Below are 56577 nucleotides of genomic sequence, written 5' to 3'. Positions count from 1 at the left end.
GAACGGTCTCGACACCCAGGGGAGGCGGGAGCTCGGTTGAGCTCAACGTCTTCGGCAGACCACGAGCGATCCGCAGCTTCTGCGCCCGCCGTTCGACGAGGTAGTACCGCCACGCGACCGGGACGAACAGCATCTCGAGGATGCCGAAGCCCCACTGCACGGGTGACAGCCCGTGGTCGTCCGGGTTGGTGGGCACCAGCCCGTTCGCCTGGGCGATCCCGACGCCGATGAGGACGAGGATGAACACGTTGAGGACGGTCAGCAGGATCGCGATGAACAACAGTCCGCCGGCCGAGTTGACCGGCCGGACGAGGCTGCCGACGTCGCCCTTGTAGACGCCGTATTCCTCGAGGGTGAGCCCCTGCCGAGCAGCGTCCTGCGCGGCGAGGTCCGCGTAGAGCCCGGCTTGTCGCGGTGCCGTCGGCACCCCGGGAGCGCGCGGCGCTCGGGGACGCGGCGGAGCGCTGAGGAACCGCACGACACCGACGACGAGTGCGACGAGCGCGACGATGATCCCGGCGACCATCGTGAACGAGACCGTCCGGATGGCCTCTGTCGGGGCGTCGACCGCGCGCAGTCCGACGATGACGAGCACGGCGACGACCATGACGGCCGGGATGGCGAGGAGCGGCAGGACCCACGTGCGGTGGCGGCGCGTGCGGACGGTCCCCGGAACCGGCTGCGGCCAGCCCCCTGACACGCCCGGATCTCCTGCCACGCCCGGTGTCGACCGCGACTGGCGAGCCTCCTGCCCCGAGCGGTAGGTCCGTTCAGCGGCCTGAGCGGTGGCGAACCGCCACCACGCGGCGGGCGTCGCGAAGATCGCGAGGAGGAGCCACGCCTTCGAGCCGCCGGGGGCGGTCAGGATCGAGGCGATGTCCTGGAACGCGACGACCAGGATGATCGCCGACAGGATCGTGAGCGCGATGGCGACCGCGAGCAGGACCCCGCTGATCCGGCGCGGCGCCGGCTGCTCACCGGTGAGCCGGACGTACTCCTCGACCTCGGCCGCCTGCTGGGCTGCCTCCGCGGGCGTCAGCCGACCGGCGTTCGGACCGAGGGCCCGCACGACCTGGACGAGGAAGACGACGACCGCGACGAGGGAGCCGCCGATGGCGAGTGCCCACGGCACCCGCCAGAGCAGTTCGGGAGCGCCGAGCTGGTCGAGCACGCCCGCGATGAAGATGCCGACGAAGAACACGACCGGTGCGCCGACGAGGGGGAGGAACCAGCCGATCCGCCGCCGGGCTCGGGGTGGATTCGCGTGTTCCGTCATGGTGCCAGTCTGCCGCGTCAGAGCCCTGGCGCCAGACGCTCGGGCTGAACCCTCAGCGTTCGTCGATCTCGCCGTGGTGGAGCCGCGTGAACGGCGCCGCGGGGAAGACCTGCTCCGTGAACGTCACCCGTCCGTCGCCGACGAAGACCTCGACGAGGTGGGCGTCGACGATGATCGTCAGCTGGACGGAGTCGCCGGTGTCGGCAGGGAGTGCCGCCCAGTCGACCGAGGGGTACGCCGGGTGGAACGTCGTATTCCCGGCGTCGGTGCGGTCGCAGCTGATCCTGCGCTCCGAGCCGTCGACCGTGATGACGAAGCGTTCGTCGGTGCTCGTCTCAGGCGTGAGCGTCAGCGTCGTGTGCACGCCGTCGGCGCAGGGCACCGCGACGTCGAAGCGGGTGACATCGTCCCCCGGGAGGATGGGCGCCTGCGCGACGTGCACCAGGCCTTCCTCCGTGCGCACGAGCTCGATCTCGCGAGCGAGCGACATCGCCGACCGCCACGGTCCCGTCGGGGTGTCGTTCGCGTAGTCCCAGTTGCTCGCCCAGCCGATCATGAGGCGACGTCCGTCTGGAACATCGCTGAACGACACGGCCGCGTAGTAGTCGCGGCCGAAGTCGAGCCAGTCGTACTCGGCCGGATCGGACGAGGCGGTGAGCCGCTCAGCGGTGAAGACGTGTCCGTCGAAGTCGCCGACGAAGTACTGCGTGCCGGACCCGCCGGCGATCGCCCCCGGGTTGAGGCTCACGACGAGGACCCACCGGACCTCGTCCGTCCCGCGGATGCGGAGCGGGAAGAGGTCGGGGCACTCCCAGACGCCGCCCGTGGCGTGCGCCGGCCCGAAGTGGGACACGAGGGTCCAGTCGATGAGGTTCGGCGAGGTGTAGAACCCGATCCGGTGTTCCAGCGGATCGGCGACGACCATCACCCAGTGGCCGTCGTCATCGCCGAACCAGAACACCTTCGGATCCCGGAACTCGGTCGACCCGATGTCGAGGACGGGGTTGCCGGCATACCGGGTCCAGACCTCGCCCCCGTCCGTGCTGTACGCGAGCGCCTGCGCCTGCGACCCGGGAGTGTCGCCCTCCGGGTGGCGGGCCGCCGTGTAGACGGCGACGAGCGTCGGGCGGCCGTCGATCGCGAATCCCGCCGTGTCGCGGTGGTCGATGACGACGCTCCCGGAGAAGGCCATCTCGCCGTCCTCGGCGGGGATGGCGACGGGACGGTGCTCCCAGGTGATGAGATCGGGGGACACCGCGTGCCCCCAGGAGATGTTGCCCCAGGTGGAACCGGTCGGGTTGTTCTGGAAGAAGAGGTGGTACACGCCGTCGTGGAACACCAGCCCGTTCGGGTCGTTCAGCCAGGTGGATGCGGCGGTGAAGTGGGCTGTCGGGCGAAGGGACCGCTCGGTGGCGGTCGAGGGCGTGGTCATGGTGCTCCTGACGGATGTCGGTCGGTGTGCGGGCGGTGGATCGATGTGGTGGAGGAGGGGGAGTCGGGGGCGGCGCGGACGCCGCCCCCGACGGGGCTACTCGCCGCCGTCCTGGAAGCGGTCGTAGGCCTGCTGGTAGGTGGCGATGACGTCCTCGATGCCCATCGAATCGAGCTGCGACGTGTAGCCGTCCCACTCGTCGTCGATGGTGCCGTTGACGATCCAGCTCGCGAACTTCTCCTTGACGAGGGTGTTGATGTCGGTCACGGCGAAGGACGTCGCGTCGAGCTCGTCGTTCGAGAGCATGACCGGCGGGTAGGCCTCGTTGGCCTTGAACGGGGCGTAGAACTCGTTGACGAGGTCCTGACGCTCCTTCGCCCGCGGCTCCGGGGCGACCACGCTCTCGAAGTCCTCCGTCGTCGTGATCTTCGGTCCACCGGGTGCGACCTTCTGACGACGCTCGCCTTCGGCTTCGCCCGCCGGCGCGGGGATCTGCACGAGGACGCCGTCGGCGTTCTCCTCGAGGGTGACCCCGACCGGGCCCCAGTTCACCTGGGCACTCATCACCGGGTCGAAGAGTCGGTCGGCCCACCGCATGGTGGCCGCCGGGTACTGGTTCGCGCGGGTGATCGCCATCGCGCCACGGTTGATCTCCTGGTTGTTCGCGACGCTGGCGAGACGCTCACCGTCGACACCCTTGAGGACGCCCAGCATGGCGTAGTCGCCCATCCGGTCCTCGCCGACCATCTCCTTCAGTTCCCACCAGAAGAAGGAGCCGAGGACCGCGGTGTCGGCCTTGCCCTTGGAGAGGTAAGCCAGGTCGTCCTGCGAGAACGACTCGGGATCGATCAGGCCGTCGGCGTACCAGTCGGACAGGGCCTCGACGCCGGCCCGGTAGCCGTCGGTGTTGGCCGTGAACTCGACCTCACCGTCACGCACGATGCGGTGGTCGTTGTTCTCGGGCTGGCCGCCGAGGGCCGCGATGAGGTCGTTCGGGTTGGCGCAGAAGGAATCCGTCCGGAACGAGAGCGGGATCTCGTCGGCCTTGCCGTTGCCGTTCGGGTCCTGCGTCCTGAACGCCTCGAGGGCGGCGTGGTACTCGTCGATCGTGGTCGGCATGGGCAGCCCCAGCGCGTCGAGCCAGGCGGTGTTGATGTAGAGGAAGTTCGGGTACTGCAGGATGCCGAGCTCCTCGACGGAGGGCAGCGTGTAGATGTGGCCGTCGGACGCCGTGATCGCCGCGCGGATGTCGGGGCGGTCCTCGAGGATGCCGGACAGGGTCGGCGCGTACTCCTCGATGAGGTCCTCGAGGGGCAGCAGGGTGCCGTTCTCGCCGTTCTGCACGATCTCGGCGTCGGTCAGTCCCGAGTTGTAGAGGACGTCCGGCAGCTCGTCGCTGGCGAGCATGAGGTTCTTCTTCTCGGCGTACACCTGCTCGGGCAGGTTCTTCCAGTCGATGGCGATGTTGGTGTCGGTCTGCCACTGCTGGACGAGCTGCATGTCGCCGTAGTCCGGGGCGAGCGCGGACTTCGTCCCGCCGAACGACAGGGTGAGGGTGTCGTCGACGATCGGGAGGCCGGTCTGGTTGAAGCCGAAGTCGTCGGACTTGTCCGCGACCTCAGTGGAACCTCCGCCGCCGGTGCAGCCGGCGAGGAGGAGGGCGCCACCCGCCGCGAGGGCGGTGATGGCGGTGAAACGACGGTGTCTCATGATGGTCTTCCTTCGGTGTGGCGATGGTGCTGGGACGGTGGTGCTGCTGGCACGGGGAAGCCGGTGGGAGGGCGATGCCGCGGTGATCGGGTGGCGGATGTGGAGGCGCGCCGGATCAGCTCTTCACCGCGCCGAGGAGGGCGCCCTTGGTGAAGTGCTTCTGCATGAAGGGGAGGATGATCAGCAACGGGATGCTGGAGATCACGATCATCCCGTACTTGATCAGCTCGCCGATGCGCTGGGCGGCCGCGTACGAGTCGAGCCCGCCGGTGCCTCCGGCGGAGGTGACCTCGGACTGGATCAGCACGTTGCGGAGCACGAGCTGGAGCGGGTACTTGCTCTCGTCGTCGAGGTAGATGAGGGCGTCGAAGAAGGCGTTCCAGTTCGCGACGAGGTGGATCATGATCATCAGGAAGATGAGCGGCTTCGACAGCGGCAACACGATCTGCAGGAAGAACCGGAAGTCGTTCGCCCCGTCGAGCTGTGCGGCCTCACGGAGCTCGGCCGGCACGTTGTTCTCGAAGAACGCTCTGGCGATGATGAGGTTCCAGACGCCGACCGCCCCCGGGAGCACGACGGCCCAGACGGTGTCGAGCATGCCGAGGTCGCGGACCACGAGATACCGGGCGATGAGCCCACCGTCGATGAACATCGTGATGATGAAGAACAGCATGAAGACGGTGCGGCCGTAGAGGTCCTTGCGCGACAGGGCGTAGGCGCCGCAGAGGATGCAGATCACGCTGATGGCGGTGCCGAGGACCGTGTAGAGGACGGAGTTCGCGAAGCCGCGCCAGATGGTCGCGTCCGCGAAGATCCGAGCGTAGCCCTCGACGGTGAACCCTTGCGGCCAGAGCCACACGTTGCCGTTGAGGATCTCCGCCGGTTCGCTGAACGACGCGATGACGATGAAGTACAGCGGGTAGATGATGGCGCAGATCGCGAGGACGAGGGTGCCGATCGCGACGACGTTGAAGAGCGGATCGGCGAGGCGGCCTCGGCGGTCCGGCCGCGCGGGTGGCGGTCCGGGGCGGACGGGCGTCCGGACGGTGCGTTGTTCGGTCTGCTGGGGCGGGGTGGAGATCGTGTGCGTCATCGCGTCATCACCAAAGGCTCGATTGGCCTGCTCGTCTGGCGATCCAGTTGAACGTCAGGAGCAGGACCAGGTTGATCAGGGAGTTGAAGAGGCCGATCGCGGCCGAGTAGCTGAACTGCGCCTGTTGCAGCCCGGCCTTGTAGACGTAGGTCTGGATGACCTCGGACGTCGGCAGGTTGAGGTCGGTCTGCATGAGCAGGACCTTCTCGAACCCGAGGTTGAAGAGGTTGCCGATGGCGAGGATGAACAGGATCGTGATCACCGGGAGGATCCCGGGGATGTCGATGTGGCGGATCCGCTGCCACTTGTTGGCGCCGTCGACACGCGCCGCCTCGTGGAGTGCCGGGTCGATCGCGGTCAGTGCCGCCAGGTAGACGATCATCGAGAACCCGGCGTTCTGCCAGATGTCCGAGCCGATGTAGAGCGGGCGGAACCAGTCGGGTGAGCCCATGAAGAAGATCGGTTCCCCGCCGAACGCCACGAGCGCGTTGTTGACGATGCCGGCTCGAGGCGAGAACAGCAGGTGGATCATGCCGACGACGACCACCACGGAGATGAACGAGGGGGAGTAGAGCACGGTCTGCGTGAACTTCTTGAAGCGTTCGCTCTGCAGCTGGTTCACGATGAGCGCGAGGATGATCGGCACCGGGAACGCGATGAGCAGGCCGAGACCGTTGATCGTCAGCGTGTTGGCCAGCAGGCGTTCGAACTGGAACGACTCGATGAAGCGCGCGAAGTGCTCGAGGCCGACCCACCGGCTTCCGGCGAACCCGTCCGCCGGGTTGTAGTCGCGGAAGGCGATCTGCGCGCCGTACATCGGCCAGTACTTGAAGAGCAGCACGGAGATGGTCGCCGGCAGGAGTAATACGTATAACTGCCAACTTCGCAGCGCTCGTTTGAGATGCTCGCGAGGCCCTCGACGGGACCTGGCGACGCGCTGCTTCGTGCTGACACGGGGTGGTGATGCGGTGGTCATGATGGCACCTTCGCCTTCGACACGGATCCACGGGGGATCAATGAGCATTCGATCGGGGTTCTGCTGGGCTGATCGCCGCCACCGGCGAGCAGGATCTCGAGGCCGGCGCGCGCCATCTGCTCATACGGCAGCTCGACGGTCGTCAGTCCAGGGTCGAGGTAGGGCGCGATCATCTCGTGGTTGTCGAAGCCGACGATCGCGCAGTCGTCGGGAACCGAGAGGCCGAGTCGTTCGATGGCGCGGTAGGCGCCCCAGGCGGTGCGGTCGTTGCCGCAGAAGATGGCCGTCGGGCGGTCCTCGGCGGTGAGCAGCGCGGTCGTGATCTCGAGGCCGTCTTCGACGATGCCCGAACCGTGTCGGATCCACTCCGGCCGTTCAGCGATACCGGCCTCGGCAAGGGCTCGCCGGAACCCGGCCAGGCGGCCGATCCCGGCGGGCAGGTCGCTGTCGACATCCTGGATGTTGATCATGGCGATCCGGGTGTGGCCCGCTTCGATGAGGTGGCGCGTCGCCGCGTATCCGCCGAGCTCCTCGTCGGGGAAGACGCTCGGAACGGTGCCGGCCCGGTCCTGGGCGTTGACGATCACGGTCGGGATCCCGTCGAGGGAGGCGGGCAGCTCGACGAGGCGGTGGTACATCGACGCGTAGACGACGCCCCGCACCCGGTAGGACCGCATCATGTCGATCGCCGCTGCCTCGAGGTCGGGCTCGTTGTAGGTGTCGACGCTCAGGATCACGTTCCCGGTCTCCCAGGCTGCGAGCTGAGCGCCCTTGAGGAGCTGGCCGGCGAACGGTGCGCTGGCGACCTCGTCGGAGATGAAGCCGATCATGCCGGACTCGCCACTGCGCAGGGACTTCGCGAACGCGTTCGTGCGGTAGTCGAGGTCCTTCACGGCGTCGAGGACGCGGTTGCGGGTGGCCTCGGCGACCCGATTGCCCTCGACGTTGTTGAGGACGAGGGAGACCGTCGCCTGCGACACCCCGGCGCGCTCGGCGACCTGCCACATGGTGACCGTCTGCTTCCTGCGTGCCATGGTGTCCTCGTCATCGAGTCGGTTAATCGTATGACGTGATGCTATCCGCCCGACGGAGGCTTGGCAAGCCCGCACCGATCCGACGGGGTCAGCAGCTCGTCTCGACAGCTGTCGAGACATCGGGGCCGGGCCGGGCCTGGCCGCATCCACGTGGATATCGTGAAGCGCCTGCTCATCCACCGGGGAGCGGGGACACCACTCACCCACTGGCTCCGAGCGGTTCGGGGTCGACTCGAACGCGGAGGTTGATCATGCCGTTTGTGACCACGGACGATGGCGCAGAAATCTATTACAAGGACTGGGGCTCCACCGACGCCCAGCCGATCGTGTTCCACCACGGCTGGCCGCTGTCGTCCGACGACTGGGACGCGCAGATGCTGTTCTTCCTGGCCGAGGGCTACCGGGTGATCGCGAGCGACCGACGCGGGCACGGGCGTTCCTCGCAGATCGGCACCGGGCACGACATGGACCACTACGCCAGCGACGTCTCGGCGGTCGTCGAGCACCTCGACCTGCACGACGCGATCCACATCGGCCACTCGACCGGCGGCGGCCAGGTCGCCCGGTACGTCGCGAAGTACGGGCAGCCGCAGGGTCGGGTCGCGAAGGCGGTCCTCGTCTCCTCGGTGCCCCCGCTGATGGTCCAGACGGACGCGAACCCCGAGGGCACGCCGATCTCGGTCTTCGACGGGTTCCGCAGCGCTCTGGCTGCGAACCGCGCCGAGTTCTTCCAGGCCGTCGCCTCCGGTCCGTTCTACGGGTTCAACCGCCCGGGTGTGGAGCTGTCGGAGCCCGTCGTCGCCAACTGGTGGCGCCAGGGGATGACCGGCAGCGCCCTCGCGCACTACGAGGGCATCAAGGCGTTCTCGGAGACGGACCAGACCGAGGACCTCAAGGCCATCACGGTGCCGGTGCTCGTCACGCAGGGCGACGACGACCAGGTCGTCCCCTACAAGGACGCGGCGCTCAAGCAGCACGAACTCCTGAGCGACTCCACCCTGAAGATCTACGAGGGGTTCCCGCACGGCATGCTCACGACGCACGCCGACGTCATCAACCCGGACCTCCTCGCGTTCATCAAGGCGTAATCGAGGCGAGCGGTGCCAGGGGCGTCCCGCCTGCGCGGGGTGCCCCTGGTCGTCGTCGCGGGTCGGCTCTATACACCTCCTGCGCGCCGCGTGGAGGCCGGTGCGGGCGGCACCGAACCTCGCTATCGTCTGCCGCATGAGGAACGCCCGCCTGAAATCCATCGCCGTCGTGTCGGCGATCCTGCTCCTGACCGGATGCGGCCTGCAGGTGCCGAAGGACCCCGAGGGCACGCTCGACCGGGTGACCGACGGGGTCATGCGGGTCGGCGTGACCGAGAACCCACCGTGGGTGGAACTGGACGGCTCGGGTGATCCCGCAGGCACCGAGCCGGCCCTCATCGCGCGGTTCGCCGACGGACTCGGCGCGGAGATCGAATGGACCGACGGCAGCGAGACCGCGCTGCTCAAGGCGCTCGATCGGGGCGAGCTCGACGTCGTGCTCGGCGGGTTCCGCGACGACACCCCATGGGTGGACCTCGGAGCCATCACCCGCCCGTACCGCGAGGTCGAGGGCGTCGACGGGGTGGAGCGGCACGTGATGATCGTCCGCCTGGGGGAGAACGGGTTCCAGGTGGCCCTGGAACGATTCCTCGACGAGGCGGGACGCTCGTGACCGCCCGGTTCGGTCACGCCGAGCTGCCGGAGGCGGAGGAACGTGCACTGCGCGCCGCGATCAGGATCGAGTGGGCGAGCCTCGCATTCCTGGCCGTCGCGATCACCATGGTCTTCCTGGTCATGGGCAGTTCGCAGGCGATGAAGGCCGCGTGGATCGAGGACCTGCTCTCCCTGGCTCCGCCGATCGCGTTCCTCGTCGCCGTGCGGATCATCCGCCGCCCGCCGACGGCGAAGTACCCGTACGGCTTCCACCGGGCCGTCGGTGTCGCCCATCTGGTCGCCGGTGTCGCGCTCCTCGCCATGGGAGCCTTTCTGACCGTGGACTCCGTGTCGGGCCTCATCACGGCGGAGCACCCGCCCATCGGCGCCGTCGTCCTGTTCGGCGAACCGGTCTGGCTCGGCTGGCTCATGATGGGCGCGATGGCGCTCACGATCCCGTTACCGATCGTCTTCGGTCGGATCAAGATGCGCCTGGCGCGCCAGCTCCACGACAAGGTGCTGTACGCCGACGCGGACATGAACAAGGCCGACTGGATGACCGCCGTCGGATCGATCGTCGGCGTCGCCGGGATCGGCCTCGGGTTCTGGTGGGCGGACTCCGCCGCAGCCCTGTTCATCGCGGCCAGCATCCTCTGGGACGGGGTGAAGAACCTGCGCGCGGCGATCACGGACCTCATGGACACGAGGGCGACCACCTTCGACGACGCCAAGCCCCACCCGGTCACCGGCCAGGTCGACGAGTACCTCCGGAGCCTGCCGTGGGCAGAGCAGGTCGGTTCGAGAGTCCGCGACCAGGGACACGTGTTGCACATCGAGTCGTTCGTCGTCCCGCGGAAGGGGCGGACGCCGACGCTCCGTCAGCTCACCGAGGCGCGTGAGGGGTGCGTCGCCCTCGATTGGAAGGCCCAGGACCTCGTCATCGTCCTGACCGATGCCCTGCCGGAAGCCGTCGGCGGCTCCGACCGGAGCCGGGAGTCGGAGCGCCGGAGCTGAGTGGTCCTCGGCCGGTCATGGGGCCGCGGGGCCGGCGGCGGGGATCGTCAACGTCGCCTCGGTGCCGACGCCGGGCGTGCTGGCGAGGACGAGTGATCCGCCGTGCGCTTCGGCGATCGACCGAGCGGCGTGCAGGCCGAGACCGACCCCCTGGACGGCGCGCTCGTTCGCATACGGCGTGCGGTAGAACTTGTCGAAGGCCTGACGGAGTTCGTCCGCGGTCATCCCCACGCCGTCATCGGTGACGCGGAGCTGCACGGCCTGCTCCGCCTGGGTGAGCGTCACCTGGATCCGGCCGTCGGGTGAGAACTTCGCGGCGTTGACGACGAGCTCGGCGACCGCACGGCGGACCTGGACGGCATCCACGGCGGCGATGATCGGTCCTGCCGTGGACAGCGTGATGGTCGCGTCCGGAGCCGTGGTCTCCGCAGCGGCGACGGCTTCCGCGGCGACGACCGCGAGGTCGACGTCGCTCCGCTGCAGCACCACGGTGCTGTCCGAGGCCGTCAGCAACTCTTGGACCCGCCGCTCCAGCGCCTCGGCGTTCCTCCGGATGACGGCGAGCGCGGGCAGCAACTGCGGAGCGTCGACCTCGGCGTCGTCGGTGACGAGTTCGAGGTACCCGTGGATGGACGTCAACGGTGTGCGCAGCTCGTGCGAGACGGTGGTGAGGAACTCCTCGCGGACGCTGACGGCGTTCGCGAGCTCGGTGACGTCGTGCGCGACCACGACCGTCCCGAGGAGTTCACCGTCGGGACGGACGACCCGGCTCGAGGTCGCGAGGATCGCGTGCTGCTCACCGACCGGACCCAACCACTCCATATGTCCGGCGATCTCCTCGCCGCGAAGGGCTCGCGGGATGATCTGCTCCTCGAGAGGGATCGTCGTCTTCCGGTCGGCTGCGAGGACGTGCGTGCCGGCGTACGGAGGCGTGTCGAGCCGGAAGCCGACGGCGGCGACCATGTCGGCCGCTCGCTGGTTCGACAGTCTGAGCTGGCCGTCGGGGGTGTAGAAGGCGACGCCCGCCTCGACGGTGTTGAGGATGGCGTCCGCCAACGTCTCGGCATCGAGCGCGCGGGCGAGCGACTCCTCCACCTCGGCGGCATGTTGACGCACGGCGCGTTGCGTGCGCCGGAGTTGCCGGGCGCCGATGTTCACCGCGATGGCGATCCCGATGGTGAGGAACGGCAGGAGGAGCAGGCTCAGCCAGTCGAGCGGGGTGGTCGGGACGCGGGCTTCGACGATGAAGGGGAACGCGGCGATGAGCAGTGCACCGGCGACGGCGACCACCATCATCCGCTGGGTGAAGCCGTAGGCCAGCCAGAGGATCGGGAAGACGCAGAGGAAGCTGACCGCCGGCACGACGTGGACCAGCTCGGTGCGGAGGAACGCCACGGCGACGAGGTCGAGCAGGGCGATCCACGCCATCGTGTTGCTCGACCACCGCTCCCAGGGCACGAGCACCGACAGCAGCGTGCTGAGCGCCGCCACCGACAGGCCGCCGAGGAACAGTGGAGCGGTGACGTGCTGCGGCAGTGCGAGGGCGATCGCGACGCCGACGACAGCGGTCGCGACGGCGAACGGCAGCTGAGCGCGGAGAAAGACCCGGAGCCGACCCGGCCGGGACGCCTCGTGTTCCAGGAGTGGCACAGCGCCTGCTTTCCGGAGTCGATGGTGTGCATCGAAATCTACAGGGCGATCCGCAGCATCACGGCGCTGGGGCGCGAACGCGTCCGAGGGTTCTGGACCGCGGACACCTGGGGAGCGCGCTCAGCGGATGGGTGCCGTCACCTCGTCTGCGCGATGATCGCCTCGGCGACCGTCTGCGCGCCGTCGCCGGAGCTCACGGTATAGAACGTCTCACCGACGGTGAAGGAGAGCGGGGACCGCGGGCCGTCGCTGCGCCGCGCGACGAGGGCTGATTCACCGTCGACCGCACCCTCGAGGGTGATGGGCTCGAGCGCCGCCGCGATGTCGGGCTGCGCTGCCAGCCCGTCGATGATCGTGGCACCGCCTCGGACCACGAGGATGTCGGTGTACCCGAAGCCCTCCGCGAAGAGTTCGCAGCTGTACGCGCCGACGCGGGCGCTCGCCGCATCCTCCAGGTCGACGATCGGCTGGGTGCGTGGATCGATGACGGTGTACGTCGTGGGGGTGGCGCCGTATTGGAGCGCCGCCGCGATGCCGGCCTCGTCGAGTCCGCCGTCGCAGGCGGCGTCGCCCCCGCGCGGCGCGAGCGCGGGCCAGGCGAGCTGGGCCTTCGAGGCGGACTCCACCGTCGTGAAGGTCGCCTCGGCGGCTTCGGCGAGGTTGTCGAGGACCTCGCCCGCGGGCGCATCGTCGAAGCGGCTCCCGGTGCTGGTGAGTCCCGCGGCGGTGATCGACAGCTCGACCCAGGCGGAGCCGACGGGCGCGGACACGCGCCACCCGGTCTCGCCCGACGCGGTGCTCGCCTCGACGCCTGCGATCGTCCTCGTGTCCTCCGACGGGGTGTCGCCGGCGTAGGGCGGGGCCCAGTCGTCGGCGGCGTCCGGCAGGATCTCGATCGAGAGGTAAGCCCAGTCGCCGGCCCCATCGCCGATCGACTGCTGAGCGGTGCCCACCCGCCACGAGCAGGCGAGCCCGCCGGCCGCGGTGAGGACGGCCCGGTCCACGGCGTCGGTCGGTTGGACCGCTTCGACGACGTCGGCCAGTTCGGCGGCGAGGACCGCGGCGACGGTGTCGAGCGTCGCGAAGTCGTCGCACCCCAGGAGCGCGGTGGACGCCGAGGTGCTCGGAGCCTCGGACGTCGGTGACGCGCCCGGAGTCGCCGTCGAGGCGCACGACGAGGCCGTCAACACGACCACCACCGCGATCCCCGCTCCGATGCCGAACGATCGTCTTCCTGCGCCCCTGATCCCCATCCGCCGAGACTATCGGTGGCGCGCGTCGAACCGACGCCGATACCGCGATGGCGTGCTGTCGAACGCCGCGACGAAGTTCTGGCGGAACGTGACCGGGGTGAATCCGCAGGCCACGGCGACCTGGTCGACCGGGAGGTCGGTGGTCTCCAGGAGCCGTCTGGCCTCGTCGAGGCGACGCGCGCGGACCCACGCGGCCGGGGTCGTGCCGATCGCCGACCGGAAGGCGCGCACGAAGGACCGCCGGCTGAGGTGCGCCTCGGCGGCCAGGCGATCCACGGTGAGCGGTTCGTCGAGGTGGGCGGACGCCCAGGCCGTCGCCACCGCGATCGGATCCTGCGTCTCCGCCTGCGGCACCGGTCGCTCGATGAACTGCGCCTGGCCGCCTTCGCGGTGCGGGGCGACGACGAGGCTCCGGGCGACGCGGTTCGCCGCTTCGGCGCCGAGCCGGGTGCGGACGAGGTGCAGGCAGGCGTCGAGACCGGAGGCGGTGCCGGCCGAGGTGAGGACGTCGCCGTGATCGACATAGAGGGCGGTCGCGTCCACGGTCACCGCCGGGTGCCGCTCCGCCAGGTGCCCCGCGGCGTGCCAGTGGGTCGCCGCCCTCCGGCCGTCGAGGAGTCCGGTGTCGGCGACGGCGATCGCTCCGAAGCAGAGCCCGACGATCGTCGCGCCGCGTCCGTGGGCGTCGAGGACGGCTGCCCGGAGCTCCGGTGACACCGCACTCCCGTCGTCCGTCCATGACGGGAGCACGACGATGTCCGCGTCGGTCATCGCCGCCAGTCCCCGGACGTCGGCGATCGTGTACCCCTCGGCGGTGCGGATCGACCCTGCGTGGTCGGCGACGAGGAACGACTCCCAGTCGGCGAGGCCCTGATGGTGGACCTCGTCGAACACCAGTTGCGGCACGGACAGGTGGAACATGGTGACGTCGTCGAAGGCGTGGATGGCGATGCGCATGGTCGGCTCCGATCTGGCCTGATCTCATCAGTATTGTGCATTCGTGCCAGTGGTGTCGCCGTCGGCCCCGGGGGACGATGGACCGGTCGTCGTCCCGACGCCAGCACCGAACAGAGGAGACACCCGTGAACACCACCCGCCGCGCCCTGGTCCTGGTCGACGTCCAGCAGGAGTACTTCGCGGGGCCGCTCGCGATCCAGTACCCGCCGCGCGATCAGTCGGTCGAACGGATCGGCGCGGCCATCGACGCCGCGACGGACGCCGGCCTCCCCGTCGCCGTCGTCCAGCACACCTCCGGAGCGGGCGCTCCCGTGTTCGACCCGGACACCGCCGCCTTCGAGCTGCACCCCGAGGTCGCGCGTCGCGTGCAGCCTTCGTGGAAGCCCGTCGTGAAGCAGTACGGCTCGGTCTTCGCCGGGACGGACCTCGAGGCCTGGCTCCGCGAGCAGGGTGCGGACACGGTGACCCTGGTCGGCTACATGACGAACAACTGCATCATCGCCTCCGCGGCGGCGGCCGAGGAGCTCGGTATCGCCGTCGAGGTGCTGTCCGACGCGACCGGCGCGATCGCGATCGAGAACGCGGCCGGGTCGGCGACCGCCGAGACCGTCCACACGTCGCTCATGGCCATCCTCGACTCGAACTTCGCCGCGGTCGCGACGACGGAGGCCTGGGCGCAGGCGCTGGTCGACGGGACGGCGCTGCCGAAGGACGACCTGGTCTCCTCGGCGACCCGTGGTGCGCAGCGCGGGTAGTGGCGACGCTGGTGGGTTCGGTGCGTCGGATGACAGGATGGGTCGATGCGCTCGCACTCCGCCCGAACCCGGTTCCTCCCCGTCATCGTCGTGCTCTCCGCACTCACCCTCGGCGGATGCGCGTCCTCGCCGGGTGGTGCCGGTGCAGGTTCACCGACGGCGTCGGCCAGTCCGACCGTGTCCGAACCGCCGAGCACGCCCGTCGTGGAGACCACCCTGTCCGACGACATCGACGGGACGAAGGTGACCCCGCTCGCGATCGTGACCGACTTCCCGGCCCCCGAGGGGTCGACCGCCGGCATTCACCCGGTGCTCATCAGGGTGAAGCTCGAGGCGGGAGACGTCCACGGCGGGAGCGTCCACCCCTCGGTGGCGTCCATCACCCGTCGGAACGGCAACCTCGACTACATCACCCTCGGTCTCGGCAACCCGAAGGACCTCGTGACGGCGATGTCCGCGGCCGGCTACACCCCGCTGCAGGCGGTTCCCGCCGGCAAGACGCAGACGGGGTGGATCGGCGCCTGGCTCTCCGACGAGGTCACGGAGTACGACCTCGTCTACAACCGCAACGAGGGCAAGGTGATCGGCGGCAGTAAGAACGGCGAGACCGTCCCGGCCAGCCGGTCGATCACCCCGCTCACACCCCGGTAATCCGGTCCGGCGGCAGGACGAGCTGCGCGCGAGGCTCCTGGATCAGTCGGCGACCGCGACGTCCGACAGGTCGAGGTGCTCGCTCACGAAGTCCGTGGGGAAACCGGTCACCCCGTCGCGCACCACGGTGAGGGTGATCGCGGTGTAGAGCCAATCGGCGGCGTGGTCGTTCGACACCAGGGCGGCGGCCTCCCGCAGCTTCGCGTCCGCCGTCGCGGGGTCGGTCGCGGTCCTCGCCTCGGCGGCCAGGGCCTGCACCCGCGGATTGTCGTAGCCGTAGTAGTAATCCGGGTTCGCCCAGTTCTGGAAGTCGCGGGCCTCGACGTGGTTGACGAAGCTGAGGTCGTAGTCGTGGTTCGTGTACACGTCGTTCAACCAGGTGGGGAACTCGACGCTGTCGACGGTGAGGGTGACGCCGACGGCCGCGAACTGGGAGACCAGCACCTTGGACGCGGCGGTCCCGTAGTGGTTCGGGATGACGAGGGTGAGGGCGAGGTCCTCCTGACCGGCTTCGGCGAGGAGCGCTTTCGCCCGATCGGGGTCGTAGGTGACCACCCCGGTGAGGTCCTCGTAGCCCGGGTCGAGCTCGGGGATGGGACCGTACTGTTCGACGGCGGCGCCACCGACGGCCTCGACGATCGCGGCGTGGTCGATCGCCGTGCGAAGCGCCTCACGGACGCGCGGGTCGTCGAGCGGCGCGCGCCGGTTGTTGAAGGCGAGGGTGTACTTGTCGGTCGTCTTGCCCTCGGTGACGGTGAAGCCCTCGGCCCGCGCGACCTGGTCGCGCAGGTTGGCGTCGAGGCCGATCTGCGCGTCGAGCTCGCCCGCGAGGGTCGCGTTCACGGCGGAGGCGGCGTCGGGGATGTAGCTGAAGACGACCTCCTTGACCTGCGGCGCGTCTCCCCAGTACGCGTCGTTGCGCTCGAAGGTGATGCTGTCACCCTGCTTCCAGCTCTGCAGCGTGAACGGCCCGGTGCCGACGGCGGTCGTGGAGCGGTCGTTCGTGGCGCCCTGGTGCAAGACGAGGCCCGCGCGGCCGGTGAGCGCCCACAGCAGGTTGGTGTCGGGGGAGCCGAGCTGCAACCGGACCGTGCCGTCGTCGACCGCGGTGATGCTCTCGACCTGCTCCAGTGCGAGGTGGTCGACGAACGAGGCGTCCTGCTGCACCTGGGTGAGCGAGTCGACGACGTCCGCCGCGGTGAGTGGAGCCCCGTCGTGGAAGGTGACCCCGTCGCGCAGGACGAAGGTGTAGGTGAGGCCGTCGGCGCTGATCTCGTGGCTCGACGCGAGCGTGTCGACGATGCGGTCGTCCTCGGTGCGGGAGACGAGCCCCTGGTAGACGTTGTCGATGAGGATCTGCTCGAGCGCGGCACCGGAGGTCGTCCGGATGTCGAGGTCGGACGGTTCGAGCACGAGCCCGACCCGGAGGGTGGCGTCGGCGTCGGGGGCCGGCGCTGCCGAAGGGCCGGTGCAACCGGTGAGGACGAGGGCGGCGACGGCGATCGCGGCGGTGAGGAGCTGACGACGCAGTCGGTGTTGGGGCATGGGGAACATTCTCGCCGATCGGGACCCCGGCCCGGGATCACCCCGAGGCGTCGTCCGAGAGCGAGTCGCTGATGACGGCGAGCGTCGCCGACTGGGCGCGTTGTGCGCGCTCACCGCGGCGGGCGACGAGCAGGCCGACGACCGACTCGGTGACGAGCATGATGGCGGCCCGCGAGGTGTGCACGAGCTCGTCCCGGAAGGTGGCGTCGATGGGGGCGACGATGAGCGCCACCTCGGCGAGCTCGGCGACCGCGGATCGGGGGAACGAGGTGATCGCGAGCACCGTGGCACCGCTGGCGCGGGCGGCGGCGGCCACCTCGACGGACGCTCGACTCGCGCCCGAGCCGGAGAGGACGAGGCATGCCGAACCCGGCCCCAGGTGGGTCGCCGCGATCCGCTGACCGATGGTGTCCGGCAGGTACTCGGCGGGGCGCCCGGCCGACATGAGGCGCATGGCGAGGTCCGAGCCGAGCGGTGAGGAGAGGCCGTTCGCGGCGATCAGCAGGCGCGGCGCCTCGTCGAGCACCTGGACGAAGCGCTCGAGCGTCTCCTCCGTCATGGCCGACGTCGTCTGCCCGAGCCGACCGGCGAACCGGTCGATGGCACCACGCAGCGAGCCGAGCATGGTGTCGTCGCCGTCGTTCCGCGCGGCCGGCGTGCCGAGGGCGACCTCGCGGGTGAGGGCGACCCGGAGTTGCGGGTAGCCCTCGTAGCCGAGCGACTGCGCCGTCCGGATGACCGTCGCGCGCCCGACCCCGGCGAGGTCGGCGACCTCCTGCGCGGTGCGTTCGATGCTCGCCTCGATGTCGAGGGCGACCGTCTCGGCCACGCGTCGTTCGCTCGGTTGCAGCGACGGCGCGAGCATCGCGATCCGCGCCGTCGGTGGGGCGTCAGCCGACCCTGTCCACATTGCGGCTCCTCGTCGTGCGGGCGGGAAGGGTGGTGCGGGTGGTGCGCGTGGTCCGGACACCCGGCCCCTGGGTGATCCGGCGGCGGATCGCCCCCGAGATCGCGTCCATCGTCATGGTCGCGACGACCACAACGATCAACAGCATCCCGACTGTATCCCACTGCCGATAGTTGGTGTAGTTGGCCAACATGCTGCCGATCCCGCCGGCTCCGACGAGCCCGAGGACCGCCGAGGTACGGAGGTTGATCTCGAAGCGGTACAGCGCGAGCGAGAGCAGGGCAGGGGCTGCGGCGGGCCAGAGCGCCCAGCGGGTGACCTCGGCCGTGCCACCGCCCGCGGCGCGGACGGCCTCCGACGCCCCCTCCTGCACGGACTCGATCGTCTCGTACACCCACTTGCCCTGGGTGCCGATGCCGGCGATGCCGAGCGCGAGCGCCCCGGTGAACGGGGTGAGCCCGGTGATGGTGAGCAGGATGAGCGCGATGATCACCTCGGGTACGGCCCGGATGACGGCGAACACGCCGCGCAGCGGGAGCCGCAGCCAGACCGGACCGACGGACCGGGCGGCGAGCATGCCGAGCGGGATCGAGATGAGCACGCAGAGGATCGCGCCGATCCAGGCCATCGAGATCGACCGCCACATCTCGGTGAGGGCGCGAGGCAGCTTCTCCCAGTTCGGGCTCTCGAACATGAGCCCGCCGAAGTGCACCAGCTGCGCCGGGACCGCGCCGAGATCGCTCCAGTCGATGGGGAGGCCGGCGGTGGCTGCGACCACGACGATCGCGACCGCGACGGCGGCGAGGGTCGGCAGGAGGCGGGACGGGTGACGTGGCAGCTCGGGCCGCAGGTCCATGGTGCTCATACGAGTCGCCTCCGCAGCAGGTTCGACGCGATCTCGATGAGGACGACGACCACGAGGATCTCGAGCACGATGATCGAGACGTCGTCGTAGGCGTAGAACGCCCGGCGCTCGTCGAGGAGGCGCCCGATGCCGCCCGCACCGACGATGCCGAGGATGGCCGAGATGCGGACGTTGAGTTCGAGCGTGTACAGCCACTGGTTCGCGAACAGCGGCCACACCTGCGGAAGGACGGTGGCGCGGTTGATCTGCGTCTGCGTGCCGCCCGCCGCCCGCCCGGCCTCGAGGTAGGGGTGGTCGGCGGAGTCGATCGCCTCGGAGACGAGCTTGACGATGATCCCGATGTCGAACAGGAACAGGGTCAGGAGGCCCGGGAGCGCACCGACGCCGACCATCGCGACGAGGATCGTGGCGTACACGAGGTCGGGGACGGCGCGGACGACGTTGACGACGGCGCGCAGCACACGACGCGAGACCGCGTTCGGGTTCGTGGGTGCGGCCGCCCACAGCGTCAGCGGCACCGACAGGAGTGCGGCCGCCACCGCTCCGACGAGCGCCATCTGGAGGGTCTCCAGCATCGGCTGGACGGTCCGCGGCAGGAACGCGAAGTCGGGCTGGAAGAGCTGAAGGAGCAGGCCCGAGCCATTGTCCCAGTGGCTGATGAGCGCGCCGAAGTCGAGCTGCACCCCACCGATCGCCGGCAGGCACGTCGCGATCGTGAACGCGGCGACCGCTCCGAGGATCAGGGCGGTGCGGAGTCTCGCCGTCGGTTTCGGCGGCAGCTTCCAGTCGGTGCCGGTGCCGGTGTCGGTGGCGGTCACCGGTCGAGCCGATCGTCCGGCTGGATGGGACGGCCGTAGATGCGCTCGAAGTCCGCTTCGGTCGCGTCGGCAGCTGACCCGTCGTAGACGAGTTCGCCGTCACGCAGTCCGATCATGCGGGTCGTGTAGGTGCGGGCGAGGTCCATCAGGTGGATGTTGACGAGCACCGTGAGGCCCGTCTCCGTGTTCACGCGGCGCAGGTCGTTCATCACCGTATGCGCGGTCGGCGGGTCGAGGCTCGCGACCGGTTCGTCGGCGAGCATGACGCTCGGCTGCTGGGTGAGGGCGCGGGCGATCGCGACGCGCTGCTGCTGTCCGCCGGAGAGCTGTGCCGCGCGCGTCCAGACCTTGTCGAGCATGCCGACCGACTGCAGCGAGCGCAGGGCGAGCTCCCGATCCGTCGCCGTCGTGAGCCCGAGGAGCGTGCGGTAAGTGGGGGTGCTGGCGAACCGTCCGACGAGCACGTTGCGGTACACGCTGGCGCGGTCGGCCAGGTTGAAGCCCTGGAAGATCATGCCGATGTGCCCGCGGAGGCTGCGGAGCCGCCGGCCGCGCAGGCCGGTGACGAGGTGCGGGCCGACGGTCACGGTCCCGCTCGTCGCGGGCACGAGGCCGTTGATCGTGCGGATGAGCGTCGACTTGCCGGAGCCGGACAAGCCGACGACGGAGACCATCTCGCCGGCGGCGATGTCGAGGGAGACGTTGCGGAGCGCCCTCGTGCCGTTCGGGTAGGTGACCGAGACGTCGTCGAGACGGATGGACCACGACGCGGAGGCCGCGAGCTGGGCTCGGGCCTCCGCGCGATGCTGATCAGTGTTCATGCACCGGATTCCTGGGGGAGTGAAGGGTGGGGTGGGGGGAACTGGGCGAAGCCGGTCAGTTCGAGAACTGGTCGAGGATCTCGCCGTAGCGGGTGATCTCGTCCGGTGCGGTCTTGTCGGTCCAGCCGGAGAGGCCGACGAGGTCGAACATGACCTGCTTGGCCTCGTCGGATGAGTCCGCGTAGCCCGCCATGAGCTTGGTGAGCTGCTCGGTGAGGTCCTTGGGGAGCGACTTGGAGACCGCGACGCCGCCGTTCGGGATCATCTCGGTGTACGCGAAGGCGACGACCTTGTCGGCGACGTCGGGCGCCTCCTTGAGGACGGTCGTGCGGGCGTCCCAGTAGCCGAAGGAGACCTCGGCGTCACCGTTGTAGACGGAGAGCACCGCGTTGTTGTTGCCCTCGACCGGCACCTGGGTGATGTCGGCGTCGGTGTCGATGCCGGCGTCGCGCATGGCGACGACGGGGTACTGGTAGCCCGCGGGGGAGGTCGCGGCCTGCAGGGCGACCTTGGTGCCCTTCGAGATCTTGTCGAGGGACTTCAGCGCCGCCGGTCCGGAGCCGGTCGCGGCCTCGGCACCGGGTTCGATCCCGTTGCAGTAGGAGAGCGGGGTGTCGCTCGCCGCGTAGGTGACCATGACGGGGGCGTCGTCGCAGTACTTGTCGGGGTTGTTCGTGTACGCGACCGACGCGTACGAGGTCGCCCCGAACCGGACGTCGCGCAGGACGAGGTTCGCGTCGTACCGTTCGGTCGCGTTGTAGAGGGAGCCGGCGTCGGTGATGATGACCTGCGCCTGGTCGCTACCGAGGGCCTCGACGGTGGCGGCGTAGTCGGTCGCGACGACCCCGTTCACCTCGATGCCGAGGTTCTCCGACAGGTAGGAGGTGAGCGGGTCGAGTGCCTCCGCGAGGTCCTCGCCCTCGACGGAGGGGACGAGGGAGATGGTGATCGAGTCCGGCCAGGCGGCGGTCCCCGTGGCGGAGGGGGTGGAGGCGGCTGGGCTGCAGCCGGCGAGGGCGAGGGCGGTGATGGCCGCGACGCCGGAGACGAGCAGGATCTTGCGCATGTTCAGGGTGCCTTTCGGAGATGGAGGGTGATCAGGACTGCAGGGTGGAGGAGGGAGACGTGGAGCCGGAGGAGGACGCGGAGGCGGACGAGGCGGTTCGTGCCCAGTCGAGGATCCGGTCGTAGAGCTCGGCGAGCGACTGCCCGCGCATGGTCGCGTCGGCCGAGGAACGGTCGAACGTCGCTCCGACGAGCGCGGTGTCGGCGCCCAGTTCGGTGGCCGGCGCCAGGTCGTTCTCGACGATGTCGCCGACGGCGAGGAGCGGGCCCGTGGCGAGGGCCTCGCGGATGAGGGGGACGAGCCCGGCCGGTTTGCCGACGGCGAAGTGCACGGCGTCGAACCGCTCGGTGACGCCCCAGGTGTCGAGGAGTTCCGTGATGCCGTCGCCGGGCGCGTTGGTGGCCAGGACGAGGCGGGCGTGGCCGCTGAGCGTGTCGAGGAAGTCCGCCAGGCCGTCCGGGGAGACGACCGCCGCTTCGTCGGAGCCGAGGAGCGCGCGGGAGTCGTCGTAGGCGGCACCGATGACGGCGGCGTCGACGCCCTGGTCGCGGGCGATCCGGGTGACGGCGTCGTAGCCATCCCGGGCGTCGGCGGTGCCGGCTGCGAACGCGGCGAGGGCCGCTTCGGCGCGGGCGGCGAACGAGGCGTCCGCGGTGCGCTTCGCGATGGCACGGGCGAAGGCCGTGATCGGTCCGTCGCCGAGGGCGAGGGTCCCGTCGAAGTCGAAGAGGATGGTGGGGGGCACAGGCGGTCCTTCTGAGCGTGTCGTTCGTGCGACCGCACCTGCGGACGCTGCGTCCATGATGACTAATGAGTGTGGACGCAATCACCACACAATGTGAACGCCGGGTGAATTCGTCGACGACCGGGCCCCCTAGGCTGTGGTGCTGTGACGATCGAGGAGCTGGCGCGGCGCGCCGAGGCGGAACCTGCGGCCGTGCTCGACGAGTGCTCCTGGCTCGGTCCGGCGATCGACGAAGATGCCGCCGCCCGCCGCTTCGCCGTCTGGGGTGCGTCCACGGTGGTCGACGAGCACACGGGCACAGCGGTCGTCGCCCGTGGGCTGTTCGAGGCGCTGCACGTGCGGGCCGGACTCCGGGCCGTCTGGCCGATCGGCAACGCCGGACTGCTCCACACCTACGGCTACCTGCTGTCGACGGTGCCGACCCCGTACGGCCTGAAGCGCGAGCGCTGGCTCGATGGTGCGCTCGCCGATGCGTTCCAGCTGCCGACGGACGCGTTCGTCCCGTGGGCTCGCGAGGCGACGCTGCTGGCGCGGGTGACGGCGGTGGCGCTCCCGGCACTGGACCAGCCGGTGCGGACGGCGGCCGGCCTGGGCGGAGCACGCCGCCTCGCGGTCGTCGGAGCAGCAGGGTCGTCGACCGCCGTGGTCTACGGGATCGCGGGTCGCCTGATCACCACGTTCCCGGTCGCCTCCGTGGCCGGTGTGCTCGAGGAGTGGGACGCCGATCCCGAGCGCCTCCGCTGGAACGCCGTCGCCGACACCGTCGGCTGACCTCGCCCGCGACCCCACCATCGCGGTCACCGGCGGTGCCCGCACGAAGTCCGTCCCCGCCTGAAACACACAGACGGGCCGGGCCCGAAGGCCCGACCCGTCCGTGTCGATCAGCTCCTGATCAGTTCCGGATCAGCGCCCGGTGTGCAGGCGGCGTCGGACGACAAGCCCGGCACCGAGCAGCAGCAGGACCGCCGCGCCGATCGCCAGCGGTGCCACGTTCGCGCCCGTCGAGGCGAGGACGGGGCCCGGGGTGCTCACCGTGACCGTCGACGGGTCCGAGGTGAACAGGTCGCCGCCCGGGGTCGTCCCGGTGCCGAACGCGGTGTTGCGGATGGATCCCGCGTTCAGATCGGCCTGGGTGACCGTGTAGGTGGCGGTGCACACGAGCTGGAGACCGGGGGCGAGGAGCGCCGTGCCCGTGGGGCAGGCGATCGCCGACAGGGTGCCGGTCCCGGTGAAGTCGCCCTCGGAGACGGCGACATCACGGAGCGTGACGTTGCCGGTGTTCGTCACCTGGAACGAGTAGGTGATGACCTGACCGACCGCCGTCGCGCGCTCGACGTCCGCCGTCTTGACGACGGAGAGGCCTGGCACGGGCGGGGACGGGATCGTCACCTCGGACGGCGGCGAGACCGGCGGGACGCCCGTCACGCTGCTCGGCGGCGTCGCGGTCGCGGTCGCGGAGTTCGTGACCTGTCCGGCGTCGACGTCGGCCTGCACGACGGTGTACGTCGCCTCACAGGTCACGGTCGCTCCGGGCGCCAGCGGGCCGGCGTCCGTCGGGCAGACGACCTCGGACAGCTCGCCGGCTCCCGAGAAGTCGCCCTCGACCACGCGCGGGTTCGTCAGCGTGACGTTGCCGGTGTTGGTGACGAGGAACGAGTACGTGACGACCTGGCCCACCGTGAGGCGGTCCTGGGCGGCGGTGTCGGCCGACTTCACGACCGTGATGGCGGGTGCTGCCGGGAACTCGACGGTCGTCTCCGACGGCGGTGAGACCGGGGGAGTGCCGCCACCGGGCGGGGTGCCCGTCGCGGTGGCCGAGTTCGTCACCGAGCCGGCGTCGACGTCGGCCTGGGTGACCGTGTAGGTGGCCGCACAAGTGACCGTCGCAGCGGGTGCGAGCGATGATGCCCCTGCCGGGCAGACGACGTCGGACAGCTCGCCGGTGCCGGTGAACGCACCCTCGACGACGCCGACGTCCGAGAGCGTGACGTTGCCGGTGTTGGTGACGAGGAACGAGTACGTGACGTCCTCACCGGCGGTCGAGACCGTGGTCGGCGTCGCCGACTTCACGACCGTGATGGCGGGTGCTGCCGGGAACTCGACGGTCGTCTCCGACGGCGGCGAGACCGGAGGGGTGCCGCCGCCGGGCGGGGTGCCCGTCGCGGTGGCCGAGTTCGTCACGGAGCCGGCGTCGACGTCGGCCTGGGTCACCGAGTAGGTGGCCTCACAGGTGACGGTCGCAGCCGGGGCGAGCGAGGCGGCTGCAGGTGGGCAGACGACGTCGGACAGCTCGCCGGTGCCGGAGAAGTCGCCCTCGACGACGGACACGTCCGAGAGGGTGACGTTGCCGGTGTTGGTGACGAGGAACGAGTACGTGACGTCCTCGCCGGCGGTCGAGACCGTGGTCGGCGTCGCGGACTTCACGACCGTGAGCGCCGGGGCCTGCGCGACGCCCGGGATGGTGACTTCGGACGGCGGCGACACCGGCGGCTGACCCTGCGGCGGCGTCCCCGTCGCGGTGGCCGAGTTGATGACGGTGCCGGCGTCCACGTCGGCCTGCGTCATCGTGTACGTCGCCTCACAGGTGACGGCGGCAGCCGGCGCGAGGGTCGCGGCACCTGCCGGGCACACGACGTCGGACAGGTCACCGGTTCCGGTGAACGCGCCCTCGTCGACCTGCACGTCGGTGAGCGGGACGTTGCCGGTGTTCGTGACGAGGAACGAGTAGGTGATCTCGTCACCGACGGCGTACTCGGCCGCGACCGGCGACGCCGACTTCACGACGGTGATCGCGGGTGCCTGCGGCACGAACTCGACCGTGGCATCGGCCGGCGGGTTGAGGCCCACGCTCGTGATGTTGTCGGGCCCGTTCGTGAACGTCCCGGCGACCGGTGAGGTGACCTCGACGGTGATCGCACAGGACGTCATGCCCTGGCTGAGGTTGCCGGTGACGGCGATCGAGGTGCCGCCCTCGGGAGCGGTGACCACGCCGGAGGGGCAGGTGGTCGAGGCGTCGCCGTCGGCGATGGTCAGGCCGGCGGGCAGTGCGTCCGTGAAGGACCAACCGTTCTTCGCGGCGAGTTCGTCGGTGTTCGTGACCGTCAGCGTCAGCGTCGAGGTCTCACCGGCGACGACACTCGCGGGGCTGAAGGACTTGTCGAGCTGCGGCGAGACGTCGAGCACCTGGATGTTGTCGAACGCGTGGTCGTTACCGGCGGTGCCACCACCGGTGAGGTTCCGTGCGACGATGCCGACGGTCGCACCCGGGAGCAGGACGGCCCCGGGCGAAACGTAGGTGCCGACGCGGACGGTCTCGGCCCCGGCGGCGCCGGTCGCGGGAGCGGTGACGGAGCGGGAACCGGGAGCGGTACAGCCGTTGATCGCGCCGACCGAGTGCTCGGTGCCCTGGTCGTCGGCGAGGAAGAACTCCAGGATCGGCTGCTGCGACGCGGTGCAGGAGACGGCGGCGAGGTCGACCGAGGTCGTGAGGTAGCGGTTCGCGCTGACGAGGGCGATCGGGTCGACCGTCGCGAACTCGACCGCGTTCGGCGGGTTCATCGTCAGCGTCTGCGTGGACGTCCATGCGCTGACGGCATGGTTGGTGGTGTCGCCGCCGCCCAGGGCCCAGGCGAGCTGCCGCGTGCGGCCCTCACCCGACGCGGTCGCGGCGAGGCAGCGGGGCTCGGCGGACGAGGCGAAGCTCGTGATGGTGCCGTTGCACTGCGTCTGGTCGCGCCAGGAGGGGTCCGAGGTGTACCGGGCGCCGTCCGCTCCGACGTAGTCCTGGAGGGAGGTGGGGGAGACGGTGCCGCTCTCGAAGTCCTCCGAGTAGACGACCGAACCGCTCTGCGCGGTTCCCGGGGTGCCGGGGAGCGCCTGTGCGCTCGACCCCACCCCGACGAGCGAGAGCGCCGACAGGAGGGTCACCCCCATGATCCCCATGGCGGTGCGACCGGCGGACGGTGCCTGCCACCGGTTCCGCCATCGCGCGCGATGGCGCCTTCGAGCCGTGTGCTGCTGCATGTGTGTTGCCTCCCCGTGATGCGGCGGTTCGCCCGCCGAAAACCTGGCCCCAGCTGAGGGGCCGACGATCAGTAGACCGGTGGACGGGCTGCCGTTCGGGTGGATCGGGGAAAGACCACCCCCCATCCAGCCCCGGATGTTCCGCGACAGGTGAGGGTCACCTAGGGTGGACGCGTGCACATCGGTCGGAATAGGTACTTTCCCTCCTTGGGGGCCGGGTTCCTGCACCCCGCAGAGGTCGCCCCCGTCACCGGACTCCTCGCGACCGCCATCGAGGATGAGGAGTGGGAGACCGTCGTCTCGGTGATCGAGCACGAGTGGGGGATCCTCATGGCCCTCGACCTGCCCACGCTCGACCGGGCGCTGCGGGCCCTCCCAGCACGGATGCTCTCCGCCCACCCGATCGTGTTCGCCGTTCGCGAGATCCGGCTCAACATCCGCGGCGAGACCGACGCACTCGACCACTCGGCCGGCCGGGTCGACCTCCCGACCCACCCGGACGACCTCCGCGACCGCGCCCGCTCCGAGCTCGCCCGGATCAGCCTGAGCGCGGCGACCGCCTTCATGATCGCCTACCGGGTGCACGGCCGGCATCAGCAGGCGCTGTACTACGCGAGGATCACGGAGGAGCTCGCCCGGCGGGCCCGCGTGCACCAGCCGAACGAGTTCGTGCCCAGGGTGCCCACCGCCCTGCTGCAGGTGGGGATCACGAAGCTGCTCGTCGGCGACCACCACGAGGCGAGCCTGGTGCTGCGTGAGGCCTACGAGCTCCGCCACGAGTCCTGGGACGGTCGGAACGGGCCGGACGCCTCTGGCAAGCTCGCCCTGCTCAACGCGGTGCGCGGCGAGATCGTCGAGGCGGAGCGGTGGCTCGACCGGCACGACGAGGGCGACGGTGCCCATGGCTGGATGGTGCCGCTTGTCCGACTCTCCGGGGCGATCGCCCGGGCGCTCATCGCGATCGCCCGGATGGACCAACCCGCCGCGCAGGCCGCCCTCGCGACCCTCGAACTGCAGGTGAACCGGGAGCGGTCCTGGGCGCCGTTCATCACCTACGCCCAGGCCCAGTACGCGCTCCTCTGGGGCGACCGGCGTGCGGCGCTGCAGATCATCGAACGCACCCGCCGGTTCGCCGGTCGCAGCCTGCGTCAGGCCGGCGCGGAACGACTCCTCGACGCGGTGGAGGCCTCCCTGCTGCTCGCCCTCGAACGCCCCACCGAGGCGAACGCCCTCCTCGACGACCGCGACCGGAACGCCTACACCGCCGCCGTCGCATCGCGGCTCGCACTCCTCACGGACCGCAAACCACTCGCCCGCGAACTCGCCACCGCCGGCCTCGCGGAGGTGAACATCGACGCGGGCGCGCAGACGGACCTCCTCATCGCCTCGGCGCTCGCCGACGCGTCCGACGAGGACGGCCGGCGACACCTCACGCAGGCGATCGCGACCACGGCGCGGACGGGGATGCTCACCCCCTTCGTGGTCGCACCCCGGACGCCTCTCCGTCAGTTGCTCGGCACGATGACGCCCAGCGAGACGCACACGCGGATCGACCGCATGCTGGTGTCGAGTCCCGAGCCGACACCCGAGCGCGCGCACCTCGTGGAACTCACCGCGACCGAGCGCCGGATCCTCCTCCTGTCGGCCGAGGGACGCAGCCGCCAGGACATCGCACTGGAGCTGTACGTGTCCGCGAACACGGTGAAGTTCCACTTCCGGAACGTCTACCGGAAGCTCGACGTCGACTCCCGCGAGGACGCCCTGGCCACCGCTCGACGACTGGGACTGCTGCCGCCCGAGCGGTGAGCCGCAGCGCTGTGCGTGGCGCGCCGAACGGCACGGTTAGGACATCGCATGGCCGATCGCAAGCCCCCATCGGTTCCGGCCGGCAGCTCCGAAGCTGAGGACGAGGGGCTGCGACGCGCAGCCCGGGAGAGGAATGCCATGACGGAGATCACCGCCCACCACGGCCTGCTGAAGGACACGAAGCTGCACGTCGACGACACCGGCGGCTCCGGTCGCCCGGTCGTCCTCATCCACGGCTGGCCGCTGTCGGGCGAATCCTGGAAGGAGCAGGTCCCGGCGTTCGAGGCTGCCGGCTACCGGGTCATCACGTACGACCGACGTGGATTCGGTCGCAGCGACAAGCCGCTGACCGGCTACGGCTACGACCGGCTCACCGACGACCTGCAGGCCGTGCTCGAAGCGCTCGACCTCCGCGACGTGACCCTCGTGGGGTTCTCGATGGGTGGCGGCGAAGTCGCCCGCTACTTCACCCGCCACGGTTCGGAGCGCATCCACAGTGCGGTGTTCGCCTCCGCCGTGCCGCCCTACCTGCTGCAGACGCCCGGCAACCCGGACGGCCCGCTTCCCGTCAGCGAGGCGGCGAAGATGACGGCCGGTCTGACGGCCGACCAGGACGCCTTCTACGACCAGTTCACGACCGACTTCTTCTCGGTCGACGGTGAGCTCAAGGTGACCGAGGAGCAGCGTCAGGAGGCGCTCGCGCTCGCGCACCAGGCCTTCAAGCCGGCCGCCCTCGAGGCGATGGCGTCGTTCGCGAACACCGACTTCCGCGACGACCTGCCGAACGTCACCGTGCCGACGCTCGTCATCCACGGTGACAGCGACGCGACCGTGCCGCTCGAGGGCTCCGGCGCGCGGACGCATGCGGCGATCCCGTCGTCGACGCTCCACGTCGTGGCGGGAGCTCCACACGGCGTGAACGTCAGCCACGCGGAGGAGTGGAACCGGGTCGTCCTGGAGTTCCTCGCGCGGTAGTCGCGGAAGCGCGTGAGCGTCGGGCGGTGGGTGCCTCGTGCCCCATCGCCCGACTGCGGGGACGCTACGCCGCTGCGCGAACCCGGGTTGAGACCGTGACGCCGAGGGGCCGCGCATGGTTCGCGGTCGGCCCTCGGCGCCCGGTGGTCGATCGATCAGGCCGTCTGGCGATCAGCTCGTCAGCGGATCAGGCGGCCGGCGTCGGGACCCGCAACGACCACGCCTCCGCCGTCACACCCGCGTCATGCCGCAGGGCGTAGTGCTCGCCGTCCGAGGGGTAGGCACGGAAGGTCAGCGACGGGTGGCCGCTCCGGTGGATCTCGACGATGGACGTGTCGATGAGGACCCGCACCTCGTCGCCGGCGGACAGCTCGCCCTGCCAGACGGTCTGCTCGTCCGAGCCGCCGAGGACGAGTTCCACCGTCCCCGCCCCGGTCAGCACCACCTCGGCCTGGTCGGGGAGCGCGGTCACGTCGACCGGCTCGGCGCGGAGCGCGGTCAGCTCTCTCGCCGGGACGAGTTCGACCTGGTCGTCTCGGACGATGAGTTCGCGCGGGAAGGTCAGCATGCCGGACCACCCGTGCTCGTCGGCCTCCGCCTGGGTCCGACCGCGGACGCCGGCCGGCGCGAGCTCCTGCGCCCACCCCCAGAGGAGCACGCGCGCCGGCTGCCCGTCGGCGCCGTCGGACTGCACGGCCTGCGGCGCGTAGAAGCTCGAGCCCTCGTCGATGAGGCCGGTGCGGCGCGCGCTGAACACGGGGCGGCCGGTGCCCTCGTCGATGGTCAGCGAGCCGAGCGCCCACGCGACCCCGCGGTGCGGCTGCCCGTCCAACCACAGCGACATGATCAGCACCCAGTCCTCGCCCACCTGGACCAGCTGCGGGCACTCCCAGCCCTCGCACGGCGCGAGGTCCGAGACCACCGGCGCCTCGGCGTCGAGCAGGTACCCCTCCTCCGTCCAGGCGTCGAGGTCGTCCGCACCGTAGAGCAACAGTGCGCCGCCGACGTCGGAGCGGCCGGCACCCTGGATCGCCCAGCGGCGCCCGCCCAGCTCGAAGAGGAACGGGTCCCGCACCATCGTCACCCGCTCGTCCGAGGGGAGGGCGGCGGCGACGAGGCGCTCGCCGCTCCAGTCGCGGGCGTCGGCCGAGCCGTGCACGACGACCACCTCGGAGCGCCCGTGTCGGTCGCGGGCGGCGGAGTAGACGACCGCCGGCAGACCGCCGTCGACGACACCGACGCCGCTCCAGCACCCGAAGCCGTCCGTGGTGCCCGGGCGAGGGTGCAGCGCCACCGGGTGCTCCTCCCACGCCAGCAGGTCCGCGGAGCTCGTGTGGCCCCAGTGGATGTCCTCGTGCCGGGCGGACCCCGGGTTGTACTGGAAGAACACGTGCCAGCGTCCGTCGACGAACATGATGCCGTTGGGGTCGTTCACCCAGCCGGCCTCGGGCCTCGGGTGCAACCGCGGGAAGCTGCGGTCGGCGTGCTGCGGGGACTGGAGGCCGGTCATGGCTCCCTTTCGGTCGGAGATCGGTCTGGTCGAGGTGGTTCGGATCGCGGTGCGGGTGTCGACGTCGGTCACTTGCTGACGCCGGCGGTGAGTCCCTCGCGCAACGGCTTCTGCCCGAAGACGAACACGAGGGCGGCAGGGATCATCGACAGGACGACGCCGGCGAGCACGGTCGCGACGGACCCGGTGCCGAGGTTGCCCTGCAGGGTCACGAGCCCGAGCGGGAGGGTGAAGTTCTGCTCGCTGATCGTGAGGATGAGTGGTCGGAAGAACTCGTTCCAGTGGTAGTTGAACGCGAGGATGCCGACGATCGCGAGGCCGGGTGCGGCCAACGGCAGGTAGATGCGGAAGAAGATCTTCCACGGCCCGGCACCGTCGATCTGTGCCGCCTCGGCGAGTTCCGGCGGCAACCCCATGAAGTACTGCCGCATGAGGAAGGTGCCGAACGCCGTCGGGATCATCGGGATGATGAGTGCGAGCAGGGTGTCCGACAGCCCCATGCCGCGGATGAGCATGAACACCGGGACGATCGTCACCTGCATCGGCACCATCATCGTGGCGAGGATGAGCCCGAACAGGATGCGCTTGCCGCCGAAGTCGAAGCGCGCGAACACGTAGCCGGCCATGGCGGCACTGAGCATCTGCCCGGCGGCGATGAGGAGGGTCACGAGCGCGCTGTTCCAGGTGTACAGCAGGATCGGGATCTTCTGGAACACGTCGATGAACGCGCCGGGACCGAACTCGGTCTGCCCGGTGTCGACGTTCGCGGGCGTGAGCGCCGTGACGAGCGTCCACACGACCGGAGCGAGCGTGAGGAAGGCGGCGATGATGAGGACGAGGAACTTCCCCGCCGTGGCCAGTCGGCGGCGCGTCTGGTTCGGGGCGATAACTGCGGTGGACATCGTGGACCTCATCCGTAGAAGACGAAACGCTTGCTGAGCCGGAACTGCGCGGCGGTGACCAGCATGATCAGGAGCGTCAGCACGATGCCGATCGCTGCAGCGAGACCGAAGTCGAGCTGCTGGAACGCGGATTCGTAGATCACCATGACGGCGGTGCGGGTGTCGTCTCCGGGCCCGCCGCGGGTGAGGACGTACGGCTGGTCGAAGATCTGCAGGGCGCTGATGATGGCCATGACGGAGGCGACGAGCATCGTCGGGCTCACGAGCGGGAGGGTCACGTGTCGGAACTGGCTCCAGCCGTGCGCACCGTCGAGCGACGACGCCTCGTAGACCTCGCGCGGGATCGCGGCGAGCCCGCCGATGAACAGCAGGAAGGTGAAGCCGAAGTTCTGCCACACGTAGACGAGCAGCACGACGATCTTCGCGCCGAACCCGGTCGTCAACCAGCCGATGTCCCCGACGCCGAAGAGCCCGAGGAACTCGTTCACGAGACCGAACTCCTGGTTGAACAGGTACGACATCACGAGCGACACGGACGCCGCCGACAGCACCAGCGGGAAGAACAACGCCGAGCGGAAGAAGGTCCGGATCCACTCCGGCATGCGGGACTGCACGAGGATCGCCAGGAGGAGGGCGACGGCAAGTTGCAGCGTCACGGCGACCACGACGAAGCCGACCGTGTTGAGGAACGACACGCGCACCGTGGGGTTCGCGGCGAGGTCGACGAAGTTGCCGACACCGACGAACTCGGGTGCCGAGATGATGTCCCAGCGGAAGAACGCCAGCAGGAACGAGCCGATGATCGGGACGAAGCTGAAGAGCCCGAGCCCGATGAGTGTCGGGGCGAGGAACACCCAGACGAGCAGCCGGCTGCCGCGCGGGGCGGGACGTCGGCGGCCGGACTTGGCCTCGGGCGGGACGACCAGCGCGCGGGTCGCCGTCGGTGACTGCAGTGCCATCATCGTCCCTTCAGTGCGAGTTCGAGGTCCCGCTGCATCGTCTCGAGGCCCCGGCGGACACCGTTCTGGCCGTTGGTGATCGTGCCGACCACGTTCTTGATGAGGGCCGACTCGACGGCGGCCTGCTGGGGCGGCGCGGGCATCGGGCCCGTCGTCGGGAAGCGGTCGAGGGTGTCGTAGAAGACCTCCCAGTGCTTCGGCCCGATGTCGCCGCCGTACAGCTCGGCGTTGAGGGACCGGCGGGGGAGCGAGGAGTCGGGCTGCTGGTGCGCGATCGACATCCCCTCGACGGAGATGCAGTACTTCATCCACTCCCACGCCTCGTCCTTGCGCTCGGAGGTCCGCATCATCGCGTAGCCGCCGGCGCCGAACTGGTGCCGCTGGCCGCGCATCTTCGGGAAGTAGGTCACGTCGTACTCGTCGTTGCCGAGGCCGGCGTCGTTGAGCCCCTTCACCCAGAACCCGCCGGCCGGCGTCATGCCGACCGACCCGCGGGAGAACAGGGAGACGAGCTCGTTGCCACCACCCTGCGCGGGGTTCGCGGCGATCCCCTCGGAGACCATGCGCTCGAGGACCTCGAAGCTCTCCACGGTGCGGTCGCTCAGCGCATCGGCGTTCTCCCACAGGTACCCGCCACCTCGCGGGGTCTCGTTCGGGTAGAACCTGGACCACATCCAGTCGCCGCCTGCCGCCTTCTCCTCGGTGAGGAAGCTCGTGTCGTTGATGTACAGCCACGGCACGACGCCGCCCCAGAGCCGGTTGTTCCAGAAGTACGGGAGGAACGAGCCGGGGGCGCTGCCCTGCATGGTGCGGGCGACGGTGAAGAAGTCGTCGACCGACCAGTCGTCCCGGGGGCGCTCGAGCCCTGCGCGTTCGAACGCCGAGGTGTTGTAGTACATGTTCGCGGCGTTGAAGTTGTCGGGCAGCTGGAACAGGTTGCCCTTGTACATGAACGACTCGATGAGCGAGGGGTTCACGTCGTCGAAGTACTCCTGCAGCTCGGCGGCGTCGCGCTGCACGTACTCGTCGATGGGGTGGGCGAGGCGCTCGGCGAACAGCTGGGTGCCCTCGGTCGCCACCGACACGATGTCCGGCGGGGTGCCCGCTGCGACCATCGTGAGGATCTTCGCGAAGAAGTTGCCCCAGTCCTGGCCCTGGATCGCGATGATCCGGACGGGGATGTCGGGGTGCAGCTTCTGGAAGCCGTCCACGAGCGACTGTCGGGCGGCGGCGTCCTGGGCGGTGCCGAAGAGGGCGACGGTGAGGGCGTCGTCGCCACGGCCTGGGATGTCTCCGCCGGTGAGGCGCGGCCAGGAGATGGCCGTGCCCGCCAGACCGAGACCGAGCAGGGCGAGTGCCGCCCTGCGACTCAGATCAACCACGTTGTTGCTCCTGCGAAATCGGGGCCGACCGTTCGCAGGGCGCGGACGATGAGCCATGAATGGGAGTGCTGAACGGATTCAGCAGACGAAACATAACACAGCTCCGCGCGATATGCTGAACTGATTCAGCAACCCGCACGAAGGAGTGTCATGTCTACCCAGCGCCGCCGCACGACCCTCGCGGACGTCGCCGAGCGCTCGGGCATGTCGAAGGCCGCTGTCAGCATGATCATGAACGACCGCCCGGGGTCGCGGCTGTCGGCGGACGCCGTGGAGCGGGTGCGCGCGGCCGCTGCCGAACTCGACTACCGCCCGAACCCCGCGGCCCAGGTGCTCCGGCGAGGCAAGACCCGGACGATCGGGTTCATCTCCGACGAGGTCACGTTGACGCGCCACGCCTCAGGACTCATCGGCGGAGCGCTCGAGGTCTCGAAGGCCAACGACCACACCATGCTCATCGCGGAGACCCAGGGGATCGAGGGCGGCCTCGCCCGGGCGTTCGAGACGATGATCGACCACCGTGTCGACGGCATCCTCATCGGCCTGCTCGGCGCCCGTCTCATCGACCTCCCGAGTACCTCGACCGGCGTCCCGGTGGTCGTCCTCAACGGCGCTTCCTCGTCGGGTCATGCGAACGTCCTGCCCGACGAACGCGCCGCCGGGTACGCGGTCGCGAAGCGACTCGTGGACGCCGGCCACCGCCGCATCGGCGTCGTCGGCGACCTCCCGCGCGAGGTCATCAGCGATCTCCGCCAGACCGCGACCGTCGCGCTCCGCTTCGAGGGCATCGCCGCCGCGTTCGCGGAGGCCGGGATCGAACCGGCCCGGGTCGACATCGTCGAGTGGCAGCCGGAACCCGGCTACGAGGCGACGGTCGCCCTCCTCGACCGGCACCCCGACGTCACCGCCATCCTCGCCGCGAACGACGGCGTCGCCTTCGGTGCGTACCAGGTGCTGCTCGAACGGGGACGCCGGATCCCGCAGGACGTCTCCGTGGTCTCCTTCGACGACGAGATCCTCGCGGGCTATCTTCGGCCGGGGCTCACCACCGCCCGCCTGCCCTACCAGGAGATCGGCGCGCTCGGAGCGTCGATGCTCCTCGGTCGGCACGCCCTCGGGCACGAGCTCGTCACCATGCCGATCATCGAACGGGACTCGCTCGCCACCCTGTCACCAGCCACCCCGTCACCGACGGCTCCGTCACCCGACGTCGTCTGACCCGGACCCAGCAGAGAGAACAGCCATGCACACGACCCCGACGACCGACGTGCTCATCGCCGGCGAGACGCTCATCGACATCGTCCGTCGACTCGACGGGACGCAGGCCGAGAGTCCCGGTGGCAGCCCGGCGAACGTCGGTATCACCCTCGGCCGACTCGGCCGGGTCCCGGCGCTCGTCACCCACGTCGGCGACGACGAGCGTGGCGCGGCGATCCGGGCCTGGCTCGACGCGTCCGGGGTCTCGCTGGTGTCGGCGCCCACCGGTCGGACCTCCACGGCGCAGGCGACGCTCGACGCGGACGGTGCGGCCACCTACGAGTTCGACCTCTCCCTCGACCTCGACGCCACGGATGCTCCGGAGGCGTCCGTCGTGCACACCGGCTCGATCGCGTCCGTCCTCGAGCCCAGTGCCGGTCGCCTGAGCGCGTTGGTGGAGGCCCGTCGGGCATCGGCGCTCATCACCTACGACCCCAACATCCGTCCCACGCTCGTCGACGACGCCGAGCGTGTTCGGCGCACGGCGCTCGTGTGCATCGCACGGGCCCACGTGGTGAAGGCGAGTGACGAGGACGTCGCCTTCCTGCACCCGGACCTCGCGCTCGTCGACGCGGCGAAGCAGTGGGTCGCGTCGGGGCCGGGCCTCGTCGTCGTGACGAGGGGTGGCGACGGAGCCCTCGTGGTGCGCGCCGGCTCGGTGTTCGAGATCGCGACGCCGCGGGTGACGGTGGCCGACACCGTCGGTGCCGGCGACACGTTCATGGGTGCGCTCATCGACGGCCTACTGACCGCGGGGGTGTCGGGGCCGGAGGCCGAGGAGCGGCTCGGGGCGATCTCCGACGATGACCTCCGTCGACTCCTCGAGCGTGCTGCGCGCGCCGCGAGTGTCACCGTGTCTCGCCCGGGGGCGAACCCGCCGACGCTGGCGGAACTGGACGCCTGACGCTCAGGACGCCTGACGCTCAGGACTCCTGCGGCGTCATCGGCATCGTGGCGTCCGGCCCGCCGAACCGTGCCGAGGACACCACCTGCTGCGCCGCCCGGCGGAGGGCGAGGATGAGTGGTTCAGTGAGGACCGTCCCGAGCACGATGTACTGCACGGCGAGCTCGGGGGAGTCGGTGGGGATGCCGTCGATCTCCGCTTCGGCGATGCGACGCGCGGCCTCGACGTAGCGGTCGAGCACCTCGGGCGGCACCGTGAAGCCGGCGCGTTCCAGGGTGTCGAGCGCCTGGGCGAGGCCGGCGAGAAGACCGGGGTCGCACTGCGCCGCGACGCCGCCGAGCCGTTCGTAGAGCTCGAGAGCGTCGGTGGTGTCGAGAGGCCCCGAGGGGCGCGGGGTGACGGCGGCGTGCGCCACACCGAGGAGGTCGTACGGGCCGGGCGGCGGTGCGTCGAGGGCGGCCACGACGTTCCGGGTCTCGGCGATGCTGACGCCGGCGGTCAGGAGGGCTCTGATGACCCGGAGCCGGGACAGGTGGGCGTCGCCGTATCGTGCCTGGGTCGCCGAGGTGCGCTCGCCCTCCGGCAGGAGTCGCTCGCGCAGGTAGTACTTGATGGTCGCCACCGGCACCTCGGATGCCGCGGCGAGTTCGGAGATCCGCATCGTGTCCTTCTCGCATGGATAGTGCTACTATCCAACTTGGATAGCGTCCCTATCGAACAAGGAGCAGTGTATGTCACGCGTCGTCGCCGGCCGAATCACCCACCGTCACGAGGGGGAGCTCGTCGTCTTCCACATCGGGATGACCGTCAACCAGTGGTGGCGTCCCGACCAGTGGATGCCGATCTTCGGAGAGATGCCGCGCATGCTGCGCGAGCTGATGACCGACCCGGACTCCGGCCTGCTCGGCTCGCACATCCTGCTCGGTGCGTCCGGACCGTACCTCGTGCAGTACTGGTCGTCGATCGAGAAGCTCTACGCCTACGCGTCCGCGCCCGCCTCCGAGCATCGACCGGCCTGGTCGCGGTTCAACCGGCGTGCCCGGTCGGCACCGAAGGCGGTCGGCGTCTGGCACGAGACGTTCCTCGTCGAGCGCGCCGAGAGCATCTACGTGTCGACGCCCGCCATGGGACTGCCGGCCGCGACCGAGGCGGTCCCCATCGGCTCCCGCAACCAGCACGCGCGTCAGCGGTTCGCCGACGGCCGGACCGGTGGGACGGAGGCGGCCTGACCGACGGTGTCTCGAGCACCACCCGACGTGTGTCGAGCCCCAGCCGACGTGTGTTGGAATAGGCGGGTGGACCTCCAGAAGCAGCCGGCGCCAGCGGCGTCGCACCCGACCCGCAAGAGCTTCGGCATGGTCGCCCTCATCCTCGGCATGCTGCTCGTCGGTCCGGTCATGATCGCGATCGGAGTCGGCCTCCGGATGGCCGACGACGAGCTGCTCCAGACGGGTACGCGCACCACCGGCACGATCACCGAGGTGCAGGACGGTGTGGAGGCCTCGGACCTCGACTTCCGGGTCGAGTACCGCGCCACCGACGACAGCGTGCACACGGTCTGGGAGTCCTGGGACATCAGTGACCGGCCGTCCGTCGGCGACGAGGTCGCGATCGTGTACCGGGCCTCCGATCCGGGGACGGCGGTCGTGGAGGGCTACGGCGGCGAGGGCGAGTGGATGACCGGACTCGGAGCCGTCTTCACCGTCATCCTCGGCGGGACGGGCGTCATGATGCTGGTGATGGCCGCTCGTGGCCGGTGGGAGCGCGCACAGGCGCGCCGTGCAGCGATGCAGCCACCCGCCGGTCAGCGGTAGCGCGGCGGAACGGCGAGCGGCGCGGAGACGAGCGCAGCCCCGCGTGGGATCTCGCCCGAGTCGTGCGGTACCGGCGTCCCGAGGGCGAGGACGATCTGCAGGCCGTCGACGGGTCCGGTCGGGGCGTCCGTGTGTCGGAACGTCAGGGCCGGCGGGTCTTCGGAGACGCTGTAGCTGAGCACGATCATCGAGCTCGACCCGGACGCCCGGAGGCGCGGCCTGGAGAACCGCACCGACGACTCGTGCACGGTGAGAACCTCCTCCCGGTGCAGGATCCGACCAGGGCCGGTCGCGGCGCTCCCGCCGGCGCGCACCACGACCTGCGGGCCGGCGAACCCCACGATGGCGTGGTTGAGGTCGTCGGGGGCGGAGATGAGGCCGCTCGCGTCGCGGAGCTCGACGAGCTGCAGTCGCCAGCGGATGCGATGGTCGACGTCGGTGCTGATCCAGACGTCCCGCACGCTGCCGCGGCCCCGGTCGAGTGGTTGCCGGACGAGGTCGTCGAAGCGGATGATCCGGGACGGCCCTGGTGTCGCGGGTGGTCGTGGGACGACGTCGACGAGGACGAGATGAGCGGGAGTGGCAGCCGGTTCGGGTCCAGCTGCTGCGCGCATCTCGTCCTCGTCGGGTCGGGAGGTGGTGCAGGTCGGTCAGTGGTGCGGTCGGTCGGTCAGGCCTTGGCGTCGACGAGGATGTAGCCCTCTTCACCGTGGACCACGGTGTCGATGCCGGCGATCTCGTCCTCGTTCTTCACGCGGAAGCCGATCGTCTTCTCGATCGCGAAGCCGATGATGAAGGCGAGCACGAAGGAGTAGATCAGGACGGAGAACGCGGCGATCGCCTGGACGAGCAGCTGCGAGCCGTCGCCACCCATGAACAGGCCGGTGCCGTTGGCGAAGAAGCCCAGGTAGAGCGTGCCGATGAGGCCACCCACGAGGTGGATGCCGACGACGTCGAGCGAGTCGTCGAAGCCGAGCTTGAACTTCAGGTCGATCGCGAGTGCGCAGACCGCGCCGGCGACGATACCGAGGACGATCGCCCAGATCGGGTGCAGCGAGGCGCACGCCGGGGTGATCGCGACGAGACCGGCGACCGCACCGGATGCGGCACCGACGGAGGTCGGCTTGCCGTCCTTGACGCGCTCCACCACGAGCCAGGCGAGCAGGGCGGCGGCCGGAGCGGCGATCGTGTTGACGAAGGCGAGTGCAGCGGTGCCGTCGGCGGCCAGCTCGGAGCCGGCGTTGAAGCCGAACCAGCCGAACCAGAGGAGGCCGGCGCCGAGGAGGACGAACGGCGGGTTGTGGGGGACGTAGGCGCCCTTCTTGAACCCGACGCGACGACCGAGGACGAGCGCGAGGGCGAGCGCTGCCGCGCCGGCGTTGATGTGCACCGCGGTACCACCGGCGAAGTCGATGACGCCGACGCCGAAGACGTCCTGGAGGCCGTGCGTGATCCAGCCGCCGTAGGCGAAGCTGCCGTCATCGGCGAGGCCGAAGTTGAAGACCCAGCTGGCGACGGGGAAGTAGACGACGGTCGCCCAGATGCCGGCGAAGATCATCCAGGAGCCGAACTTCGCGCGGTCCGCGATCGCACCGGAGACGAGCGCGACGGTGATGATCGCGAAGGTCGCCTGGAACGCGACGAAGGCGAGCGGCGGGTAGGAGGCACCCTCCGGCGTCTCAAGGGCACCGGTCAGGCCGATGTTCGCGGTGTCGATCGCCCACGGTGCGACGGTGCCTTCGGAGCCGGGGAACGCGATCGCGTAGCCGTACAGCACCCAGAGGACGCCGATGAGGCCGAGTGCGCCGAAGCTCATCATCATCATGCTGATGACGCTCTTCGCCTTCACCAGGCCGCCGTAGAAGAATGCGAGCCCTGGAGTCATGAGCAGCACGAGTGCCGCAGCTATCAGGATGAACGCTGTGTTTCCTTGATCCATTCGAGGTGCCTCTCCGCAGGGACGCGGCTGGAGCGCGTCGGGTGCGCCCAGCGTGACACCACCGTGTTTCCGTCGGCGTGTGCCCATGTTTCCGGCAGGTTGCGGATCCGGACGCCGTGTAAACAGCTCATGACGGGGCGCATCGGACGTACAGTGAGGACCGAGTGGAACGGAGCCCCGATGACGACACCCAGCACCGACGCGGACACCCCGGAGGTCGTCCGCAACGACGAGAGCCACGAGTACGAGATCCGTGTGGGCGACCGCGTCGCGGGGATCGCCGGGTACCGAGACGAACCGGGCCGGATCCTCTTCACCCACACGGAGATCGATCCCGACTTCGGCGGGCAGGGGCTCGGCAGCGTCCTCGCGTCAGCGGCCCTCGACGACGCCGCCGAGCGCGGCCTGACGATCGTGCCCTACTGCCCCTTCATCCAGGCATACCTGCGGAAGCACCCGGACTTCAGCGGCGAGGTGTCCTGGCCGGAGTGACCGCTTCGCGCGAGAGGTGCGGGGCGCGGGGCAAGCGCAGGAGGACGGCTTCGCATCGGTAGTCCTGAGAGCTCGCCATGCTGCCACGGAACCAGAGCAGCGAGACGGTCGACGGATCGCCAGGTGCGACGATCGGTCTGAGGTTGTCGTGCGCCGAATGCTCCGTCACGGGCGTCCACGACCAGCTCGCCCCGGCGTCGGTGGTCCGTCCGTGGAAGATCTCGTGGTGCGGCAGGGTCGTGTCGTCGCGTGGGTCGATCGCGCTCGAGAGGTAGACGGAGTCGAGGTCGTCGGGATCGATCGCGACGAGGCCCGTGTAGTCCTGCTCGTGGGGGAGGAGCCCGGCGCCCGCGAGGGCGAGCGGATGCACCGACCAGTCGCCTCCTGGCGGGAGGCGGGCGGAGAGGAACCGGTGGTCGAGGACGGGCCGGAAGCGTTCGGTGGCCTCGTCCGGGTGGGCCGGACCGTCGTCGGCGCGGGCGGAGACGATGGCGGCGAGGGTGCCGTCGGCGGCTCGCCGGAGGTCGACCGTCCAGCCGTGGCCGAGACGCACCCCCGGCCATCGGCCGCCCTCGGGAAGGGTGGACCCGGCGGCGACGAGGCTCGTGAGGTCCACCTGTGAGGGCGCGTCACCGCTCAGCGGGTGCGGGTCGACGATGCTGCCGTCGGTGCGGTGGAGGCCGTCCGCGTCGAGGAACCCGTGGTAGACGCTGTTGTCGTAGTCGCGCGGGTGGTGGTCGGTGGTGATGAGGTCGATCCGGGTGGGTGTTGAGGTGTAGCGGGTGTAGCCGTTCACGTAGCCCACCTTCGGGCGGGTGAAGAGCTTGCCGGCGTACCGCCAGGTGTCGCCGTGGTCGTCGGAGACGAGGGCGCACTGGTCGTCGTTCACGGCGCGGGCGAAGCAGTACAGGCGGCCGTCGAGCTCGTGGAGGTTCGCGTAGGTCACGCCGGAGCCGCCGGTGTGGGGGCTCCAGTCGAAGGTCTGCTCCGGCCCCCAGTGGCGTGGGTCGTCGGGTTCGCTGATGCGCCAGCGGGTGAGGTCGTCGGTCTTGTGGCGGGTGTACATCGCGAGCCAGCGGCCGTCGGGACGGTGCCAGAGGGCGGGCACGTCATGGTCGTCGGATTCGAGTCGCTCGTGGAGGACGACGACGTCGGCTCTGCCGGTGGTGAGGTCGACGACGGTGACCTCGACGTTGCCGCCGCGGCGCTCGCCGTCGACACCGGTGGTCGAGGCGATCGATCCCACGAGGAGGAGGCCGGCGACCGGATCGACGAGTGCCCGTTCGTCCTGGAACCAGCACCAGGCGGCGTTGTCGTTGACGACGATCGGTGTGGGGTGGTCGCTGGTGGATGGACTGTCGTGTCGGCGCGGCATTGCGACCTTCCGGGTGGGGTTCCGGACGAGGCTACCGGTGTGACCGCGCACTGGGCAAGCGCTTTCCTGCAGGTGGCATGCTCAGGGAGCGAGACGTTTCAGGCGCGCTTCCGTCGGTCGCTGAGCTTGTCGAAGTGCCCACGAGGAACCTTTCGACAGGCTCAGGCTCAGGGACCGGCGGGGGTTCAGAACGGCGCGGGGTCCGGCTCGGTGCGGTGGTGTTTCCCATCGGGTGTCGTCCAGTTGAGGACACCGCCAGGCCGGTGCTCGAGGTCCCAGCCGGGAAGGTGCTTCATGCGGTGGTGATGTCGGCACAGGCAGGCGAGATTTCCGACGTCTGTCGTCCCGCCGTCCTGCCAGGCGACCGAGTGATCGAGGTCGCAGGCTCTGGCTCGCCTCCCGCAGCCGGGTGCGCGACAGGTGCCGTCCCGAAGGCGCACTGCCCGTTGAAGATCGGCTGGCACTCGGTACTGATTCCGCCCAACGGAGAGGACGGCTCCGGTTTCGGACTGGACGAGGATGCGGGTGAAGGACGGTGCGTTGACCGCGATGCGCGCTGCGGTCGCGGGGTCGATCGGCCCGTATCCGTCGAGGGTGCCGGGTGCGTCGCTCACCCCGGCCAGGCTCAGCGCCGGGACCGTGATCTGCACGGTCGGCTTGATGTGCTCCTGCACCTCGATCGGGTGCGGGAGCACCGGGTTCGAAGCGACATCGTCCGGGGTAACGCCGGTGAGGGCCAGCGCCGCGAGGGCGTCGGCCTGCAACTGCCCACAGGTGCGAGTATCGCCGGCCTTGCGTGACTCCGCAGCCGCGGCCTCGAGGCGCTCGACGATGCCCTGCGCGATGGGCGCCGTGGTGAACAGGTGCACCCAGGCCATACCGTCTGAGGCCGGCTCGAGTTCGACGCGGCGGTCCGCCTCGGAACGCAGTGCGCGCGCGGTGATGGATTCGGGGTGGAGTCGTTCGCGGAGGTCTTTCGCGCGCTTTTTGAGCCGCGCGGCGGTCAATCGCTCAGCCATCGGGAGTACCTCGGCGAGAAACGATGCGCGACCAGCGGACGGGACCTCACGCAGTTGGTCGGTGATCGTCCGCGCATGCCGCCCGGAAATCATGCCCGCTTCAAGCGCCGCCAACACTGCGGGGGCCTCGTTCACGAGCCGCTCGGCGTCGTCCGTCGCGTGCAGGACTGTCCGCTCGGCCGAGCGGGTGGCCATCGCGAGCATCGCGCACGTCGAACGCCGCGAGAGTGCACGCCGCTCTGCGGGCGGGTAGATCGCGGGGACGACGGAGTCAGCGAGAGCGTCCGCATACGCAGCGGACCGCGCGAGCAACCGCGCTTCACGCGCATCGAGCACGGCCCGCAGCCGGCCGATCTCCGCGTACTCGTCCGAGAACTCGGCGAGCTGCGCGGCGTACTCGTCGCTCGCGCTAGTCGCGGTGGTGGTCTCGGTCATGACTCCAGTCCACCATGGACCACTGACATTCCAGATGCCGAGTACGAGTGGGTGTGGAGGCATCTCCGTGAGCACTTCGACAAGCTCAGTGACCGGGTGTGGTTGATGGGTTCGCTCGGGCCGCGCGCCTGCTGTTGGGCGCGCGTCGACAGGCTCGGTGACCGGGTTGGCCCCAGTGACAGGGCGTCGCGGACCGGACACGTTCCGGTCCCTGAGCTTGTCGAAGGGTGCACCTCGACAGGCTCGGCGACCGACTCGGGCTCCGCGAACCGCGCCGGCAGGGACCAGTCCGCCCCGCTGGAATGCAACCCGTCCGGGGGTGCTTTCCGGCGCTGCCAGAATTGAGTCATCGACCGACTTCGACCGAAAGCAGCCATGAGTTCCAACCCGACACCCGAATACCCCGCAACCCCGTCGTACGCGGCCCCGAACGACGCTCCCCAGGCTCCGCGCGGCGCCACCTCGCCCGACGACCTCTCGCTTCCGCTCTACGGGGCGACGTTCACGCAGGCGGCCAAGCGCTACCTCCGGAAGTACGCGACCTTCTCCGGCCGTGCCTCGCGGAGCGAGTACTGGTGGGTCACGCTGTTCCTGTTCCTGGTCACGCTCATCCCGAACATCCTGCTGATCACGGGTGTCGCGATCGGTGCGTCGTCGGCTGCCGCACAGCGCGAGGCGATCGTGTTCGACAACAGTGCCGGCTCGAGGACCTACTACACCCAGCCCGGCATCCTCGAGATCCCGGGGGCTGCACCGCTCATCATCGTCGGTTTCGTCCTGCTGATGCTCATCGGCTTGGCGACCATCGTGCCGAGCCTCGCCCTCATCTGGCGCCGACTGCACGACGCCAACTTCCCCGGCCCGTTCTACTTCTTCTCGCTCATCCCGTCGATCGGCGGCATCATCCTGCTCGTCCTGTTCCTCCTGCCGTCGAAGGCCGAAGGCCAGCGGTTCGACAAGCTGCGCTGAGCCGCACGCTGATGACCGGGAACGGGCCGGTGTGGATGACCTCCGCACCGGCCCGTTCCGTCTCCGCCTCAGTGAGTGCGGTCGCCTCAGCGAGCGGTCGTCTCAGGACGCCGCGGCGACGTCGAGGATCCAGGTGACCCCGAACCGGTCGGTGACCATGCCGAAGCCCGGACTCCATGCGGACGCCGCGAGCTCCTCGACGACGGTGCCGCCTTCGGTGAGCTTCGCCCAGAAGGCCTGGACCTCCGCGAGGGTCTCGCCGCGCACCGAGACGAAGCACGACTGCTCCGTGACGGTCGTGCCGTGTTCGCGACGGGTCGCGCCACCGCCGATGAGCGAGCCGCCCACAGCGCCCGGGCTGTCGTAGGCCATGATCCGGAACCCGTCGGCGGACTCGAGCTGTCCGAAGACGACCAGCTCCGCCCCGGGAGCGCCCTTGGGCATACCGAAGTCCGCATAGCTCGCGATCGTGGTCTGTCCGCCGAAGACGGACGCGTAGAAGGCCAGTGCCGTGCGGGCGTCGCCGCCGAAGTTCAGGTGGGTGGTGGTCGTGATGCTCATGAGTGCTCCTCGATTCGGACCGGGCTCCTCCCGGCTGAGCACCATGATCACCGGCGTCTAGGACAGATCGTGTCCGCTATTCGGTTTACGCTCGGATCGTGTCCTCTCCGACCTCGCGTCTGCTGCAGCTGCTCTCCCTGCTCCAGGCCCGGCGGGACTGGCCGGGCGCGCTCCTCGCCGATCGACTGAGCGTCAGTCACCGCACGATCAGGCGCGACGTCGACCGCCTGCGTGAGATGGGCTACCGGATCGAGGCGACGATGGGTCCGGACGGTGGGTATCGCCTGGACGCCGGGAGTGAACTGCCGCCGCTCCTGTTCGACGACGACCAGGTGGTCGCGCTGACCGTGGCGCTCCAGACCGCTGCCGTGGCGGGTGCAGGGATCGGCGAGGCGGCACTGCGAGCCCTGACCACCGTCCGACAAGTGTTGCCCTCGCGGGTCCGTCACCGGCTCGACGCGCTCGAGGTCGCGAACGTGGCCCGCACCGGAGCCGCGCCGACGCCCACGGTCTCCTCCGAGGTGCTGCTCTCGGTCTCGGCCGCCATCCGGGACCGACACGTGCTCCGCTTCGGTCGGGCGGTCGACGGCCCGGAACCGCCGCGTCGGGTGGAACCGCATCACCTCGTGCTCTCCGACGAGCGCTGGTACCTCGTGGCCTGGGACCTCGACCGCGACGACTGGCGCATCTTCCGCGTCGATCGCATCGAGCCGCGGACGCCGACCGGACCGCGCTTCCGTCCGCGCGAGGTGCCCGGGGAAGACGTGCCGGCGTTCGTCGCCGCGCGGTTCAAGGGCTCGGAGCACGCCGACCGGTGGCCGTGCGTCGGAACCGTCCTCTTGCGCCTCCCGCTGTCCTCCGTCGAGCCCTTCGTCGGTGACGGCGCGGCCGAGGCGGCTGGCGATGACCGCACCCGATACACCGCCGGTGCCTGGTCGTGGGTCGCGCTCGCCGCCTCGCTCAACCGCTTCGACACCGAGATCGAGGTGGTCGAGCCCCCGGAACTGGCTGCGGCGTTCGCGGTGCTCGCCGAGCGCAACGCGGCGACGGCGACCCGCGGGGCGGCAACTCCCCGGTGATGACCGCGGTCAGCCGTGCAGCGCGTCGTCCGGCGGACCGAGGCGGACGGCGGTGAAGCGCACGGTGAGTCCTGCGCGGGTCGGCGCCGCACAGAACAGCCCGGCCTCGACCTCGGCGTCCGGGTCGAGGTGCGCCACCCGGACCAGGCGCCAGTCCTCCTCGTCCACCCGCGCGCGCACCGTCACCGCGTCGCCGTCCCGGCTCGCGCGGATGGTCACCGGGCGTCCGAGCCAGTCGGGGACGGGCGCGACCGACCAGTCGGAGGTGCCGTGCGTGACGACCGCGCCGAGCTGGGCGACCCCGTCAGACACCTCGACGCCGGCCTTGATCCAGTCCGTCTCGGACACCCGCAGGAACACCCCTGCCTGATCGAACTGTTCGGAGCCGTCGAGGACGAACGTCACCTCGACGGCCCCGCGGCGTGGCATCGGGGCGACCAGGGCGTGCTCCGTGTCGTGGACGAACCCGTACGAGGTGTGCCGCCAGGCGTCACTGCCCTCGACGGCGGTGACGAGGAGCGAACCGTCCGCCTCCGTCGTCACCGCCGCAGGGGCCGTCGTCCAGCGTCCGTGCTCGGTCAGGTGTTGGAGATCCATCCGTCCATCCTGACGCACGGATGAGCGCGCTCGCCTAGATCGCCGTTCCGAACTCGCGGATCGTGATCCCCGAGACGTTCAGTGGTCCACCGTCGGCGTAGAACGAGATCCCCGTGTCTCCCTCGGCGAAGTGGACCTGCTGCGACACGACCGTGTGCCCGGCGTTGACGAAGACCTCGACGCTCTGCGTGTCGACGAAGACCCGCAGGTGGACGGAGCGCGCAGCCGCGTCGATCGGCGCTGCGGCCCGCGTGTACGGCTGCAGCGAGAAGCCGGCCTGGTCGGACGGCGCCCGATCGACGTAGAGCTCGGCCCCGGCCTTACCGATGTTGGTGTGCCGGGAGCCGTCCGCCGAGCGCCCGACGGAGAGCCCGACGTTGCTCGCGGTGTCCCACGTGAGGTCGAGCTCGATCTCATAGGCCCGGCCGCTCCAGGGCAGGACGGCGCTCCCGGTGACCGTCTGGTCGGGGAGGGTGAGCGTCGCGGTCGCATACCCGGCGAGGGCGTCGACGGGCGAGCTGAGCAGGCTGTACCGACCACCCGACTGCGCCTCGAGTCGCAGTTCCCGGACGACGGAGTTCTGGCCGTTGTACCCGTCCGAGGCGTCGGTGGGGACGTCGCGGTTCGCGTACTTCCAGTTGTTCATCCAGGCGATCGCCAGCCGGCGGTCATCGGGCGACTCCGCCTTCGGCCAGGTGACGGCGGCATACCAGTCCCATCCCCAGTCGAGCCACTGCGGGGTGAGGTCGTCGGCCGTGAACCGCGTCCCGTCCCAGGTGCCCGTCCAGTAGGCGTAGGTCATGGGCAGGCCGATCGAGTAGGCGTCCATACTGGCGCCCAACACCCAGTGCCAGCTGCCGTCGCCCGCTCGCATCTGGAACAGGTCGGGGCATTCGATGCCGCCGAGGTCGTGGTTCGGATAGTCGAAGTTGTGCTGCAACTGCCACGTCGTGAGGTTCGTCGAGGTGTAGAAGGCTGCGTACCGTGCACGGCCGATGACGCACACCCACTCGCTCCGCGCCGCGTCCCAGTGCACCTTCGGGTCCCGGAACCACTCGGCGTTATCGATCTCCGCCGCGGTCTGGGCCGTCCGTCCGTCGGTGTTCACGATCACCGGATCCGGGCGCATCGTGAAGGTGAAGCCGCCATCGGTGGACCAGTAGAGGTACTGCTCCTGGTACTTCCGGACTCCGTCCGTGGGCTGCGTGGCGAGGGCGATGACCGCCCCGGCACCGTAGCCCGCCGTGTTCGCGGTGTCGACGACGGCGGATCCCGACCACACCGGGAAGTCCGGTTGGAGGGGCATGACCGTCCCGTGGTGGGTGAAAGCGACGCCGTCGGTCGTCGTCGCGTGATCCCAACCGCCCGGACCGTTGTTCTGGCCGGAGTGGAGGTAGTACAGCTGGTACGCGCCGTTCGTGAACACCGGTCGTTGCGGGTCGCAGAGCCACCCCGACGGCGGCGTCATGTGGAACACCGAGCGGAGCGAGGCCTGTGCCTGCGCGGCGGTCGTCGCTTGAGCGGCCTGGGCCGTGAGCGGAGCCCCGGTGCTCGCGAACAGTGCGAGCGCCCCGAGGCCTGCGCCCTGGAGGATGGTCCGTCTGGAGAGGTCGTGCGTCATTGCGGTTCCTTTCGTCGGTGCTACGGGCGCGCCGAAAGCACCCGTGGCGGGATGGTGCTGGATCGTGCGGGTGGAGGAGGGTCAGGCGAACGCGTGCGCCTGATCGATGACGGACGCCCGGTGGAGGACGGCGACGGCGACGGTGACGGGGCTGGCGCGTTCGCTCGCGAGCGTGAGCCGGGGTGGTCCGCTCCCGAGGAGGACGAGGTCGGAGACGGTGGTGAGACCACCGTCGACGAACAGCTCGAGCAGTGGGCCGTCGAGGCTGAGGAGGAGCCGGGCCGGCCGGTCACCGGCGAGCGGGACGATGCTGGTGGAGGCGAAGTCGGGGTGCACCGTGTCCATGGCGCCGCCCGACCGGGTGACGGTGAGTGTCGCCGCCGTCGGGTCGTGGACGATGACGACCTCGCCGTCGGTGTCGGCCGTCAGCCGGAGCCGCAGCTCGCCGGCGGTCGACGGATCCCAGTGCAGCTCGACCACCCCGTCGCCGTCGAGCGGCAGGTCGACGGCGTCCGAGGACACGGCGACGGTCGTCGGTTCGATCGCCGCCAACCGTTCCGTCACGAAGGCCGGCGGGTCCTGCACGAGTCGTGGCTCGTCGTCGACCGTGGTCAGCGAGAGCCGTCTGGGGAGCGACATCGCACCCCGCCACGGCGAGGCGGGGAGGTCGGCGGCGTAGCGCCAGTTGCCCATCCAACCGAGGATGACCGCTTCACCGTCCGGAGCGCTGTCGAAGCCGACCGCCGCGTAGAAGTCCCGGCCGTGGTCGAGCCGCTGTGGCTCGGACCGCTCAGACGTGAACACCGTGCCGTCGAAGTCGCCGACGAGGTAGCTCATCGACGATCCGTCCGGGTCTTGCGCGTCCCCGACCGGGTTGGTGCTGAGGAGCAGCACCCACCGGGTCTCCTCGGGACGACCGTCGACGGCGAGCGGGATGAGGTCTGGGCACTCCCACACCACGCCGGTGGGACCGACCGGACCGAAGGTGCTGACGTGCTCCCAGGTGCGGAGGTCGGTGGAGGAGTACACGAGGACCTGTCGTTCGACGGCTTCCACGGTGAGCATGATCCATCGGAAGCCGTCGGCGTCCTTGTATCGGATGATCTTCGGGTCGCGGAACGCGTGCGAACCGCGGTCGAGGATCGGGTTGGCCGGGTCGCGCTGCCAGGTCAGTCCGTCATCGTCGCTGGTCGCCCGGGACTGCGCCTGCCGACCGTCGGTGGACACGCTCGTGTAGTACGCCGTGAGCCGTCCGTCGGGCCCTGCGGCGACCACGGATCCCGAGTACACCTGTTCCTCGGCGGTGTACCGCAGGGCGACCGGATGCTCGTCCCAGTGCTGCAGGTCGACGCTCGAGGCGTGACCCCAGCTCATGTTGCCCCAGTCGCTGCCCTCCGGGTTGTACTGGAAGAACGCGTGCCAGCGCCCACGATGGAAGACCAAGCCGTTCGGGTCGTTCATCCAGTTGCGCTCCGGCGTGAGGTGGAAGCCAGGCCTCGGGAGGACGCTCGGTTCGTCGTGCATGGCCGTGCCCTCAGACGGAGTGCCGCGGGACGGCCGGGCAGGCGATGAGCTGCGGCCCGGTGGACGGCGTGGCGTCGAGGCCGAGCAGCCGACGGACACCGGCCGCTCCGAGCTCGTAGTGGGGGAGGGCGACCGTCGACAGCGGCGGCCTGAGGTGGGCGGCGATGACGTCCTGGTTGTCGAACCCCATGACCGCCATGTCGTCGGGGATCCGCAGTCCGCGTTCCCGCAGCCCGTCGTAGAGTCCCATGGCCACGCGGTCGTTGTGGCAGAACACCGCGGTGGCGCCTGAGTCGACGACCTCGGCGGTCGCCGCGTACCCGCCCTCCTGCTCCGGTGAGGCCGGGAACACGAGGGCGTCGTCGAACGCGACCCCCGCCGCCTGCAGTGCTGCGCGGTACCCGGCGAGCCGTCCGGTCTGTGCCGGCGAGGGGGTCGTGGTGTTGACGAACGCGATCCGTCGGTGGCCGGCCGCGAGCAGTGCCTCGGTCGCGGTCCGTCCGCCCTGCTCCTCGTCGGGGACGACGGCGGGGAGTCCGCTGCCGCCGGCGAAGCAGTCGACGAGCACGGTGTCGGTCTGGTGGAGCGCCTCCGGCACGGTGATCTCGTGGTGGAACCAGGTCGAGTACAGGATCCCGCGGACCTGGTGCTCCAGCATCATCGCGATCGCCTCGTCCTCGGCGGCCGTGTTGCCGTCGGTGTTGGCGACGAGCAGGACGTAGCCGTGTCGCCACGCCTCGTCCTGGGCGCCGTGGATGATCTGGCCGGCGAAGGGGGTCGTCGCGATCGCGTCGGCGACGAGGCCGATGAAGCGGGAGTGCCCCTGGGACAGCGTCTTCGCGAGGGCGTTCGGCCGGTAGCCGAGCTCGGCCACCGCCTCGTGCACCCGGCGCTTGGCGTCCTCGCCGATCCGCGAGCCCGGCTTGTCGTTGACGACGTGCGAGACCGTCGCGACGGAGACACCGGCGGCCTTCGCGACGTCGCGCATCGTGATGCCCGAGGTGTTCTTCGGGTGGTCCGTGCCGGGCTTCGGCTGGTCGGTGCTGCTCATCCCTTGGTCGCTCCGCTCTCGAGGCCGCTGATCATCGCTTTGTTCAACACGAGGAACACCAGCAGCAGCGGTGTGACCGTGACGCAGACGGCGGCGAACGTCGCCGTCCAATCAGTGTTCCCCATCGCCCCGATGTAGTTCTGCAGGCCGAGCGGGATGGTCTTCAATCCGTCCGAGAGCACGAAGGTGTTCGCGAAGATGAAGTCGTTCCAGATGAAGATGCTGTTGACGAGCACGACCGTGATGATCGTGTTGACGGAGAGCGGGAAGGTGATCTGGCCGAAGATCCGGTACGGGCCCGCGCCGTCGAGCGACGCGGCCTCGTACATCTCCCTCGGGATGTACTCGTAGAAGGAGGAGAACAGGTAGACCGCCATCGGCAGGGCGAACGCCGCCAGCGGGATGATCATCGACAGGTGGGTGTCGAGCAGACCGACCTGCGAGTAGTCGATGAAGAGGGGGACGAGCGCGATCTGCACGGGCACGATGATGCCGAGGAGGAACAGGCCGCGGACGAGCCCGCTGAACCGGAAGCCGAGGACCTGGAGCGCGTAGGCCGCCATCATGCCGGCGATGACGATCAGGGCGCTCGACCCGAGGGTGACGATCAGGCTGTTGACGATGTTCAGCCCGAGGTTGCCGGTGGAGAACGCTCTGGCGTAGTTGTCGAGCGTCCACTCGGACGGCAGCGCGAAGGGGTTGCCACCGGCGAAGTCCGCCGCCGTCCGGAAGCTCGTGAGCAGCAACCAGACGAGCGGGTAGACCTGGACGAGCACGATCGCGACGACGGTCACGGTGAGGATCGTCCGCTGCACCCGGACGCGCGGGGTGTGCCGAGGCTTCCGCTTCGGTGCCGGTGTAGCCGGGGGCGCGACCTGTTCGGTCGGCCGGGCGGGGAGGGTGGCGGTCATGACTTGTCCTTCCGTCGGAGCAGCAGGAAGATGAGGCCGACGGCGACGAGACACTCGACGACGATGAACATGGAGATCGCGCTGGCGTAGCCGTAGTCCGTGTGGACGAACGCCGTCTTGTACATGTACGTGGTCAGCAGCTCGGACGACTGACCGGGCCCGCCGTTCGTGAGCAGGTAGGGGATGTCGAACCCGCGGAGGGCGAAGGTCGTCGCCATGACCGTCGTCGTGATCCACACCGGCCGGATGTAGGGGAAGCGGATCCGCCAGAAGATCTGCCACCAGGACGCGCCGTCCAGCCGGGCGGCCTCCTCGAGGTCGCGGGGCACGGCCATGAGGGCGGCGTAGATGATGAGCATGTACAGCCCGGTGAACCGCCAGCCCTCCGGGATCGACACGGCAGCGAGGACGGTCTGCACATTGGACAGCCAGGCCGTCTGGAGGTCACCGAGACCGACCCAGGCGAGCAGCTGGTTGATGAGTCCGACCGGTTCGAGCGCGTACAGCCGCTGGAACAGGATGGCGATCGCGACCGTCGAGATGACTGCCGGCAGGAGGTAGAGCGTCTTGACGAGCTCGCGGGCCCGGGGGAGGGCGGTGAGCAGCCCGGCGACGAGGAGCGCCCCACCGAGCTGGAGCACCAGGCAGATGGCGAGGTAGCCGAGCGCGTTGCCGAACGAGGTCCAGAAGACGTCGTCGCGGGTGAGCATCTTGACGTAGTTGTCGAGTCCGACGAACGCCATGTCGGTGATGCCGTCCCACGAGAAGAGGCTGAGGAACAGCGACTGCACGATCGGCAGGAGCACGGCGACGCCGTAGAGGACGAGCGGCGGCACCAGGAAGACGAGCACCGACAGCGTCGACCGGCGGGGCAGCATGGACGTGGACATCGGCTTCCGCCGCCGCGGTGGGCGGGTCGGTGCCGCGCCCACCGCGGTCTGGGTGAGCTCAGTCATCGACGTTCTCCGTGAGGGCGGCGTCCATCGTCGCGATGAACTCGTCCGGCGTGATGTCGCCCTGCACGAGCAGGGTCAGTTCCTGCTGGAGTCGGGTGTTCGTGGCCGGGTCGAGCTGGGTGTCCCAGGGCATCGCGATCGCCGGTCCGACGCCGTCGGCCTGCGCCACGGAGCTCGCGTACAGCTCGGTCGCGTTCGCGGGGACGGTCGTCTGCGCGGAGGTCGTCGGCGACAGCGCGCCCGTCGCCGCGTACAGCTCCGGGTAGCGCTCGAGGGCGAACGCGAGGAAGTCTCGGACGAGCGGGTCGTACGTCTTCGCGTTCACCGCCATGCCGATGCCGGAGGGGGTCACGTACTCGTTGTCGGCGGTGACGGCGCCGTCGATGGTCGGCAGGGTGAAGGTGCCGACCGCGTCACGGACGCCCGGGTCGAGCGCATCCGTCGCCAGGTTGGACAGCTCCCACGTGCCGATGTTGTAGACCGCCGCCTTGCCCGAGGTGAAGAGCGCTTGAGCGTCCGCGTAGCCGGTCGAGGAGAAGCCCTCCTGGAAGCAGCCCGCCTGCCCGAGGTCGTACAGCCACTCGGCGGCGGCCTTCCCGGCGGGGTCGGAGAAGGAGGCCTTCCCGGCCTTCAGGTCCTGGATGTACTCGGGACCCGCCATCCGGAACGGGTAGTAGGCCATGTAACGTTCGAGCGGCCACTGGTCCTGCCCGTCGAGCGCGATCGGGGTGACGCCCTTGGCTCGGAGCGCCTTGCACATGGCGGGGAAGTCGTCGAGCGTGGCCGGGACAGCGACACCGGCGTCCGCGAGCAGGGAGCGGTTGTACCAGAAGAACTCCAGCTGGAACTCGAACGGCACCATGTACAGCGAACCGTCGTCGAACCGCTGGTAGTTGAGCGCCGCCTCGCGGTAGGAGTCGGCGAGTCCGAGGTCCTCGAGGAGCAGGTCGACGTCGACCATCCGACCCTGCTTCGCGAGCTTCTGGGCGAACGGTGTCGCGTCGGTGTCGAACAGCTCGGGGAGCTTGTTCGCGGCCGCGAGGGTCTCGTACTTCTGGATGTAGGACGGGCGGTCGGGCGTGGTGATGAGGTTGAGCGAGAAGCCGGGGTGGTCCTTCGCATACTCGTCGGCGATCTGCTCCATCGCCGTGATCACGCCGCCGTCGGCCGGGCGGGAGAGCAGCCAGGAGATCTCGCGGGGGACGATGTCGCCCTTCGGGTCGACGTCGGTCGGGTCCGTGGCGCTCGATCCGCCGGCGCAGCCGGAGAGGGCGAGCGCTGACGCGGCGACGAGGGCCACGAAGGCGGTGCTGCGGGTGGGGCGCATGGTGCGTGTGCGTGCGGTGGTTGGCATGGTCGGAATCTCCGTTGATCGATCACAGGTGGGTGCGGGTGGGCGGGGCGGTGCAGGCGGGTGGAGCAGGCGGGCGGAGCGTGGTGTCGGGATCAGGACGTGGTGCTGGTGACGAGTCGGCGCGATGTCGCGTGGTCGTCGTCGGGGTCGGCGTCACCACGTTCCAGCAGGGTGCAGTCCTCGACGGTGACGGTCCCTTCGCCGACGAAGACACCGACGCGGCCGGTCGGCCGGTCGTAGAGGCGCGTGCTGAGGACGACCGTGTCGTCGACGGTGGCGACGCAGAGGTCGCCGTCGACGATCACCTCGAGCTCGTGCCGTCCGGGGGCGAGATGGCAGGGGCGTTCGAGTTCGACGGCGAACGGGACGTCGCCCGAGATCTGCCACTGCTCCGTGCCGGTGCTGGAGCGGGGCCAGCGGTCGAAGACGAGGCGGTCGCGCTTCGGCTCCAGACGCAGGACGTAGCCCTCGTCGCCGTCGTCGCTCGCCCGGAGGAGGACACCGCACTCGGTCGTGCCGGGGGCGATGTCGAACCGGGTGATCAGGCGGAAGGAATCCGGTGCGTCCGCGGTGGACAGGGCGTCGGCATAGCCGTCGGGCGCGCTGAGCACCGTGCCCGAGGGGACGACGGTGTCGTCCGGCTCCCCGGTGGGCGCGAAGGTGTCACGCAATTCGGTCGGGGGATGGAACGCGAGGGTGCCGTCGGTACGCTGCTCGGCTTCCAGGACGGACATGGTGCCGGCCCACTGCCAGGCGCCCGCGTCCTGGGCTCCGTCGCGGGAGGCGATCCAGCCGAAGAAGAACCGGCGTCCGTCACGGGCGGCGGATTTCGCCGCGTAGTAGGCGCGACCGTCGAGTGTGTCGTGCTCGGGGACGAGCCAGGGGCCGTGCAGCGTGCGGGACATCCGGTACCGCGTCGTGAACGATTCGCTGAACTCGGAGTACACGAGGTACCACCAGTCACCCCACTGGAACACCTCGGGGCACTCGTGGGCGATGTAGCGGCGCGGGTTCCAGAACGGCTCGACGGGTTCCCAGGTGGAGAGGTCGGTGGAGGTGCACTGGGCGATCACGCCTCGGCGGCGCTCGGGTCCGTCGGCGTGGCGGGCGGTGATCAGCATCCGCCAGAGGGCGGCCTCCTCGTCCCAGAAGACGAACGGGTCGCGCCAGTCGGCGGTCTCGTATCCGGCTGTGGCGCCGAAGGTGTCGGCCTCCCTGCGCTCCCAGGTGCTCATGCCGTCGGTGCTGACAGCGTGCATGACCAGTTGCAGCGCCAGGCCGTCGGCACCGCGGTGGTCGGGGTGCTGGCCCGTGTAGAAGACGTGGTGGACGCCGTCGGGGTCCAGGACGACACTGCCCGTGTAGATGTTGAAGTCCGGTGCGGACGGGCCGCCCGACGCCAGTGCCTCGCCGAGGTCGTCGAAGTCGACGAGGTTCCGGGTGGTCACGCGGTGCCACGGCATGCCGATCTTCGGCACGCGACGCGACTCGTGCAGGTAGAGCAGGTGGAAGACACCGTCCTCTTGCCACGGGATGACGTCTCCGACCCATGCGCCGTTCGGCTGGTGGAACCCTCGTTGGTTCATGACGTCCTCTGCGATGAGTGGTTAATCGGTTACGCAGTTACCGTAGCGGGACCTCAAGAGGGTGGTCAAGCGGTTAAGCAAAGTTAAGCAACCGGCCCTCGTTTTGTTGCGATCAGCTCGTCCTTCCAAAGGCGGCGATCGAACGGCGGGGCGACCGTCAGGTGATGGGTGCTGAACTGCATCTCGGCTTGCCTCGCCGGAGATTCGAACGTATGTTCGATACATGACCCGCCCCCGTCCGATCCGACTCGACCACAACACGTGGCTCGTCATGCGGAACGACCCGGTCATCCCGAAGGCGGTCATCGAACGCCGCCGCGACCGATCGGGGTCCGACGCCTACTTCGTCATCGCCTGGGACATCGATCCGACGAAACGCGTGCTCATGAGCGTGCAACCCAGCCTCGAACAAGCCGACGCCCTCGTCCGTTACGACGTCCTCCGCACCTCGTCCGATCGCGACGGCCCGCCGAACGGTCTCAAAGCCACCCCGCGTTGACGGTGCGATCCGACGCCTGGCGCGGCCGACACCACCCTGTCGGCCGCACCCCGCGAGGAGTAGCGTTCCCGCATGGCGATCGACGCGAAGCTGCTCGACTGGATGCTCGACTCAGACCCGGCCCTCCGCTGGCAGGTTGAACGAGACCTGGCGGGGGCGCCGCCCGAGGCGTGGGAGGCGACCCGGGCGAGCATCCCCTCCACCGGGTTCGGCGCGGAACTCCTCGCTCAGCAGGACCCGGACGGGCAGTGGGCGGGCGGCGCGTTCTTCCCGGCCGGCTTCTTCGACAGCCCCGAGGCCCAGCGACCCGGCCAGCCCTGGGTAGCGACCACCTGGGCGCTCAAGGACCTCCGTGAGTGGGGCGTGGATGCCGCCGTCCTGACCGACACCGCCGCGCGCCTGCAGACCAACAGTCGCTGGGACTACGACGACCTGCCCTACTGGAGTGGGGAGGTCGACGTCTGCATCAACGCGTTCACCCTCGCGAGCGGCGCCTGGCTCGGCGTGGACGTGACCCAGCTGGCCGCCTGGTTCACCACACACCGCCTCGCCGACGGCGGCTGGAACTGCGAGGCGGAGGAGGGCGACTCCGTCCGTTCCTCCTTCCACTCCACCCTCAACGCCGTCCGCGGACTCCTCGCCTACGAGACGACCACCGGTGACACGAGTGTGCGCGAGGCCCGCCGCGGCGGCGAGGAGTACCTCCTTTCACGACAGCTACTCAACCGCGCGTCAACCGGGGAGCGGGTCGGCGGTTTCGTCGAACACTTCGTCTACCCGAACCGCTATCGCTACAGCGCCCTCGTCGCCCTCGACCACTTCCGGGC

Annotated in this window: 52 protein-coding genes (2 of these 52 only partly in view); 17 read left to right on the top strand and 35 right to left on the bottom strand. The window is 69.8% G+C overall.

Annotation, left to right across the window (positions count from 1 at the left end):
* From QRN26_RS14735 to QRN26_RS14710, 6 genes are all read right to left on the bottom strand, one after another.
* A protein-coding gene (locus QRN26_RS14735) for a hypothetical protein (protein ID WP_285037351.1) crosses the window boundary here: on the bottom strand, positions 1-1276 show its 5' portion. The gene continues 872 nt to the left of window position 1, outside the view; the window shows 1276 of its 2148 coding nt (coding positions 1-1276); the start codon lies at positions 1274-1276; its stop codon lies off the left edge, out of view.
* A gap of 52 nt (positions 1277-1328) precedes the next feature.
* Positions 1329-2708 carry a glycoside hydrolase family 32 protein gene (locus QRN26_RS14730; protein WP_285037350.1) on the bottom strand — a complete coding sequence of 460 codons (1380 nt, stop codon included), beginning with the start codon at positions 2706-2708 and terminating at the stop codon, positions 1329-1331.
* Between the two features lie 96 nt (positions 2709-2804).
* Entirely contained in the window at positions 2805-4418 is a 1614-nt protein-coding gene (locus tag QRN26_RS14725) for an ABC transporter substrate-binding protein (RefSeq protein ID WP_285037349.1), read from the bottom strand.
* Positions 4419-4533: 115 nt separating this feature from the next.
* Entirely contained in the window at positions 4534-5511 is a 978-nt protein-coding gene (locus QRN26_RS14720; protein ID WP_285037348.1) for a carbohydrate ABC transporter permease, read from the bottom strand.
* Positions 5512-5518: 7 nt separating this feature from the next.
* Entirely contained in the window at positions 5519-6487 is a 969-nt protein-coding gene (locus QRN26_RS14715; protein ID WP_285037347.1) for an ABC transporter permease, read from the bottom strand.
* Positions 6484-7521, bottom strand: coding sequence for a LacI family DNA-binding transcriptional regulator (locus tag QRN26_RS14710; RefSeq protein WP_285037346.1), 1038 nt, complete (start codon positions 7519-7521; stop codon positions 6484-6486). Before QRN26_RS14710 ends, QRN26_RS14715 begins: the two co-directional genes overlap by 4 nt.
* A gap of 251 nt (positions 7522-7772) precedes the next feature.
* On the opposite strand from QRN26_RS14710, the gene QRN26_RS14705 reads away from it, so the two are divergent.
* From QRN26_RS14705 to QRN26_RS14695, 3 genes are all read left to right on the top strand, one after another.
* Positions 7773-8609 carry an alpha/beta fold hydrolase gene (locus QRN26_RS14705; protein WP_056013206.1) on the top strand — a complete coding sequence of 279 codons (837 nt, stop codon included), beginning with the start codon at positions 7773-7775 and terminating at the stop codon, positions 8607-8609.
* 136 nt (positions 8610-8745) lie between these two features.
* On the top strand, positions 8746-9222 hold the full coding sequence (locus QRN26_RS14700) for a transporter substrate-binding domain-containing protein (RefSeq protein WP_285037345.1): 477 nt from the start codon (positions 8746-8748) through the stop codon (positions 9220-9222).
* Positions 9219-10217, top strand: a complete 999-nt coding sequence (locus tag QRN26_RS14695; RefSeq protein ID WP_056013203.1) for a cation diffusion facilitator family transporter — start codon at positions 9219-9221, stop codon at positions 10215-10217. Before QRN26_RS14700 ends, QRN26_RS14695 begins: the two co-directional genes overlap by 4 nt.
* A gap of 15 nt (positions 10218-10232) precedes the next feature.
* Here QRN26_RS14695 and QRN26_RS14690 read toward each other — a convergent pair whose 3' ends face one another.
* The 3 genes from QRN26_RS14690 to QRN26_RS14680 form a co-directional block, all read right to left on the bottom strand.
* Positions 10233-11867, bottom strand: a complete 1635-nt coding sequence (locus QRN26_RS14690) for a sensor histidine kinase (protein WP_285037344.1) — start codon at positions 11865-11867, stop codon at positions 10233-10235.
* A 137-nt stretch (positions 11868-12004) separates the two neighbouring features.
* The gene (locus QRN26_RS14685) at positions 12005-13120 is read right to left on the bottom strand and encodes a hypothetical protein (protein ID WP_285037343.1); all 1116 of its coding nucleotides are present in this window, start codon (positions 13118-13120) and stop codon (positions 12005-12007) included.
* A 9-nt stretch (positions 13121-13129) separates the two neighbouring features.
* Positions 13130-14077 (bottom strand): GlxA family transcriptional regulator, encoded by a 948-nt coding sequence (locus tag QRN26_RS14680; protein WP_285037342.1) that lies wholly within the window; start codon positions 14075-14077, stop codon positions 13130-13132.
* A 125-nt stretch (positions 14078-14202) separates the two neighbouring features.
* Here QRN26_RS14680 and QRN26_RS14675 point away from each other — a divergent pair, with 125 nt between their 5' ends.
* Both QRN26_RS14675 and QRN26_RS14670 read left to right on the top strand, forming a co-directional pair.
* Entirely contained in the window at positions 14203-14832 is a 630-nt protein-coding gene (locus QRN26_RS14675; RefSeq protein WP_285037341.1) for an isochorismatase family protein, read from the top strand.
* A 45-nt stretch (positions 14833-14877) separates the two neighbouring features.
* Positions 14878-15483: a hypothetical protein gene (locus tag QRN26_RS14670; RefSeq protein WP_285037340.1), complete on the top strand. Its 606-nt coding sequence runs from the start codon at positions 14878-14880 to the stop codon at positions 15481-15483.
* Positions 15484-15525: 42 nt separating this feature from the next.
* On the opposite strand, the gene QRN26_RS14665 is transcribed toward QRN26_RS14670, so the two are convergent.
* Genes QRN26_RS14665 through QRN26_RS14635 form a run of 7 tightly spaced genes read right to left on the bottom strand, consistent with a single transcriptional unit; the run spans position 15526 to position 22250 of the window.
* Positions 15526-17028 carry an ABC transporter substrate-binding protein gene (locus QRN26_RS14665; protein WP_285037339.1) on the bottom strand — a complete coding sequence of 501 codons (1503 nt, stop codon included), beginning with the start codon at positions 17026-17028 and terminating at the stop codon, positions 15526-15528.
* A gap of 37 nt (positions 17029-17065) precedes the next feature.
* A complete protein-coding gene (locus tag QRN26_RS14660; RefSeq protein WP_056013189.1) occupies positions 17066-17938 on the bottom strand; it encodes a MurR/RpiR family transcriptional regulator in 873 nt (290 codons plus the stop codon).
* A complete protein-coding gene (gene phnE, locus QRN26_RS14655; protein WP_285037338.1) occupies positions 17919-18800 on the bottom strand; it encodes a phosphonate ABC transporter, permease protein PhnE in 882 nt (293 codons plus the stop codon). Before phnE (QRN26_RS14655) ends, QRN26_RS14660 begins: the two co-directional genes overlap by 20 nt.
* Positions 18797-19618, bottom strand: coding sequence for a phosphonate ABC transporter, permease protein PhnE (gene phnE, locus QRN26_RS14650; protein ID WP_285037337.1), 822 nt, complete (start codon positions 19616-19618; stop codon positions 18797-18799). Before phnE (QRN26_RS14650) ends, phnE (QRN26_RS14655) begins: the two co-directional genes overlap by 4 nt.
* A complete protein-coding gene (phnC, locus tag QRN26_RS14645; protein ID WP_056013186.1) occupies positions 19615-20439 on the bottom strand; it encodes a phosphonate ABC transporter ATP-binding protein in 825 nt (274 codons plus the stop codon). The genes phnE (QRN26_RS14650) and phnC overlap by 4 nt, the downstream gene beginning before the upstream one ends.
* A gap of 55 nt (positions 20440-20494) precedes the next feature.
* Positions 20495-21505 carry a phosphate/phosphite/phosphonate ABC transporter substrate-binding protein gene (phnD, locus tag QRN26_RS14640; protein WP_056013183.1) on the bottom strand — a complete coding sequence of 337 codons (1011 nt, stop codon included), beginning with the start codon at positions 21503-21505 and terminating at the stop codon, positions 20495-20497.
* 31 nt (positions 21506-21536) lie between these two features.
* Complete coding sequence (locus tag QRN26_RS14635) at positions 21537-22250, bottom strand: HAD family hydrolase (RefSeq protein WP_285037336.1); 714 nt, start codon at positions 22248-22250, stop codon at positions 21537-21539.
* A 144-nt stretch (positions 22251-22394) separates the two neighbouring features.
* Here QRN26_RS14635 and QRN26_RS14630 point away from each other — a divergent pair, with 144 nt between their 5' ends.
* Positions 22395-23021 carry an amino acid deaminase gene (locus tag QRN26_RS14630; RefSeq protein ID WP_285037335.1) on the top strand — a complete coding sequence of 209 codons (627 nt, stop codon included), beginning with the start codon at positions 22395-22397 and terminating at the stop codon, positions 23019-23021.
* Between the two features lie 132 nt (positions 23022-23153).
* Here QRN26_RS14630 and QRN26_RS14625 read toward each other — a convergent pair whose 3' ends face one another.
* Complete coding sequence (locus tag QRN26_RS14625; RefSeq protein ID WP_285037334.1) at positions 23154-26177, bottom strand: CLIPPER-2 domain-containing protein; 3024 nt, start codon at positions 26175-26177, stop codon at positions 23154-23156.
* Between the two features lie 303 nt (positions 26178-26480).
* Here QRN26_RS14625 and QRN26_RS14620 point away from each other — a divergent pair, with 303 nt between their 5' ends.
* Both QRN26_RS14620 and QRN26_RS14615 read left to right on the top strand, forming a co-directional pair.
* On the top strand, positions 26481-28079 hold the full coding sequence (locus QRN26_RS14620; RefSeq protein WP_285037333.1) for a helix-turn-helix transcriptional regulator: 1599 nt from the start codon (positions 26481-26483) through the stop codon (positions 28077-28079).
* 138 nt (positions 28080-28217) lie between these two features.
* The gene (locus QRN26_RS14615; RefSeq protein ID WP_285037332.1) at positions 28218-29054 is read left to right on the top strand and encodes an alpha/beta fold hydrolase; all 837 of its coding nucleotides are present in this window, start codon (positions 28218-28220) and stop codon (positions 29052-29054) included.
* Between the two features lie 187 nt (positions 29055-29241).
* Here the strand turns inward: QRN26_RS14615 and QRN26_RS14610 are convergent, their stop codons facing one another.
* From QRN26_RS14610 to QRN26_RS14595, 4 genes are all read right to left on the bottom strand, one after another.
* Entirely contained in the window at positions 29242-30564 is a 1323-nt protein-coding gene (locus QRN26_RS14610) for a glycoside hydrolase family 32 protein (protein WP_285037331.1), read from the bottom strand.
* A 68-nt stretch (positions 30565-30632) separates the two neighbouring features.
* The gene (locus QRN26_RS14605) at positions 30633-31466 is read right to left on the bottom strand and encodes a carbohydrate ABC transporter permease (protein WP_082456107.1); all 834 of its coding nucleotides are present in this window, start codon (positions 31464-31466) and stop codon (positions 30633-30635) included.
* 8 nt (positions 31467-31474) lie between these two features.
* Positions 31475-32425 carry a carbohydrate ABC transporter permease gene (locus tag QRN26_RS14600; protein ID WP_082456108.1) on the bottom strand — a complete coding sequence of 317 codons (951 nt, stop codon included), beginning with the start codon at positions 32423-32425 and terminating at the stop codon, positions 31475-31477.
* Positions 32425-33807 carry an ABC transporter substrate-binding protein gene (locus tag QRN26_RS14595; RefSeq protein ID WP_056781415.1) on the bottom strand — a complete coding sequence of 461 codons (1383 nt, stop codon included), beginning with the start codon at positions 33805-33807 and terminating at the stop codon, positions 32425-32427. Before QRN26_RS14595 ends, QRN26_RS14600 begins: the two co-directional genes overlap by 1 nt.
* A gap of 150 nt (positions 33808-33957) precedes the next feature.
* Here QRN26_RS14595 and QRN26_RS14590 point away from each other — a divergent pair, with 150 nt between their 5' ends.
* Together QRN26_RS14590 and QRN26_RS14585 are read left to right on the top strand one after the other, a co-directional pair.
* Positions 33958-35025 carry a LacI family DNA-binding transcriptional regulator gene (locus QRN26_RS14590; protein WP_285037330.1) on the top strand — a complete coding sequence of 356 codons (1068 nt, stop codon included), beginning with the start codon at positions 33958-33960 and terminating at the stop codon, positions 35023-35025.
* Between the two features lie 25 nt (positions 35026-35050).
* On the top strand, positions 35051-35968 hold the full coding sequence (locus QRN26_RS14585) for a carbohydrate kinase family protein (protein ID WP_285037329.1): 918 nt from the start codon (positions 35051-35053) through the stop codon (positions 35966-35968).
* A gap of 19 nt (positions 35969-35987) precedes the next feature.
* Here the strand turns inward: QRN26_RS14585 and QRN26_RS14580 are convergent, their stop codons facing one another.
* On the bottom strand, positions 35988-36629 hold the full coding sequence (locus QRN26_RS14580; protein ID WP_285037328.1) for a MerR family transcriptional regulator: 642 nt from the start codon (positions 36627-36629) through the stop codon (positions 35988-35990).
* A 70-nt stretch (positions 36630-36699) separates the two neighbouring features.
* On the opposite strand from QRN26_RS14580, the gene QRN26_RS14575 reads away from it, so the two are divergent.
* Both QRN26_RS14575 and QRN26_RS14570 read left to right on the top strand, forming a co-directional pair.
* Positions 36700-37197: a DUF4188 domain-containing protein gene (locus QRN26_RS14575; RefSeq protein WP_056013154.1), complete on the top strand. Its 498-nt coding sequence runs from the start codon at positions 36700-36702 to the stop codon at positions 37195-37197.
* A 66-nt stretch (positions 37198-37263) separates the two neighbouring features.
* Positions 37264-37782, top strand: coding sequence for a DUF3592 domain-containing protein (locus QRN26_RS14570; RefSeq protein ID WP_285037327.1), 519 nt, complete (start codon positions 37264-37266; stop codon positions 37780-37782).
* Here QRN26_RS14570 and QRN26_RS14565 read toward each other — a convergent pair.
* Complete coding sequence (locus QRN26_RS14565) at positions 37773-38396, bottom strand: hypothetical protein (RefSeq protein ID WP_285037326.1); 624 nt, start codon at positions 38394-38396, stop codon at positions 37773-37775. The genes QRN26_RS14570 and QRN26_RS14565 overlap by 10 nt on opposite strands.
* Before the next feature lie 56 nt (positions 38397-38452).
* A complete protein-coding gene (locus QRN26_RS14560; RefSeq protein ID WP_056013145.1) occupies positions 38453-39721 on the bottom strand; it encodes an ammonium transporter in 1269 nt (422 codons plus the stop codon).
* Positions 39722-39901: 180 nt separating this feature from the next.
* Here QRN26_RS14560 and QRN26_RS14555 point away from each other — a divergent pair, with 180 nt between their 5' ends.
* A complete protein-coding gene (locus QRN26_RS14555) occupies positions 39902-40213 on the top strand; it encodes a GNAT family N-acetyltransferase (RefSeq protein WP_056013142.1) in 312 nt (103 codons plus the stop codon).
* On the opposite strand, the gene QRN26_RS14550 is transcribed toward QRN26_RS14555, so the two are convergent.
* Together QRN26_RS14550 and QRN26_RS14545 are read right to left on the bottom strand one after the other, a co-directional pair.
* Positions 40185-41588: a BNR-4 repeat-containing protein gene (locus tag QRN26_RS14550; RefSeq protein WP_285037325.1), complete on the bottom strand. Its 1404-nt coding sequence runs from the start codon at positions 41586-41588 to the stop codon at positions 40185-40187. The genes QRN26_RS14555 and QRN26_RS14550 overlap by 29 nt on opposite strands.
* Before the next feature lie 185 nt (positions 41589-41773).
* Entirely contained in the window at positions 41774-43042 is a 1269-nt protein-coding gene (locus tag QRN26_RS14545) for an HNH endonuclease signature motif containing protein (protein WP_285037324.1), read from the bottom strand.
* A 375-nt stretch (positions 43043-43417) separates the two neighbouring features.
* Between QRN26_RS14545 and QRN26_RS14540 the strand changes: the two genes are divergently transcribed.
* The gene (locus QRN26_RS14540) at positions 43418-44011 is read left to right on the top strand and encodes a DUF805 domain-containing protein (RefSeq protein ID WP_285037323.1); all 594 of its coding nucleotides are present in this window, start codon (positions 43418-43420) and stop codon (positions 44009-44011) included.
* 102 nt (positions 44012-44113) lie between these two features.
* Here the strand turns inward: QRN26_RS14540 and QRN26_RS14535 are convergent, their stop codons facing one another.
* Positions 44114-44572, bottom strand: coding sequence for a VOC family protein (locus QRN26_RS14535; protein ID WP_285037322.1), 459 nt, complete (start codon positions 44570-44572; stop codon positions 44114-44116).
* A 98-nt stretch (positions 44573-44670) separates the two neighbouring features.
* Here QRN26_RS14535 and QRN26_RS14530 point away from each other — a divergent pair, with 98 nt between their 5' ends.
* Positions 44671-45651: a helix-turn-helix transcriptional regulator gene (locus tag QRN26_RS14530; RefSeq protein WP_285037321.1), complete on the top strand. Its 981-nt coding sequence runs from the start codon at positions 44671-44673 to the stop codon at positions 45649-45651.
* 9 nt (positions 45652-45660) lie between these two features.
* On the opposite strand, the gene QRN26_RS14525 is transcribed toward QRN26_RS14530, so the two are convergent.
* The 8 genes from QRN26_RS14525 to QRN26_RS14490 all read right to left on the bottom strand — a co-directional run bounded on the left by QRN26_RS14525 (position 45661) and on the right by QRN26_RS14490 (position 55251).
* On the bottom strand, positions 45661-46248 hold the full coding sequence (locus QRN26_RS14525) for a DUF1349 domain-containing protein (protein ID WP_285037320.1): 588 nt from the start codon (positions 46246-46248) through the stop codon (positions 45661-45663).
* Between the two features lie 34 nt (positions 46249-46282).
* Positions 46283-47869, bottom strand: coding sequence for a glycoside hydrolase family 32 protein (locus QRN26_RS14520; RefSeq protein ID WP_285037319.1), 1587 nt, complete (start codon positions 47867-47869; stop codon positions 46283-46285).
* Positions 47870-47950: 81 nt separating this feature from the next.
* Entirely contained in the window at positions 47951-49393 is a 1443-nt protein-coding gene (locus tag QRN26_RS14515) for a glycoside hydrolase family 32 protein (RefSeq protein ID WP_285037318.1), read from the bottom strand.
* Positions 49394-49403: 10 nt separating this feature from the next.
* Positions 49404-50444, bottom strand: coding sequence for a LacI family DNA-binding transcriptional regulator (locus QRN26_RS14510; RefSeq protein ID WP_285037317.1), 1041 nt, complete (start codon positions 50442-50444; stop codon positions 49404-49406).
* Entirely contained in the window at positions 50441-51355 is a 915-nt protein-coding gene (locus QRN26_RS14505) for a carbohydrate ABC transporter permease (protein ID WP_285037316.1), read from the bottom strand. Before QRN26_RS14505 ends, QRN26_RS14510 begins: the two co-directional genes overlap by 4 nt.
* Positions 51352-52233: a carbohydrate ABC transporter permease gene (locus QRN26_RS14500; RefSeq protein ID WP_056013507.1), complete on the bottom strand. Its 882-nt coding sequence runs from the start codon at positions 52231-52233 to the stop codon at positions 51352-51354. Before QRN26_RS14500 ends, QRN26_RS14505 begins: the two co-directional genes overlap by 4 nt.
* A 70-nt stretch (positions 52234-52303) precedes the next feature.
* Positions 52304-53665 carry an ABC transporter substrate-binding protein gene (locus QRN26_RS14495; protein ID WP_285037315.1) on the bottom strand — a complete coding sequence of 454 codons (1362 nt, stop codon included), beginning with the start codon at positions 53663-53665 and terminating at the stop codon, positions 52304-52306.
* Positions 53666-53757: 92 nt separating this feature from the next.
* Positions 53758-55251: a glycoside hydrolase family 32 protein gene (locus tag QRN26_RS14490; RefSeq protein ID WP_285037314.1), complete on the bottom strand. Its 1494-nt coding sequence runs from the start codon at positions 55249-55251 to the stop codon at positions 53758-53760.
* 223 nt (positions 55252-55474) lie between these two features.
* Here QRN26_RS14490 and QRN26_RS14485 point away from each other — a divergent pair, with 223 nt between their 5' ends.
* Together QRN26_RS14485 and QRN26_RS14480 are read left to right on the top strand one after the other, a co-directional pair.
* Complete coding sequence (locus QRN26_RS14485) at positions 55475-55750, top strand: hypothetical protein (RefSeq protein ID WP_056781457.1); 276 nt, start codon at positions 55475-55477, stop codon at positions 55748-55750.
* Between the two features lie 72 nt (positions 55751-55822).
* Positions 55823-56577, top strand: partial view of a squalene cyclase gene (locus QRN26_RS14480; RefSeq protein WP_285037313.1) — the 5' portion only. The gene runs 259 nt beyond the window's last position; only the first 755 of its 1014 coding nucleotides appear in the window; the start codon lies at positions 55823-55825; its stop codon lies beyond the right edge, outside the window.

Origin of the sequence: Plantibacter sp. ME-Dv--P-095 (assembly GCF_030209365.1) — a bacterium.
GTDB lineage: Bacteria > Actinomycetota > Actinomycetes > Actinomycetales > Microbacteriaceae > Plantibacter.
This window is presented reverse-complemented; position numbering and strand designations above follow the sequence as displayed.

Excerpts from the sequence above, each read along its gene's own strand:
- QRN26_RS14720 (WP_285037348.1), bottom strand. The coding sequence starts at position 5,511 with ATGACGCACACGATCTCCACCCCGCCCCAGCAGACCGAACAACGCACC.
- QRN26_RS14575 (WP_056013154.1), top strand. The coding sequence starts at position 36,700 with ATGTCACGCGTCGTCGCCGGCCGAATCACCCACCGTCACGAGGGGGAG.
- QRN26_RS14610 (WP_285037331.1), bottom strand. The coding sequence starts at position 30,564 with ATGACCGGCCTCCAGTCCCCGCAGCACGCCGACCGCAGCTTCCCGCGG.
- QRN26_RS14535 (WP_285037322.1), bottom strand. The coding sequence starts at position 44,572 with ATGAGCATCACGACCACCACCCACCTGAACTTCGGCGGCGACGCCCGC.
- QRN26_RS14660 (WP_056013189.1), bottom strand. The coding sequence starts at position 17,938 with ATGTGGACAGGGTCGGCTGACGCCCCACCGACGGCGCGGATCGCGATG.
- phnD (WP_056013183.1), bottom strand. The coding sequence starts at position 21,505 with ATGCGCAAGATCCTGCTCGTCTCCGGCGTCGCGGCCATCACCGCCCTC.
- QRN26_RS14520 (WP_285037319.1), bottom strand. The coding sequence starts at position 47,869 with ATGACGCACGACCTCTCCAGACGGACCATCCTCCAGGGCGCAGGCCTC.
- QRN26_RS14565 (WP_285037326.1), bottom strand. The coding sequence starts at position 38,396 with ATGCGCGCAGCAGCTGGACCCGAACCGGCTGCCACTCCCGCTCATCTC.
- QRN26_RS14495 (WP_285037315.1), bottom strand. The coding sequence starts at position 53,665 with ATGCCAACCACCGCACGCACACGCACCATGCGCCCCACCCGCAGCACC.
- QRN26_RS14580 (WP_285037328.1), bottom strand. The coding sequence starts at position 36,629 with ATGCGGATCTCCGAACTCGCCGCGGCATCCGAGGTGCCGGTGGCGACC.
- QRN26_RS14490 (WP_285037314.1), bottom strand. The coding sequence starts at position 55,251 with ATGAACCAACGAGGGTTCCACCAGCCGAACGGCGCATGGGTCGGAGAC.
- phnE (WP_285037338.1), bottom strand. The coding sequence starts at position 18,800 with ATGAGCACCATGGACCTGCGGCCCGAGCTGCCACGTCACCCGTCCCGC.
- QRN26_RS14700 (WP_285037345.1), top strand. The coding sequence starts at position 8,746 with ATGAGGAACGCCCGCCTGAAATCCATCGCCGTCGTGTCGGCGATCCTG.
- QRN26_RS14550 (WP_285037325.1), bottom strand. The coding sequence starts at position 41,588 with ATGCCGCGCCGACACGACAGTCCATCCACCAGCGACCACCCCACACCG.
- QRN26_RS14615 (WP_285037332.1), top strand. The coding sequence starts at position 28,218 with ATGACGGAGATCACCGCCCACCACGGCCTGCTGAAGGACACGAAGCTG.
- QRN26_RS14705 (WP_056013206.1), top strand. The coding sequence starts at position 7,773 with ATGCCGTTTGTGACCACGGACGATGGCGCAGAAATCTATTACAAGGAC.
- QRN26_RS14730 (WP_285037350.1), bottom strand. The coding sequence starts at position 2,708 with ATGACCACGCCCTCGACCGCCACCGAGCGGTCCCTTCGCCCGACAGCC.
- QRN26_RS14710 (WP_285037346.1), bottom strand. The coding sequence starts at position 7,521 with ATGGCACGCAGGAAGCAGACGGTCACCATGTGGCAGGTCGCCGAGCGC.
- QRN26_RS14540 (WP_285037323.1), top strand. The coding sequence starts at position 43,418 with ATGAGTTCCAACCCGACACCCGAATACCCCGCAACCCCGTCGTACGCG.
- QRN26_RS14585 (WP_285037329.1), top strand. The coding sequence starts at position 35,051 with ATGCACACGACCCCGACGACCGACGTGCTCATCGCCGGCGAGACGCTC.
- QRN26_RS14600 (WP_082456108.1), bottom strand. The coding sequence starts at position 32,425 with ATGGCACTGCAGTCACCGACGGCGACCCGCGCGCTGGTCGTCCCGCCC.
- QRN26_RS14505 (WP_285037316.1), bottom strand. The coding sequence starts at position 51,355 with ATGACCGCCACCCTCCCCGCCCGGCCGACCGAACAGGTCGCGCCCCCG.
- QRN26_RS14665 (WP_285037339.1), bottom strand. The coding sequence starts at position 17,028 with ATGCCCCAACACCGACTGCGTCGTCAGCTCCTCACCGCCGCGATCGCC.
- QRN26_RS14680 (WP_285037342.1), bottom strand. The coding sequence starts at position 14,077 with ATGCGCATCGCCATCCACGCCTTCGACGACGTCACCATGTTCCACCTG.
- QRN26_RS14500 (WP_056013507.1), bottom strand. The coding sequence starts at position 52,233 with ATGCTGCCCCGCCGGTCGACGCTGTCGGTGCTCGTCTTCCTGGTGCCG.
- QRN26_RS14525 (WP_285037320.1), bottom strand. The coding sequence starts at position 46,248 with ATGGATCTCCAACACCTGACCGAGCACGGACGCTGGACGACGGCCCCT.
- QRN26_RS14715 (WP_285037347.1), bottom strand. The coding sequence starts at position 6,487 with ATGACCACCGCATCACCACCCCGTGTCAGCACGAAGCAGCGCGTCGCC.
- QRN26_RS14670 (WP_285037340.1), top strand. The coding sequence starts at position 14,878 with ATGCGCTCGCACTCCGCCCGAACCCGGTTCCTCCCCGTCATCGTCGTG.
- QRN26_RS14510 (WP_285037317.1), bottom strand. The coding sequence starts at position 50,444 with ATGAGCAGCACCGACCAGCCGAAGCCCGGCACGGACCACCCGAAGAAC.
- QRN26_RS14605 (WP_082456107.1), bottom strand. The coding sequence starts at position 31,466 with ATGTCCACCGCAGTTATCGCCCCGAACCAGACGCGCCGCCGACTGGCC.
- QRN26_RS14485 (WP_056781457.1), top strand. The coding sequence starts at position 55,475 with ATGACCCGCCCCCGTCCGATCCGACTCGACCACAACACGTGGCTCGTC.
- QRN26_RS14560 (WP_056013145.1), bottom strand. The coding sequence starts at position 39,721 with ATGGATCAAGGAAACACAGCGTTCATCCTGATAGCTGCGGCACTCGTG.
- QRN26_RS14555 (WP_056013142.1), top strand. The coding sequence starts at position 39,902 with ATGACGACACCCAGCACCGACGCGGACACCCCGGAGGTCGTCCGCAAC.
- QRN26_RS14590 (WP_285037330.1), top strand. The coding sequence starts at position 33,958 with ATGTCTACCCAGCGCCGCCGCACGACCCTCGCGGACGTCGCCGAGCGC.
- QRN26_RS14515 (WP_285037318.1), bottom strand. The coding sequence starts at position 49,393 with ATGCACGACGAACCGAGCGTCCTCCCGAGGCCTGGCTTCCACCTCACG.
- phnC (WP_056013186.1), bottom strand. The coding sequence starts at position 20,439 with ATGAACACTGATCAGCATCGCGCGGAGGCCCGAGCCCAGCTCGCGGCC.
- QRN26_RS14545 (WP_285037324.1), bottom strand. The coding sequence starts at position 43,042 with ATGACCGAGACCACCACCGCGACTAGCGCGAGCGACGAGTACGCCGCG.
- QRN26_RS14725 (WP_285037349.1), bottom strand. The coding sequence starts at position 4,418 with ATGAGACACCGTCGTTTCACCGCCATCACCGCCCTCGCGGCGGGTGGC.
- QRN26_RS14685 (WP_285037343.1), bottom strand. The coding sequence starts at position 13,120 with ATGGGGATCAGGGGCGCAGGAAGACGATCGTTCGGCATCGGAGCGGGG.